General features: G+C 41.2%; 57 protein-coding genes (2 of these 57 running past the window's edge). 26 read left to right on the forward strand and 31 right to left on the reverse strand.

Features of this window, described 5'->3' with window-relative positions:
* The 4 genes from NA23_RS10225 to NA23_RS10240 all read left to right on the forward strand — a co-directional run.
* Positions 1-1,200 carry the 3' portion of a glutamate-5-semialdehyde dehydrogenase gene (locus tag NA23_RS10225; RefSeq protein WP_033191629.1) on the forward strand. The gene continues 48 nt to the left of window position 1, outside the view, so only the last 1,200 of its 1,248 coding nucleotides appear in the window; its start codon lies off the left edge, out of view; the stop codon is at positions 1,198-1,200.
* A 20-nt stretch (positions 1,201-1,220) separates the two neighbouring features.
* Positions 1,221-2,297, forward strand: a complete 1,077-nt coding sequence (gene proB / locus NA23_RS10230; RefSeq protein WP_033191628.1) for a glutamate 5-kinase — start codon at positions 1,221-1,223, stop codon at positions 2,295-2,297.
* Between the two features lie 13 nt (positions 2,298-2,310).
* Complete coding sequence (gene proC, locus NA23_RS10235; protein WP_305367216.1) at positions 2,311-3,117, forward strand: pyrroline-5-carboxylate reductase; 807 nt, start codon at positions 2,311-2,313, stop codon at positions 3,115-3,117.
* 135 nt (positions 3,118-3,252) lie between these two features.
* The gene (locus tag NA23_RS10240) at positions 3,253-5,100 is read left to right on the forward strand and encodes an ABC transporter substrate-binding protein (protein WP_033191626.1); all 1,848 of its coding nucleotides are present in this window, start codon (positions 3,253-3,255) and stop codon (positions 5,098-5,100) included.
* A 53-nt stretch (positions 5,101-5,153) separates the two neighbouring features.
* Here the strand turns inward: NA23_RS10240 and NA23_RS10245 are convergent, their stop codons facing one another.
* The 21 genes from NA23_RS10245 to NA23_RS10345 all read right to left on the reverse strand — a co-directional run bounded on the left by NA23_RS10245 (position 5,154) and on the right by NA23_RS10345 (position 23,255).
* Positions 5,154-5,807, reverse strand: a complete 654-nt coding sequence (locus tag NA23_RS10245) for an endonuclease III domain-containing protein (RefSeq protein ID WP_033191625.1) — start codon at positions 5,805-5,807, stop codon at positions 5,154-5,156.
* 135 nt (positions 5,808-5,942) lie between these two features.
* The gene (locus tag NA23_RS10250) at positions 5,943-6,647 is read right to left on the reverse strand and encodes an ABC transporter ATP-binding protein (RefSeq protein WP_033191624.1); all 705 of its coding nucleotides are present in this window, start codon (positions 6,645-6,647) and stop codon (positions 5,943-5,945) included.
* Entirely contained in the window at positions 6,640-7,455 is an 816-nt protein-coding gene (locus NA23_RS10255) for an ABC transporter ATP-binding protein (RefSeq protein ID WP_236938381.1), read from the reverse strand. The genes NA23_RS10250 and NA23_RS10255 overlap by 8 nt, the downstream gene beginning before the upstream one ends.
* Positions 7,452-8,495, reverse strand: a complete 1,044-nt coding sequence (locus NA23_RS10260) for a branched-chain amino acid ABC transporter permease (protein ID WP_033191623.1) — start codon at positions 8,493-8,495, stop codon at positions 7,452-7,454. Before NA23_RS10260 ends, NA23_RS10255 begins: the two co-directional genes overlap by 4 nt.
* A complete protein-coding gene (locus NA23_RS10265) occupies positions 8,492-9,385 on the reverse strand; it encodes a branched-chain amino acid ABC transporter permease (protein ID WP_033191622.1) in 894 nt (297 codons plus the stop codon). Before NA23_RS10265 ends, NA23_RS10260 begins: the two co-directional genes overlap by 4 nt.
* Positions 9,386-9,485: 100 nt before the next feature.
* Positions 9,486-10,607, reverse strand: coding sequence for an ABC transporter substrate-binding protein (locus tag NA23_RS10270; RefSeq protein ID WP_033191621.1), 1,122 nt, complete (start codon positions 10,605-10,607; stop codon positions 9,486-9,488).
* 32 nt (positions 10,608-10,639) lie between these two features.
* Entirely contained in the window at positions 10,640-11,755 is a 1,116-nt protein-coding gene (locus NA23_RS10275) for an ABC transporter substrate-binding protein (RefSeq protein WP_033191620.1), read from the reverse strand.
* Positions 11,756-12,070: 315 nt separating this feature from the next.
* Positions 12,071-12,556 carry a ferritin-like domain-containing protein gene (locus NA23_RS10280; protein ID WP_084384099.1) on the reverse strand — a complete coding sequence of 162 codons (486 nt, stop codon included), beginning with the start codon at positions 12,554-12,556 and terminating at the stop codon, positions 12,071-12,073.
* A gap of 14 nt (positions 12,557-12,570) precedes the next feature.
* Positions 12,571-14,445 carry an FAD-dependent oxidoreductase gene (locus NA23_RS10285; RefSeq protein WP_033191618.1) on the reverse strand — a complete coding sequence of 625 codons (1,875 nt, stop codon included), beginning with the start codon at positions 14,443-14,445 and terminating at the stop codon, positions 12,571-12,573.
* Positions 14,446-14,460: 15 nt separating this feature from the next.
* Positions 14,461-15,564 (reverse strand): NADH-quinone oxidoreductase subunit D, encoded by a 1,104-nt coding sequence (locus NA23_RS10290; protein ID WP_033191617.1) that lies wholly within the window; start codon positions 15,562-15,564, stop codon positions 14,461-14,463.
* Positions 15,557-16,120 (reverse strand): NADH-quinone oxidoreductase subunit C, encoded by a 564-nt coding sequence (locus NA23_RS10295; protein WP_033191616.1) that lies wholly within the window; start codon positions 16,118-16,120, stop codon positions 15,557-15,559. The genes NA23_RS10290 and NA23_RS10295 overlap by 8 nt, the downstream gene beginning before the upstream one ends.
* Positions 16,101-16,637, reverse strand: a complete 537-nt coding sequence (locus NA23_RS10300) for a NuoB/complex I 20 kDa subunit family protein (protein ID WP_033192568.1) — start codon at positions 16,635-16,637, stop codon at positions 16,101-16,103. Before NA23_RS10300 ends, NA23_RS10295 begins: the two co-directional genes overlap by 20 nt.
* Positions 16,638-16,675: 38 nt before the next feature.
* A complete protein-coding gene (locus NA23_RS10305; protein WP_033191615.1) occupies positions 16,676-17,575 on the reverse strand; it encodes a respiratory chain complex I subunit 1 family protein in 900 nt (299 codons plus the stop codon).
* A gap of 3 nt (positions 17,576-17,578) precedes the next feature.
* A complete protein-coding gene (locus tag NA23_RS10310) occupies positions 17,579-19,393 on the reverse strand; it encodes a proton-conducting transporter transmembrane domain-containing protein (RefSeq protein WP_033191614.1) in 1,815 nt (604 codons plus the stop codon).
* Between the two features lie 2 nt (positions 19,394-19,395).
* The gene (locus NA23_RS10315) at positions 19,396-20,775 is read right to left on the reverse strand and encodes a complex I subunit 5 family protein (protein ID WP_033191613.1); all 1,380 of its coding nucleotides are present in this window, start codon (positions 20,773-20,775) and stop codon (positions 19,396-19,398) included.
* Entirely contained in the window at positions 20,772-21,116 is a 345-nt protein-coding gene (locus NA23_RS10320; protein WP_033191612.1) for a sodium:proton antiporter, read from the reverse strand. Before NA23_RS10320 ends, NA23_RS10315 begins: the two co-directional genes overlap by 4 nt.
* Positions 21,113-21,841: a hydrogen gas-evolving membrane-bound hydrogenase subunit E gene (gene mbhE / locus NA23_RS10325; RefSeq protein WP_033191611.1), complete on the reverse strand. Its 729-nt coding sequence runs from the start codon at positions 21,839-21,841 to the stop codon at positions 21,113-21,115. The genes NA23_RS10320 and mbhE overlap by 4 nt, the downstream gene beginning before the upstream one ends.
* Entirely contained in the window at positions 21,838-22,119 is a 282-nt protein-coding gene (locus NA23_RS10330) for a hydrogenase subunit MbhD domain-containing protein (protein WP_052107133.1), read from the reverse strand. The genes mbhE and NA23_RS10330 overlap by 4 nt, the downstream gene beginning before the upstream one ends.
* Complete coding sequence (mnhG, locus tag NA23_RS10335) at positions 22,112-22,474, reverse strand: monovalent cation/H(+) antiporter subunit G (protein ID WP_033191610.1); 363 nt, start codon at positions 22,472-22,474, stop codon at positions 22,112-22,114. The genes NA23_RS10330 and mnhG overlap by 8 nt, the downstream gene beginning before the upstream one ends.
* The gene (locus tag NA23_RS10340; protein ID WP_052107132.1) at positions 22,471-22,779 is read right to left on the reverse strand and encodes a cation:proton antiporter; all 309 of its coding nucleotides are present in this window, start codon (positions 22,777-22,779) and stop codon (positions 22,471-22,473) included. Before NA23_RS10340 ends, mnhG begins: the two co-directional genes overlap by 4 nt.
* Positions 22,776-23,255: a Na+/H+ antiporter subunit E gene (locus NA23_RS10345; RefSeq protein ID WP_052107131.1), complete on the reverse strand. Its 480-nt coding sequence runs from the start codon at positions 23,253-23,255 to the stop codon at positions 22,776-22,778. Before NA23_RS10345 ends, NA23_RS10340 begins: the two co-directional genes overlap by 4 nt.
* Positions 23,256-23,752: 497 nt before the next feature.
* Between NA23_RS10345 and NA23_RS10350 the strand changes: the two genes are divergently transcribed.
* Together NA23_RS10350 and NA23_RS10355 are read left to right on the forward strand one after the other, a co-directional pair.
* Positions 23,753-25,444 (forward strand): dynamin family protein, encoded by a 1,692-nt coding sequence (locus NA23_RS10350; protein WP_033191609.1) that lies wholly within the window; start codon positions 23,753-23,755, stop codon positions 25,442-25,444.
* A gap of 2 nt (positions 25,445-25,446) precedes the next feature.
* Positions 25,447-27,777: a dynamin family protein gene (locus NA23_RS10355; RefSeq protein ID WP_033191608.1), complete on the forward strand. Its 2,331-nt coding sequence runs from the start codon at positions 25,447-25,449 to the stop codon at positions 27,775-27,777.
* Between the two features lie 136 nt (positions 27,778-27,913).
* Here NA23_RS10355 and NA23_RS10360 read toward each other — a convergent pair whose 3' ends face one another.
* A complete protein-coding gene (locus tag NA23_RS10360; protein ID WP_236938382.1) occupies positions 27,914-28,117 on the reverse strand; it encodes a transposase in 204 nt (67 codons plus the stop codon).
* 272 nt (positions 28,118-28,389) lie between these two features.
* Positions 28,390-28,815, reverse strand: a complete 426-nt coding sequence (locus tag NA23_RS10735) for an IS1/IS1595 family N-terminal zinc-binding domain-containing protein (protein WP_427854517.1) — start codon at positions 28,813-28,815, stop codon at positions 28,390-28,392.
* Between the two features lie 123 nt (positions 28,816-28,938).
* On the opposite strand from NA23_RS10735, the gene NA23_RS10370 reads away from it, so the two are divergent.
* Positions 28,939-31,809, forward strand: coding sequence for a tetratricopeptide repeat protein (locus tag NA23_RS10370; protein ID WP_033191606.1), 2,871 nt, complete (start codon positions 28,939-28,941; stop codon positions 31,807-31,809).
* A 115-nt stretch (positions 31,810-31,924) separates the two neighbouring features.
* Here NA23_RS10370 and NA23_RS10375 read toward each other — a convergent pair whose 3' ends face one another.
* On the reverse strand, positions 31,925-33,421 hold the full coding sequence (locus NA23_RS10375; protein WP_033191605.1) for a dynamin family protein: 1,497 nt from the start codon (positions 33,419-33,421) through the stop codon (positions 31,925-31,927).
* Positions 33,422-33,765: 344 nt separating this feature from the next.
* Between NA23_RS10375 and NA23_RS10380 the strand changes: the two genes are divergently transcribed.
* Positions 33,766-34,398 (forward strand): tetratricopeptide repeat protein, encoded by a 633-nt coding sequence (locus NA23_RS10380; RefSeq protein ID WP_052107130.1) that lies wholly within the window; start codon positions 33,766-33,768, stop codon positions 34,396-34,398.
* A 226-nt stretch (positions 34,399-34,624) separates the two neighbouring features.
* Here NA23_RS10380 and pdxT read toward each other — a convergent pair whose 3' ends face one another.
* From pdxT to NA23_RS10410, 6 genes are all read right to left on the reverse strand, one after another.
* A complete protein-coding gene (pdxT, locus tag NA23_RS10385) occupies positions 34,625-35,200 on the reverse strand; it encodes a pyridoxal 5'-phosphate synthase glutaminase subunit PdxT (RefSeq protein ID WP_033191604.1) in 576 nt (191 codons plus the stop codon).
* 3 nt (positions 35,201-35,203) lie between these two features.
* Positions 35,204-36,079 (reverse strand): pyridoxal 5'-phosphate synthase lyase subunit PdxS, encoded by an 876-nt coding sequence (gene pdxS, locus NA23_RS10390; RefSeq protein ID WP_033191603.1) that lies wholly within the window; start codon positions 36,077-36,079, stop codon positions 35,204-35,206.
* A gap of 83 nt (positions 36,080-36,162) precedes the next feature.
* Positions 36,163-37,827, reverse strand: coding sequence for an acyl-CoA mutase large subunit family protein (locus tag NA23_RS10395; protein WP_033191602.1), 1,665 nt, complete (start codon positions 37,825-37,827; stop codon positions 36,163-36,165).
* A 55-nt stretch (positions 37,828-37,882) separates the two neighbouring features.
* A complete protein-coding gene (fliT, locus tag NA23_RS10400) occupies positions 37,883-38,182 on the reverse strand; it encodes a flagellar protein FliT (RefSeq protein ID WP_033191601.1) in 300 nt (99 codons plus the stop codon).
* 20 nt (positions 38,183-38,202) lie between these two features.
* Positions 38,203-39,021 carry a 2-amino-4-hydroxy-6-hydroxymethyldihydropteridine diphosphokinase gene (gene folK, locus NA23_RS10405; RefSeq protein ID WP_033191600.1) on the reverse strand — a complete coding sequence of 273 codons (819 nt, stop codon included), beginning with the start codon at positions 39,019-39,021 and terminating at the stop codon, positions 38,203-38,205.
* Complete coding sequence (locus tag NA23_RS10410) at positions 39,018-40,394, reverse strand: pyruvate carboxylase subunit B (protein WP_033192563.1); 1,377 nt, start codon at positions 40,392-40,394, stop codon at positions 39,018-39,020. Before NA23_RS10410 ends, folK begins: the two co-directional genes overlap by 4 nt.
* Before the next feature lie 205 nt (positions 40,395-40,599).
* Here NA23_RS10410 and NA23_RS10415 point away from each other — a divergent pair, with 205 nt between their 5' ends.
* The 5 genes from NA23_RS10415 to NA23_RS10435 are packed head-to-tail and all read left to right on the forward strand — an operon-like array spanning position 40,600 to position 46,236.
* Entirely contained in the window at positions 40,600-41,148 is a 549-nt protein-coding gene (locus NA23_RS10415; RefSeq protein ID WP_249477074.1) for a hypothetical protein, read from the forward strand.
* Positions 41,149-41,151: 3 nt separating this feature from the next.
* Positions 41,152-42,423 (forward strand): nucleotidyltransferase, encoded by a 1,272-nt coding sequence (locus NA23_RS10420; protein ID WP_033191598.1) that lies wholly within the window; start codon positions 41,152-41,154, stop codon positions 42,421-42,423.
* Between the two features lie 41 nt (positions 42,424-42,464).
* The gene (gene mfd, locus NA23_RS10425) at positions 42,465-45,254 is read left to right on the forward strand and encodes a transcription-repair coupling factor (protein ID WP_084384101.1); all 2,790 of its coding nucleotides are present in this window, start codon (positions 42,465-42,467) and stop codon (positions 45,252-45,254) included.
* A gap of 3 nt (positions 45,255-45,257) precedes the next feature.
* Positions 45,258-45,959, forward strand: coding sequence for a hypothetical protein (locus NA23_RS10430; protein ID WP_033191596.1), 702 nt, complete (start codon positions 45,258-45,260; stop codon positions 45,957-45,959).
* Positions 45,943-46,236: an EscU/YscU/HrcU family type III secretion system export apparatus switch protein gene (locus NA23_RS10435; protein ID WP_052107129.1), complete on the forward strand. Its 294-nt coding sequence runs from the start codon at positions 45,943-45,945 to the stop codon at positions 46,234-46,236. The genes NA23_RS10430 and NA23_RS10435 overlap by 17 nt, the downstream gene beginning before the upstream one ends.
* An 18-nt stretch (positions 46,237-46,254) precedes the next feature.
* Here NA23_RS10435 and NA23_RS10440 read toward each other — a convergent pair whose 3' ends face one another.
* Entirely contained in the window at positions 46,255-47,454 is a 1,200-nt protein-coding gene (locus NA23_RS10440) for an IS110 family RNA-guided transposase (RefSeq protein ID WP_236938321.1), read from the reverse strand.
* 214 nt (positions 47,455-47,668) lie between these two features.
* Here NA23_RS10440 and NA23_RS10445 point away from each other — a divergent pair, with 214 nt between their 5' ends.
* The 13 genes from NA23_RS10445 to hpt form a co-directional block, all read left to right on the forward strand.
* Entirely contained in the window at positions 47,669-48,649 is a 981-nt protein-coding gene (locus NA23_RS10445) for a T9SS type B sorting domain-containing protein (protein ID WP_052107128.1), read from the forward strand.
* Positions 48,650-48,688: 39 nt separating this feature from the next.
* Positions 48,689-49,798, forward strand: a complete 1,110-nt coding sequence (prfB, locus tag NA23_RS10450) for a peptide chain release factor 2 (protein ID WP_033191595.1) — start codon at positions 48,689-48,691, stop codon at positions 49,796-49,798.
* A 42-nt stretch (positions 49,799-49,840) separates the two neighbouring features.
* Entirely contained in the window at positions 49,841-50,653 is an 813-nt protein-coding gene (gene minD, locus NA23_RS10455; RefSeq protein ID WP_033191594.1) for a septum site-determining protein MinD, read from the forward strand.
* A gap of 5 nt (positions 50,654-50,658) precedes the next feature.
* Positions 50,659-50,934, forward strand: coding sequence for a trigger factor (locus tag NA23_RS10460; RefSeq protein WP_014452511.1), 276 nt, complete (start codon positions 50,659-50,661; stop codon positions 50,932-50,934).
* Between the two features lie 33 nt (positions 50,935-50,967).
* Positions 50,968-51,690 carry a hypothetical protein gene (locus tag NA23_RS10465; protein WP_033191593.1) on the forward strand — a complete coding sequence of 241 codons (723 nt, stop codon included), beginning with the start codon at positions 50,968-50,970 and terminating at the stop codon, positions 51,688-51,690.
* 48 nt (positions 51,691-51,738) lie between these two features.
* Positions 51,739-52,008 carry a hypothetical protein gene (locus tag NA23_RS10470; protein WP_033191592.1) on the forward strand — a complete coding sequence of 90 codons (270 nt, stop codon included), beginning with the start codon at positions 51,739-51,741 and terminating at the stop codon, positions 52,006-52,008.
* A complete protein-coding gene (locus NA23_RS10475; RefSeq protein ID WP_052107127.1) occupies positions 51,998-52,813 on the forward strand; it encodes a class I SAM-dependent methyltransferase in 816 nt (271 codons plus the stop codon). The genes NA23_RS10470 and NA23_RS10475 overlap by 11 nt, the downstream gene beginning before the upstream one ends.
* Before the next feature lie 42 nt (positions 52,814-52,855).
* Entirely contained in the window at positions 52,856-53,776 is a 921-nt protein-coding gene (ftsY, locus tag NA23_RS10480) for a signal recognition particle-docking protein FtsY (protein WP_033191591.1), read from the forward strand.
* Complete coding sequence (locus NA23_RS10485) at positions 53,751-54,425, forward strand: DUF2225 domain-containing protein (protein WP_033191590.1); 675 nt, start codon at positions 53,751-53,753, stop codon at positions 54,423-54,425. Before ftsY ends, NA23_RS10485 begins: the two co-directional genes overlap by 26 nt.
* A 92-nt stretch (positions 54,426-54,517) precedes the next feature.
* On the forward strand, positions 54,518-55,870 hold the full coding sequence (locus tag NA23_RS10655; RefSeq protein WP_275060689.1) for a 3D domain-containing protein: 1,353 nt from the start codon (positions 54,518-54,520) through the stop codon (positions 55,868-55,870).
* Positions 55,871-55,895: 25 nt separating this feature from the next.
* Positions 55,896-56,321 carry an RrF2 family transcriptional regulator gene (locus NA23_RS10500; protein ID WP_033191588.1) on the forward strand — a complete coding sequence of 142 codons (426 nt, stop codon included), beginning with the start codon at positions 55,896-55,898 and terminating at the stop codon, positions 56,319-56,321.
* Entirely contained in the window at positions 56,318-57,394 is a 1,077-nt protein-coding gene (mnmA, locus tag NA23_RS10505) for a tRNA 2-thiouridine(34) synthase MnmA (protein ID WP_084384102.1), read from the forward strand. Before NA23_RS10500 ends, mnmA begins: the two co-directional genes overlap by 4 nt.
* Before the next feature lie 78 nt (positions 57,395-57,472).
* A protein-coding gene (gene hpt, locus NA23_RS10510; RefSeq protein WP_090223207.1) for a hypoxanthine phosphoribosyltransferase crosses the window boundary here: on the forward strand, positions 57,473-57,671 show its 5' portion. Its footprint extends 323 nt past the window's final position; only the first 199 of its 522 coding nucleotides appear in the window; the start codon lies at positions 57,473-57,475; its stop codon lies beyond the right edge, outside the window.

The following is a 57,671-nucleotide window of genomic DNA, read 5'->3' on the forward strand; positions in this document are numbered from 1 at the left end:
GAGGTGTTAAGTCGAGAAAAGTCTGAGAAAAAGAACAAATTTCTGAAAAGGCTTGCTGAGAAAATAGATGAAAACCGAGAGTATCTGAAAGCTGAAAACAGCAAAGATGTAGAAAGAGCTCGTGAATTGAAGGTCAAAGAATCTCTGATAGATAGGCTGGTACTTAACGATAAAAGGATAGACGAAATGATTGAAAGTTGTCAGATTGTCGAAAGCTTGAGAGATCCCATCGGTGAAGTTGTCGACTCGTTCGTCAGAGAAGACGGTTTGACAATTTACAAAGTCCGTGTTCCGATAGGTGTTCTTGCTATTATTTACGAATCACGTCCAAATGTGACGATCGAAACTTCCATTTTGGCACTAAAGTCGGGAAACACGATATTACTTAAAGGTGGTTCTGATGCGCTAAATTCAAACAAGGCTCTTGTCAAACTTATAAAACAAGCATTAGATGACGCTGGTTTACCAAGAAATTCGGTTGAATTAGTCGAACATACTGATAGAAGTGTTGTTGATTACATATTAAAACAACGCGGGTTGATCGACTTAATCATTCCGAGAGGAGGCAAATCTTTAATTGACTATGTTGTAAGTAATGCAAAGATGCCTGTTTTGGAAACGGGGGCTGGTGTCTGTCATATATTCGTTGATGAGAGTGCGGACATTGACAAGTCAATTGCAGTAATAGATAACGCGAAAACCCAAAGACCTGGAACCTGTAACGCTGTGGAAACTTTATTAGTCCACAGAAAAATAGCCTCCGAATTCTTACCAAAGTTGAAAAAGTTATTTGATGATAAGAAGGTTGAAATTCGTGGCTGTGTGGAGACCAGAAAGGTCATAGAATGTGCCCCGGCCACTGAGGAAGATTGGTCAACTGAATATTTGGACCTGATTATATCCGTGAAGGTTGTCTCTTCGTTAGATGAGGCAATTGAGCATATCAAGAAATATTCTACAAAACATTCCGAAGCAATTCTTACTGAGAACTATTCAAACGCTATGAAATTCTTAAATGCAGTAGATTCATCAACAGTTTATGTTAATGCTTCAACAAGGTTCACAGACGGTGGACAATTTGGAATGGGAGCTGAGATTGGCATAAGCACTCAAAAGTTTCACGCGAGAGGCCCTGTAGGACTCAAAGAACTAACAACAACTAAATTTATCGTCTTCGGTGATTATCATGTCAGAAAATAACCATAGGAGTGATTGACATTATGGCTAAGATTGTACTGAAGGTTGGCAGTAATTTGCTTGTCAAGGAAGATGCAATAGATAAGACGTATGTTATGAAGCTGGTCTCGCTTGTCGACGAGCTAATGGGTTCAGGCCATCAAGTGGCAATTGTCTCATCTGGTGCTGCAGCTTCTGGAAGAGCATTGTTAGCATTCAAAGGACATTCTAAAAGCCTTCTATCCAAGCAAGCGCTTTGTGCCATCGGCCAACCTAAGTTAATGGAAATATATCAGCAGGCGTTTAGTTTTTACAATCGGCAAGTTGCACAGATATTGTTGACGAGGGACGACTTTAATAACCGGCAGCGGTTTCTAAATCTCAGAAACACACTAATTGGTCTAAGTGAACTTGGTATCGTACCTATTGTGAACGAAAATGACACGATTTCGGTTGATGAAATAAAGTTCGGTGATAATGACGTGCTTTCTGCCATGTTTTCGATATGCTGGGGTGCTGACTATCTGTTCCTTATGACTTCAGTTGATGGTGTAATAGGAGAAGACGGAACGGTTATAGAGAACTATCCAATTGACATCCAAAACGTAAAAATAGCCGAACTTGGAAAAACTTCTTTTGGTTCTGGCGGTATATTTTCGAAAATTGTGGCTGCAAAGATTGCAGTTGAAAGCGACGTGGATTCGTATGTGATTAATGGCAGGAATTTGGAATGTGTAAAAAAGATACTTAGAAGAGCGAAATGTGGAACCAGGTTTGTTACTTCGAAGCAAAGAAGACTATCCAAAAGAGAATCATGGGTGAAGTACATCAGCAAGCCAAAAGGAACGGTTTACATAAACGAAGGTGCGAGAACTGCCTTGTTAAATAGAAAGAGTCTGTTACCTGTTGGGGTAGTTGATGTTGAAGGTAAGTTCGAAAAAGGTGATGTCGTTCTTTTAGCTCATGGCGAGGAAATTTTGGGAAGAGGTATCACAAACTATTCAGCCGATGAAATTCAACGAATAAAAGGGTTAAGAACTTCGGAAATCCCTGAAGAGATTTACACATACGATGAAGTAGTACACGCAGATAACGTGATTCTTGAGATAAAAACATTATAAAGAAAAAAGGAATTTGCTAAGACGGTTGGTGATATGTATGAAAGTAGGGATAGTAGGTGTTGGAAACATCGGTAGCATGATTTTAGAGGTTTTAAACAGCAAAAGTGAACACGAGTTCTTTATATACAATAGGTCACCCGAAAAAGTTCGAAAGTATGAAGCGTTTGAGAATATTAAGATCTGTGCGAACATCCAGGAAGTCTATCAGGAATCTGATTACACGTTCCTCTGCGTAAAACCTCAACAAGCCCCGCAAGTATACGAGGCACTTGCTGGAGTATCACAAGAAAACGGAATTATAGTAAGTACTGCTGCTGGCAAAAGGATAGAAGAGATTTCGTCTGCCACTCGTAAGAACAAGATAATCAGAATAATGCCCACGATAACTTCGAAGATTTCCATAGGTATTACCGCTGTCTGCTACAGTAAACACGTACCTATGGAAAAACGGAAAGAATTTTCAGAATTAATCTCTCCATTCGGTGAGATAATGGAATTGGAGGAAGATAAATTCGATGCGTTTACTGTGCTTAACAGCAGTGGCCCAGCTTTTGTTGCTTTCGTGTTGGAAAGTTTTATAGAAGGAGCGATAAATATCGGTGTCAATCCGGATTACGCGCGAGATATTGTACTCAGAACCTTTGAAGGTTCCATAAAGTTGCTGGAACATATGAACATCGAACCTTCGAGGTTGAAGTACCTAGTTTCTTCACCCGGAGGAGTTACTATACGAGGCTTGTACGAACTTGAAAAGAATGGAGTCAAGGGTGCAATAATGTCTGCAATATATGAAGCATACAAACGAAGTCACGAGTTGTGAAAGTCTAGTATCGAGCATCTAATTTTCATATTACAAACCATATGGTTAAAAAACGGAACATTTCGTTAATGTATATGGTATACTATTTGAAGTAAAAGTGAGAGACGGAACTGTACCTTGAAAGGGGGGATTGGCATGAAGTACGTGAAGTACCTACTGGTAAGTATTTTGGCTTTGGCGGTCGTTGCTTTTGCGTTCGATCCGACTATTTACGTGTCAGCTGGCGTTGGTGAACCGGATACCTTGGATATCCACCAGGCCTACGATACGGTCAGCGGTGAGATTATCTACAACGTATACGAAAGCCTTATTGCCTACAAGGGGAGCAGTTTGACAGAGTTTGAACCAAGACTGGCGACACAAGTTCCAAGTTTGAAGAACGGTCTTATCAAAGACGGTGGGAAGACGTACGTATTCCCTATCAGAAAAGGAGTCAAGTTCCACAATGGTAGCGCATTAACACCTGAGGATGTGGAGTACTCCTTTGAAAGAGGGCTGTTGTACGACCCAACTGGCGGCCCCATGTGGATGCTGTGGAATGCCATCTTTGGTGTCAACTCGCTTAATGAAATGATACAAAAGTACGTCGGAAAACCCGTTACAGAGATATTCAAAGACGGAGAACCGTTACCAGAGTTCAAGGATAAGCTTGTCCAGATGTACAAGGAAGTTATTGACCCCGCTATCGAAGTCGAGGGTGACAACGTTGTCTTCAAACTTGTCAGACCATACGGTCCATTCCTCACAATAATGGCACACACGGTTGGATGGTCAGCTGTACTTGATAAAGAAACATCCGTAAAAATGGGGCTTTGGGATGGCAAGCCAGATACTTGGTGGAAGTATAGAAATATCGCTAAGGAAAAATCACCACTTTACGCAACAGCGATCGGGACAGGTCCTTTCAAACTTGTTGAATGGGATAGAACCAACAGAAAAGTAGTGCTCGAAGCAAATAAAGATTACTGGCGCGGAGAACCAAAGCTTAAGAAGGTCATACTACTCACCGTAAGTGAATGGGGAACAAGGAAACTGATGCTTGAAAAAGGCGACGCTGACGATATAGCTATTGTTCTTGAATATCTCGACCAAATAAGAGGAAACAAGGACATACAAATTATTGATAACATCCCGTCTATGTCGGTCACAGTTGTCGGTTTCTCTTGGTCAGTTTCACCGAACAGCAAATATATTGGTAGCAGAAAGTGGGATGGAAACGGATTACCACCAGACTTCTTTAGTGATATCAACGCAAGAAAAGCGATATCTTATGTTATCAACTACGATGCTGTGATCAGAGATGTTCTAAAAGGTTACGGTACAAGGATACCAGCTGCTCTTCCAAACGGATTACTTGGATTTGACCCGTCACTTCCACTCTATAAATTCAACGTTACTGAAGCAAGAAAAGCACTTGAAAAGGCTTGGGATGGTAAGGCCTTAAAGGTTGGAATAAAGTTCACAGTAGCCTACAACACAGGAAACATGATGCGACAAAGAATTGCTGAGATGATAAAAACCTACCTCGAAATGATAGCGCCTGGCAAGATCAAAGTAGACATAGCGGCACTTAACTGGCCAAGCTATCTTGATGCTATGAGAAAGTCAGAACTTCCGATGCCGATATTCAACTGGCTTGCCGACTTTCCTGACCCAGACAATTTCATATTCACTTTCTATCATTCGGCAGGAACTTACGCACCAAGACAGGGAGATAATTTCAAAAAATTCGTTAGCACACCAAGAAAAGAACTCGGTGGCAAGAGCTTAGATGAATTGATAGAAATGGCGAGGAATTCTTCAGACCCTGAAGAACGAGCTAAACTATATGTACAGATTCAGAAATTCGCAATCGACAACTACATTAGTATCCCAGTTTACCAACCAGTGGGAGTCAGAGCTCAGAGAGCATGGGTCAAGGGTTGGTATCCGAACCCGATGAGACCGGGTAACGACTACTTTGAACTCTACAAGCAGCAGTAACTCTAATAGTTTAAGCGCTAAAAATTGAAGCCAGGGGTAGTTCCCCTGGCTTTTCATTTGGTTTCTCTTCTTGTTTTGTAGCCGCATTGTTCTATAGGGCACATTTCACACCTAGGTTTCGTTTTACAAAATGCCTTCGCATGTTCAACTATCAGTCCGTGAAATTCCTGATATAATGGTACATTTTTGGGATAGAAGCTTTCAAATAGCAGTCTGTATTCATCGTACTCCTTAAATTTAATGTTTAAGATCCTCTCTAGGATGCGTTTCGTGTAAGCATCTACTACGAAAATAGGTAGTTCCAATGCATAAAGAATAATTGAATCCGCAGTTTCTTTGCCGATACCTTTGATACTCAGCAATTCCTCACGAACTCGTTCAGTGCCTAGTTGCTTAATTGCTTGTATGTCCAAATCATACTTTTCGATCCATTTCAAGAGATTCTTTAACCTCTCGGCTTTAATATTGAAGAAACCGACAGGCTTAATAAGTGCGGAGAGCTCTTGTACACTTTTCTTTGTCAGACAGGTGAGTATGTCTTCTTCACAGTTGTTCCTGATATTTTCCAAAGCCTTTTGGACATTTTTCCAATTTGTGTTTTGTGTTAAAACAGCGGAAACGATGATTTCTTCGGTTGTGCCTGGCCACCATTTGCCCAATTCTCCGTGGATAGATTTCAGCTGATCGTATAGCTCGTTAAATTGCAAAGCCAAGCTCCCTCCCCTGAAGTGCAAACCAAAGTGTTTTTGAGTAATTTTCTAATTCTCCAAACAGAGTTTAGCACAAAAAAGCGGAGGTTTGAATAACCTCCGCGATTTTCTAAAGCCTACTATCATTTGTAATCATCCGCCGAGATACGCTTTCCTAACTCTTTCATCTTCGAGAAGTTCTTTTCCAGTACCTTCAAGTACTATTCTTCCGGTTTCAAGAACGTACGCATAATCAGCCAACTTGAGGGCTTCATATGCGTTTTGTTCAACGAGGAATATCGTAACTCCCTCACTGTGAATTTTCTTGATCATCTGAAATACTTCCTTAACAATGACGGGTGCAAGACCGAGTGATGGTTCATCGAAAAGTAACAGCTTTGGCCTTGACATTAAAGCTCTTCCGATGGCAAGCATCTGTTGCTCTCCACCTGACAACGTACCGGCCCTTTGATTAGTTCTCTCTCGTAATCTGGGGAAGAGATCGAAGACGTACTCTATATCCTTCTTGATCTGTTCTTTATCTTTCCTCAAATATGCACCTGCAAGGAGATTTTCGTAAACTGTCAAGTTTGAAAAGACTCTACGACCTTCTGGAACCATCGTGATCCCCATTCTTACTATTTCGCTTGTGTCAAGTTTCGTCAGTTCTCTGCCGTTGTATTTTATGCTTCCTCTCGATGCCTCTTTCAAGCCGCAAATGGTCCTAAGAGTTGTTGACTTACCTGCACCATTTGCACCTATAAGTGATATTATTTGACCATCCTCGACTTTCATAGATATCCCTTTCAGTGCGTGAATACCGCCGTAGTGTACGTGCAAATCCATAATCTCAAGCATCTTCATCACCTGCACCTAAGTAAGCTTTTATCACAACTGGATTCTTTTGAATCTCTTCTGGAGTGCCTTCTGCAATCGTGACTCCATGATCGAGAACGATAATTCTCTCACAGATATTCATGATAACTTTCATATCGTGTTCTATAACTATGACCGTAAGTTTAAACTTCTCTCTGATCCTCAGAATTAGCTGGTTTAATTCAAGTGTTTCGTCAGGGTTCATACCAGCCGCAGGTTCATCCAAAAGCAACAGTTTAGGCCTTGTTGCCAACGCTCTAGCTATCTCGAGCTTTCTTTGAAGACCATAGGGCAAAGATGTGGACTTATAATCTGCAAGGTGGTCTATGCCCAGCTCTTTCATCAGTTCCCAGGTCATCGTTTGAATGTATTCTTCTTCTTTTTGATAATTTGGTAAAAACGCGATAGCTGAGAACAAATCAGACTTAAGATGTGCGTGGAATGCTGTCATTATGTTTTCCTTAACTGTCATATTGCCAAAAAGTCTTATATTCTGAAATGTTCTCGCGACCCCAAGCCTTATAATTTTGTCAGTTTTAAGATTCGTTATATCTCTTCCGAGAAACTCTATCCTTCCCTCTGTTACTGGGAAGACGTGTGTTATTAAGTTAAATATCGTTGTTTTTCCTGCTCCGTTTGGACCTATCAATCCTAATAGCTCACCATCTTTCAGTTCTAAGTTAAAATCAGATACTGCGACAAGACCGCCAAACTTTTTAGTTACATGTTCCATCTTCAAAACAGTTGTTTTCACTTCTTTTGAAGGGGCGGTTGCCTGCAACGTCATCATTGGCTCACCTTCCTTTTTGTGAACAGCCTGAAGAAGCCTTCCCAAGTGAACTCACGTTGTCCAAATAGACCTTGCCTGAAGAAGAGGATGGTAATCATCAGCAGAATCGAGAAGATGAGCATACGCATACCAAGAATACCCGGAATCGTTATTCCAAATATTTTCATTGGCATTTCGACAAATCTTAGAGCTTCCATCAGGAAAGCAAAGCCGATTGCAACGATAACACTACCGGTAATATTTCCAAGCCCTCCGAGTAGTATTATGGTTATTATCTGATAAGTAAACAATATGCTAAAGGAGTTTGGGTCAATAGTCATGAGCAAGCTACCCAAAAGTCCCCCTGCGATGCCTGCGAAAAATGCTCCAACAACAAATGCGAGAACTTTATGTTTGAAAAGATTTATACCCAAGTTTTCCGCAGCCACCTCATCGTCTCTTATAGCTTTCAGTGCCCTTCCGTAAGAACTATCAACAATCCTTCTGATGACTATAATAGTTACTATTGCCCAACTAACTGTCCACCACAGGTTCGTGTAAGTTGGCAACCCCTTTAAGCCTAACGGCCCGTTTGTTATGTTCTGCAAGTTGTTAAAAAGAGACCGAATGATTTCTGAAAAACCGTATGTAACGATTGCAAGGTAGTCACCGCGCACTCTAAGACTCGGAGCACCGACGATAAAACCCATAAGTGCAGACATTAATCCACCTATCAGCAATGCCCAGAAGAACGGTATGTGTATCTTATCAAGCGGTGAAATCAGTGGTTCCATGAAGAAATTCGACAACTTGCTCTCAGGTGACATGTACAACAGTGCAGAAGTGTACGCGCCTATTGCCATAAAACCAGCGTGCCCGAGAGAAAATTGACCCGTAAATCCATTTATTAGGTTCAAACTGACGGCAAGAATAACGTAAATGAATCCGGTATTTAAAATCCTCTTTATGAAAGGATCCATATACTTTTCAGCAAAAAATACGAAAATATAAACGATAATGATCAACATTATACTAAGCACAATTCTTGTTGAGCGCTTCATGCTTTTTCACCTACCTCCTGACCAAAGAGGCCATTTGGTTTGAAAATGAGAACGAGAACTAAGAGCAAGAAGATAAAAGCTTCACGATAACCAGAGTATTCTGGGAACATAGCAGGAATTAGCACGGTTAACAAACCAAGAACAAATCCACCTATAAGCGCACCTTTAAGACTCCCGATACCACCAACAACTGCGGCTATGAAAGCCCTACTACCAGGATACTGCCCCATGAATGGAAATATCTGTGGATATCTGAGTGCCCAAAAAACGGCACTAACAGCGGCGAGTCCTGAACCAAGAGCAAAAGTGAATGAAATTGTTCTGTTAACATTTATTCCCATGAGCCTTGCTGTGTCGAAATCTCGAGAGAGGATACGCATTGCAAGTCCTATTTTTGTTTTCTGTAGTATAAACGTGAGCATTAGAACAACTATTATTGAGAATATAATCGTGTAAATAGACACCGCTTGTATTCTAACCTCACCGAGTACTATGGTTTTTTTCATCGGTTCCGGAACTGGGAACGATCTCTGGATACCACCAAAGACCACAACCGCAAAATTCTGAAGTAAGAACGACATACCTATTGAAGACACGAGAGAATTTATCCTGGGGTACTTCCTAAGCGGTTTATACGCAACTTTTTCGATACCTACGCCAAGAAGAGAGGTAAGAACGATACCCAAGATTACGGCACTTAGCCAAGGAGCACCGAATATCAAAGATGTGTAAAACATGAAATACGCAGCCATCATAAACACGTCACCGTGTGCAAAGTTAACAAGTTTTACAACACCGTAGACGAGAGCATAACCAACCGCGACCAATCCAAAAACAAAACCAAGTGAAATAGCGTTTACCATATGTTGCAAGAATAAGCTCCAGTCCATCCCAACACCTCCAAATCATTGAAAAATCAAGAAGAGAAAAAATAGATAAACTAAAAGACAGGAATGGCGAAAGCCACTCCTGTCGACAAGTAGTAGTCAACTATTCACCCTTAATCACAGTTACGAACTCAAATTTGCCATTCTTTATCGTTTTAATAACCGCATCTTTTATTGCATCTCTGTTCTGGTCAAATCTTATTCTTCCGGAAACACCTATGAAATCTGTTGTAAGCAATGCCCTTCTTATCATTTCAGGGTTATCGCTACCTGCTCTCTTTATCGCATCGATTAGTACCATATAAGCATCGTAAGCAAGTGCAGGCAGATAACCAGGATCTTCGTTGTATTTCTTTCTGTACTTTTCAACAAATGGTTTTGTCTTATCTGATAGTTCAGCTTTAACATCAAACATCGTGCTATAGTAAGCTCCTTCAACTGCACTACCACCGATTTCTATAAGCTGTGGTAGGTCCCAAGTGTCACCACCGAGAAGTGGCTGTTTTAACCCGAGTTCGCGTGCTTGTTTAGCAATAAGGGCTGCATCGCCGACTATTCCTGCTGGTACAAATATGACGTCAGGATTAGCTTTCTTAACAGCGGTAAGCTGACTTGTGAAATCTTGGTCTCCGCCTTGATATGCAATGTAGACTTTTACTGACTTGGGATCTCCGGTCAATTTTACAAATGCATCCCTGAAATAATACGCAAGACCAACCGAGTAGTCGTTCGAAACATCATATATGACAGCAGCTGTTTTGGCTTTCAAGTGTTGGACAGCAAATTTTGCCATTACCGTGCCTTGGAATGGGTCGATGAAGCAAACTCTAAATACAAATGGTTTGTCCTTTGTAACGAGTGGATTTGTATTTGAAGGAGCGATGTAAACAACTTTATTCTTGTTCGCTATTTCGGCTCCTGGTATTCCGAGTGCACTCGAGTAAGTGCCAATAATTGCGGAAACTTTGAACTGTTCAATAAGCCTTGTCACAACGTTAGCAGCTTCGATCTTATCGCTCTTGTTATCAAGAATGACAAGCTTTATAGGTCTTCCAAGTACGGATGGTACTTCTTCGTACGCCATTTCAATACCTCTCAAACCAAGCTGGCCACCCATTGCATAGTTTCCTGTTAGTGGTTGAGTAACTCCTATCACGATTTCATTTGCTGCAAAAGTGATTGATAAACTCAGCAACAAGGCAATGAAAATAATGAGTTTTCTCATAGTAATCCCCTCCTAAACTCTTATGTAAAACCCTATGGTTTTACAATAGTTATCAGCTTAAATTTGCCATTTTCTATCTTCTTTACAATCGCATCTTTTATTGCGTCTCCGTTCTCATCGAATGTTATAGAACCAGTTGCACCTTGGAAGTTCTTAGTTTGAGCTAACGCATTCTTGATGTCCTCTGGTTTTGCAGATTTTGCCCTTGTAATCGCGTCGAGGATGACAAGGTAGGCATCGAAACCAAGTGCTGCGAATGCACTCGGTTCTTCGTTGTACTTCTTCCTGTAGGCCTCAACGAATTTTTTCGTCATTTCAGTTGTCATAGCTTTCTCGTCGAAGTGAGTGCTGAAGTAAGCTCCTTCAACTGCGTCTCCTCCAACTTGGACTATTTCCGGAACTTCCCAAGTGTCACCGCCCAAGAATATTGACTTAATTCCCATTTCCCTTGCTTGCTTCATAATCAAAGCAGCGTCTCCATAGGAACCAGCTGGGATGAAAAGGACATCTGGGTTCTTTGACTTAGCCAACGTTAGTTGGGATGTGAAGTCTTGGTCTCCACCTTGGTAGGAAGCCACTCCAAGGACAGATTTGCTATTGCCTGTAAATTCAATGAAAGCGTTCCTGAAATAGTGTGCCAACCCAACTGAGTAGTCTGAAGAGATATCCTGGATGATATACGCTGTTTTTGCTTTAAGTGTCTCAACCGCGAACTTTGCCATAACTCTTCCTTGGAATGGGTCAATGAAACAAACTCTGAAAACATATTCCTTGTCCTTTGTTACTAACGGGTTCGTTGGTGAGCATCCTACCATCGGGACTTTCATCTTGTTTGCGACTTCGCTGCCAGGAATAGCTAACGAACTACCATAACTTCCGATGATCGCACTTACGTTGTAGACTTGGATCAACCTTGTGACTGCGTTTGCTGCTTCAACTTTGTCGGTTTTGTTGTCAAGAACAATCAACTCAACCTTTTGGTTAAGGACCGTTGGGTACATTTCGTTAGCAAGTCTGATGCCCTTGAGCGTGAGCTGACCACCGGCAGCAAAAGCTCCCGTGAGCGGTTCGAATACACCTATCCTGATAGCCGCAAATGTGGAAACAGCCAGTACAAGCACAAGAAGAGCCAGAAGAACTTTCCTCACAACTACCCCTCCCTTCAAAGAGTTGAAATGCCTAAAAAATTGATAAAGACAATTTGCTGAGTGTTGCAAATTGTTGCAGGAAATATTCTGCGGTATTTTGTTACATTATATAATAAAACATTCAAAATTTTAAATGTTGATAATTAATTATGTAGGTTTGTTTTTTTGAAATTATTAGTGAATATTTGCATTTTCTTGCGATTTGGTAATTTTATCAATCATAATATTGCGAATGATGTAAACAAAGAAGCGAGGCCTTTCTGCCTCGCTTCGTGTTTAGTGCTTTTAACTTTTAAGTTTTCGTGTGGATTATTTTTAAAATGGATAAAACCCCAACTCCAGGTTGTTCCTTTCGATTATCGCCTTTATTTCTTCTTCTATTATCTTTTTGTGTCCTTCTTCCCAATCTCTTAGTACCAATAGTAATTTCTTCACTCTTTCATCTATCTCTTTCTGAGCCGCTTTTTCGTAAAATTCCATAAAGTCTTTTTCGATTAAGTAAGCCATCCTCAAAACGGAAAGGTCAGCTATATCGTCTTCCTGAGAGGTTTCGGAAATTTTTTGCCCTTCGTATCTGGATTTGTAATACGTAGTACTTTGCTGCGGTAGCGATTCAATTTCCGAGCCTTCTTCAAGAGATTTTCTTAATCTTCTGATGAATTCAGTGTGTTCTTTTTCCATCTGGGCTAAGTAGTCGAATATGTCAGCTACCGACTTGTTCTTCACTTCGTCCCTTTTGGTTCTGTAGAACTTGAATCCTTCTATTTCAAACTGTTCCGCTAACTTAAGTACGTCGTACATGCTCTCCCTCCTTATCATTTCTGCTCTCTCAAGTATTGGTCAATACCTCTTGCTGCCCAGTAACCATCTGCGACACCATGTATTATGTCCGGCCCATTGACGATATCTCCACCAGCAAAAAGCCAAGGAATCTGTGTTTGCCTGAGATTGTTTGTAAGTATCCTTGGTCCGACGAACTGGAGCTTCGATTTCCATTCCTCTGGGAGATAAGAGTAATCGGGTGCTTGACCGATGGCTTCGATTATCATATCACCGTCGTAGTACTGAACGGTTGATTCGTCGAACTTAGGATTGAACCTTCTGTTTTCATCGAAGACCTCGGTACATTTTACACATTCGATTCCTTTTATGTTGTCTCTATCATCGAAAATCACTCTTCTAGGACCCCAGCCCGGACATATCTTTACACCTTCTTCAATGGCCTCTTCGATTTCTTCCATGTCAGCGGGCATTTCGTCGTGTGTTCTTTCAAGACATGTGACCGTGACATTTACCTCACCGTATTTCATCTTTTGAAGCCTTGCCATACTCCTTGCGATATCCATTGCGACGTTTCCGCCACCGATAACTACGACTCGTTTGGGTATCTTCGGTTCCGGAGCTTCGCCGCGCAGGTAATCTCTTATAGCCCTCAACAGTGGCAATGCTTGGACAACATCTGGATGGTCAGAACCTGGGATTTTTGTAGACCTACCGAGTGTCAAACCAGTTGCCAAGAATATCGCATCGTACTTATTTTTCAACTCTTCGAATGTAATATCTTTCCCAACAGCGACACCGGTGAAGATCCTTACACCGAGTGATTCGATGAATGCGATATCCTTATCAAGTGCTTCGTCTGGCAGCCTGTACCTCGGGATACCGTACCTCATGACACCACCAGGGCGGTTGAGTGCTTCGTAAATATCTACCTCGTATCCCATCGTTGCCAAGAAGTAAGCAGCGGACAATCCTGCAGGACCACTACCAACGATAGCAACTTTCTTGGGTTGTTTTGTCACATCGAATGTCACAATTTCATGCCATTTTTCAGCTGGAACGCTATCCGTTATGTACCTCTTCAACCATCTGATAGCGATTGCTTCTCCCCTGTGACTAATCGCACAGACTTCCTCACAGCGATGTGTACAGACTCTTCCACAAACACTTGAGAGTGGATTTGCACCGAAGTTGTTTTGATCTTCGACACCTTTGAGAAGCCACTTGAGAGCGTCCTGTAAGTCATCTTTCCAAATTGCCTTTATATACTGTGGTATCTGCATGTGCTCTGGACACCTGTCAACACAGATAGCACACTCAACACACCTTGCCGCTTCAGATATAGCCTGCTCTTTACTGTAAGCTTTGACAAATTCAACAAAAGAATCCACACGTTCTTCAGCTGGGAGTGTTTCAGGCATAACTCTATCAAGGTCGAGTAAGTCGCTATCTTCATCCCTCGTCCAACCGATCTTGATTTCTTCTGGGGTCTTGTTAAGTATGCCTTTCTCAGTTGGCGCGAAGTAGAAGTCTTCAGGATTTGGAGAAATGAATATGTATTCCCTTGTCATTTTCAAAGAGCCTGTTGTACAGATGTCGACACACATAGCACAAAAACTACATCGGCCGTAATCTATCGTAGGTCTTTGTGGTTTCATGCCGTATTCTTGCTTCATATCAGGCACTTCTACCATCGTTATCGCATCAGTTGGACATATCTTTGCACAAGTTCCACAGCCGATACACTTTTCCCAATCGTTCACATGGAAACCTCTGTACCTTGGAGCAGCTTCCCTGGTTTCTTTTGGAACGCGTATAGTTACCGGCTTTTCAAAAAGATTTTTCCAAGCTATGAGCGGGGCGAAAAAACTCTTCTTTGGCGTTTCTGTTCTATTTTCTTTTATTTCCATCATCGGCACCTCCCATTACCTATCGATTTCCGGGGCACACACGCCCATTGTATCGAGCCAGATAGGTACATCATCTATCCTCGTTCCAGGTAGTAGGTGTTCCACACCGTAGAGTCCTTGTGGATAGGAAGCGCCTCTGACCGCTACTCTGTATGGTGTTTCCTCGCCGTTTGAGACGACGAGGTATCCGTACTCTCCACGTGTAGATTCAACGCGTGCGTACGCCATTCCCTTTGGAACCCTAATTCTCAAGCCGTTACCATCGGAAATTTTTGTATTCACAGGACCAGCTGGCATCTTTTCCAACGCCTGCCTGATTATCCTGATGCTCTGTCTTATCTCCTTTGGTTTCAGGCTCATCCTTGCAAGTGCGTCGCCTTCTGTAGCTGTTGGAATTTCGAATTCTACCTTATCGTAGAACAGATACGGGTCAACTTTTCTAATATCGTATGGCACACCTGTTGCCCTTAATCCGATGCCTGTCACACCTAGTTTTAAACAAGTTTCTGTGTCAATCTTTGCGATACCTTTCAACCTCGTATGGAGTATTCTGTTCTTAAGGATGAATGTTTCGTACTCTGGCATTCTTTGTTCTAAGTAATCCATTAACTTCAAAATCTTTTCTTCAAGCTTAGGTGGAAAGTCCTTTCTAACACCACCAGGGATGATGTACATATGGTAAATCCTTGCCCCCGTTAACTCCTCGAAAATGTCAAGAACCCTGTCTCTGTCAGAAACACTCCAGAACATACTTGTGTACATTCCGGTAGGTCCTCCGATACCACCAAATGACCAAAGGTGGTTCGCAATGCGGGCAAGTTCGAGCACAATCATCCTTATCCACTGCGCCCTTTCTGGGACTTCGACTTTTGCTATCTTTTCAATTGCCATTGCATAACAAGCTTCGTTTATATCCGGCTCAGGCACACAAATACGTGGTATCAGCGCAAGGTTCTGATACCAAAGTCTTCTTTCCATGAGCTTTTCGAATCCACGGTGCAAAAAGCCCGGTAGTGGTCTTGCCTTGACGACAATGTCGCCTTCCACGTACATGTGGACGCTGAAATTACCGTGCATTCCAGGGTGATTCGGACCAAAGAACAGCTTCACTTCACCCATTTATATCACCCCTTGTGTCTTCTAAATCTGCTCTTATTATCTTTGCTTCATGGATCGCATCCTTTTCGTATTTCCTGTCTGGGAAGTGTTCTTTTGAGAACTTCAATGGGTCAAAATCTTTTCTGAGTGGTGGTAAATCGTTCCAGAGCTCGAGGAAGAGTGGCAATCTGCATCTCTCGTTTCCTTCGAATTCCACACCGAAGAATTCGTGGACATCACGCTCGTAGTACTCCGCAGTTGGCCACATATCTTTGACGGTGTAGAAGACAGGTTTATCTCTGTCAATAAATGTAGAGACAAGGAACGTGACACCATTTGACCAGTTGAAGAGTATGTAAACAAGTTCGAATCTCTTCTCTTCGATCCAGTCGATACAAGTCAAAATGGAGAGATGCGAATAGCCTGATTCTTTCAGGAAAGCGAGCAACGGTATTGTCTTATCGTTTTCTGCAATGAGTTTATGCTGTCTTTCTGCAATATCTTCGACCCTGACATAGAAGAGCTTCTTAGCTTTTTCAAGTATTTCGGCAACGTTATTATTCATGGAATTCGTCATGGACAATCACCTCTCCGAGACTCCTCAACTGATTCTGCTTGTACCATTCGTAATTTTCCTTGTACCTCTTCCAGCCGTTCGCTTCGCCTTTCCTTATCATCTCCATCAGCGTATTAAAAGCGTTGAGTATCGCCTCCGGTCTTGGCATACAACCTGCAATGTAAAGGTCGACAGGTAAGTAATAGTCAAGTCTGTTGATTGTGGAATAAGAGTCGAAATATATGCCACCGTTTATCGTACATGAGCCGAATCCAATGACGTACTTTGGATCGGCCATCTTTTCGTATGTGTAAATGACCCTTCTGAGAGTTTTGGCACTCAGGTATCCAGTTATCAAGAGTATGTCGGCTTGTCTTGGAGTTGCCATCGGTCCCATCCCAAGACGCTCCATATCGAACCGAGAAGTCATCGATGGTGGCAATTCGACAGCACCGCAACCGGTACAGTAATGGAGCATCCACATTGATCTACTTCTCAATTGGTCTGCTATCTTTTCCCATACACTTCTTTCATCTATCTTAGCCATCCATTTCACCTCCGCATTATCCATTCAGCTTAAAATACCCAGCCGTTTACAACAAAGAAAGCCTGCAAAAATGCAAGAAGTATTGGAACTGTCCAATAAAACGCCACTGCTTGCTCGATTCTGAATCTTGGTAGTACAGCCGAGACCATAACTGCAAAAGTCCAAACGATGAAGTATTTGAGCAAAAACACAAAGAACGTTCCGCCGCCAAGGAAGAAGTCAACGAAAAGACTTATTTCAATGAATTCCATAAAAGTGTTCATCAACATCAGCAAGCCCATGTATTTTGCCGAGAGTTCAACCATGGGACCAGATGCGATTTCCGCTGGTGCTATTGGTGCTTCAAACGGTTCTTTACCAAGCATGCCCTGGAGGGAAATAAGCGCAACTAAGGCACCTATTGGAAACTTTACGATGTTCCATTCCCCTGCTTGTGCCTGTGCTTCGATAATTGATGAGATATTTCCCGTTTTGTAGTAGAAAAGCAGTGTAGTGATAACGATGAGATATGGAACTTCATAACCGAGCATAAGTGTGAGGGCCCTTGCAACACCGATGGATGCCCACGGGTTTCCTGTGCCTACCATACCCATTGCCATACCTAATGCTCCAACTGTGAACAGATACGCTATTACAAAGAAATTATCAAGCCCTGGGAACGCTACTAAATTTCCGAGTGGAACGAACGAAAGTGTCGCAATAACACCGCCAAGGGCCATAAGCACGCCAAAATCGAATATCCAGCCGTGCGTCCAACCATGCTTAGTTAAGGTTTTGAAGACATCTATAAAATTCTGATACCAAGGTGGACCGTACCTTTTCTGGATACGCGCGGTTATCTTTCTACCTATACCTTCGAATGTCAAACCAAAAAAGAACGCGGTAAATAATACGCCTGCTACTCTTCCAGCTGTCGCTAATCCTGTCATCGCTTACCACCTCACCCACATGATTAACGCAAGTACCACAGCGACCCAGAACAGATACGCAGAAGCTGTCCTTCGAGCCAGATAATCGACAAACTTCCCAAACGCTTTAAGTGCGTTAACAATCGAAAGGTACCAATCCTCGAAAGATGGGTGACCTTCGTATTCTCTTTCTAAGAACGCGTAGAACTTTGATGCGTAATGGTACAGGTCGTAATTGTGTAAGAATTCTCCTGAGGTGTATTGGTCTTCCAGCGGTATTTTCTTTCCTTTGGGCATAAGGGCGTAGATGATAGCAGCGATGATGAATCCAACTGCAAACATCACAAAGACCATCCATGTATCCCAGTAGCCCATACTGGTTTTCAAGAGCGTACCTTCGAATTCAAATGGTGTCATTCCGAATTCTTTCTGCACATCTGTGATCCAAACGAGCACCTGCTGTGGGAAGACGCCCCAGAGTACTGTAAGTGCAACGAGGATTATCATTGGAATCTGCATGATTATGGGTGCTTCTTTGACATCTTTGTGTTTGCTCTTCAACTGACCAAGGAATACACCTGCAAGTGGTCTGAAGACGTAAAGGAATGAACCGATGCTACCAACAAAAACGAACATCTCAGTGACGAACATACCTTTTGATACAAGCGATTGGAAGATCATCCACTTCGAGATAAAGCCGCTTGTCGGTGGAATTCCTGCCAATGAGATGATACCTACAAGGTAGGTTACAAACGTTACTGGCATTCTGTGGATTAACCCACCCATTTCATCGATTTTCGTGGTTCCAGTTCTGTAAACTACTGCGGCAAACGAGAGGAATATCATCGTTGCTGCAAGTGCGTGGTTGATTATGTGGAACAACCCACCTGCATAACCAACTTGGTGGAGCGTTGCCAGACCGATGAGTATGTAACCACTGTTTGCTACTGTTGAATATGCAATCAGCATCTTCATATCGTTCTGCTTAATTGCCATTAATGTTCCAACGAGGATCGAGATGTTACCGAGCCAGATGAGAATATACGAAAGTATGTTCACTCCGTTATAGAACTCTGCAAACATATTTGCGATTGGAAAGACGCTCAGAATAAGTGCGATTAAGTAAGATCCCATCTTCACAAGCTGACCGGAAAGAACGGCACTGAATGTGTCTGGTGCGTTACCGTGGACGTTCCTAAGCCACACGTGTAGCGGGAAAACACCGCTCTTGGCTATGCCAGCTGCAAGCAGTAGCAAGACAACTGCCCATTTGAATCCGGAAGATGCGCTTTGAATATACTGCCCAATTTCGAATATATCGAATGTGTTGTATCTTTCATACAGCATGAAGACCCCGTAGAGGAAAAGATAAGTACCGATCGAGCTTATGACTATATACCAGATCGTAGCCTTCTTTGCTTCTTCTTTTCCCATCGGCACTATGAAAAGTGACGCAAGCACTGCGATTTCCCAGAAGATGTAAAGAACTATCAAGTTTGCTGAGAAAAATACACCCAATGTGCCAAGCAACGTTAATATCGAAAGTACGTTGAATGCTGATGGTCGCTTTGCTTTTGTAATCCATGCAATGTTGAAAAATCCGTAGCATGCAAAGACTAACAGAGTGATTATCGAAAGATATTTGGACAAAGCGGTAAATCTCAGCACGTTTTCAAAACCGAATAACGATTCTGATATCCCTGTGGGCATACCCCAAAGCATGTACAATCCGTAGACGGACAAAGCAAACAATACAATAGGACCGAGATGTTTGTTTATCTTTGAGAGAAGGTATCCTACAAGTGCGCCTATGGCAAGGTATATTATCAAACTCTGCATTATCACATACCCCCTTTCAACAACGTATCGAAGTACGTTCTGAAATCAAAGACGTAACTTGCTGCTTTGTCTGTGTAAGACATTACTAAATCAGGCATAAAGCCTATCACAACTAAAGAAAGTGCAAAGAGTAGGATAACAACTTGTGCACCGAATGGGAGGTAGAGTTCTTCTTCCTCCTCGTTCTCTTCTTTTGGATACCAAAGGTCAACATTCCATTTGATTAAGTACCCTGCTTCTATAACTGTAGCAGCAAGCAGTACCGCTGGAAGTATGAAGTCTCCCGCTTTGAAAAGCGCTGTGAGTAGGGTGATCTTTGCCCAGAACCCTGCTGTCAGTGGGAAACCGATGAGTGATATCGTTGCAAGCGAGAAGGCTATTCCAGCTGCAGAGTTGCTTTTAAAGCCTTTCTGGTTGAGATAACCGTAGATTGTGAATAGTATGAACATGGAAATTGCCTCATTGAAAAGGTATAAATATGCGGCCGAGACAATTGCTTCGCTACCGAGGGAACCTGAAGAGAGCGCTGCCATGACCGTGCTTGCTCCTGCAATGGATGCGTATGCGAGCGCTCTTCCCAAAGTTTTTTGCTTCATTGCGGCAAGCTGTGATACTACAATCGATATCAAAGAAAGTATGTAGACCGGCATTGGTTTAACAGGTTCCAAAACGTTGAAAAAGATTCTTGAGAAAAGGTAGAAGATAGCGACTGTTACTGTGCTACCAAGAGCTAGGGGTGTAACCGTCGAACCATTTGAATACACATCCGGCGCCCAAAGACCGAGTGGAAGTATCTTGAGCTCAACAAGAAGAGCGATGAGAATCATAACGCCTGCGATTTGAACGTACTCCGGTGTGGCTATGAAACCAGCGTATCCCATGTTGAGAGTTCCAGCATAGACATACATCGAAACAACGCCTATAAGGTATAAAACACCTGCGACTGAGCCGAAAATGAGGTATTTGAAAGCTGCGTAAGAATTCCTATTCTGCGCTGCCAACACGTAAGCAACTGCAGCAATGATTTCAAGGAATACAAAGGAATTGAAGAAATCACCTGTTAAGAGTAGTCCGTTCAGTGCAGCTGTGAGCACGAGCAAGAGCACACCAATTTTGTCTTCGTACGTTGCTGAAATCGAAAGTGCGAGCAAAACCAAATTGACTAACAAAAGGAACGGATAGTTCACATTATCAAGCAGCAAAACAATACCGTAAGCTGCAGGCCATTTTCCAATTTCTACGACCTGGACTGGATGGACAAAGCCTATCAAAAGTGCAAGGTTGAAAAGAACAACAAGTGGCAGAATGTATTTACTCAGTTTCGGAAATGCTATTGTTGCAAATGCGAACGCAAGAGGAGCGGCAACAAGCAATGCGATCATTCTATCACTTCCTTTGCTGCGCGAATTTCTTCGGCATCGACTGAGGAGTATTCTTCATGGATGTGCACCAAAAGCATGGAAGCAACTGCCAATGTCCCGACACCTATAACGATTGCTGTAAGAACAAGGGCTTGTGGAAGTGGGTCGACGAAATTAGCAAGTGGTGTAACTGCAGAATAAATAGGTGCTTCTCCACCTTGCAGATAACCGAGAGATACTATGAAGATATTTACCGCGGTGTCTATTATCGTTAACGAAACGAGCTGTTTGAACAGATTCTTCTGGGAGACTATGCCGTACAGTCCAATTCCTATCAAAATAAAGACGATGTAGTATATCATGCCTTATCCCCCTCCCTCATTTCAGATACAAGGCTTGACAACTCGGCTCCAACTTTGAAGCCGATGAGTGTATACACGATAGGTACTACGCCTGCACTGAATAAATTTCCAACAACGCCAGTTGGGAGGAAGTTTGCAAGAAAGACACCTACAATAGCCATGCCGATGAGTCCAACCAACACGTATCCAGAACCAGCGATCTGTTCTGTGTGCTTTGCAATTTCGGTCACTTTAAATTCGTTCTTCGCAAGCATCAACAACAAAACACCGAGTGCGATGATCGTTCCGCCGGGAAAACCTCCACCGGGAGTGAGGTGACCATGGATAAACACATAAGCTCCAAAGAGTAGTATAAGTGGGAAGACTATACCAGTAGCTGTAGCCAACACCTTATGTTCTTCAAATTCAATTCTTCGCTTTCTGATATTAGCAAGAATCCCAACACCGAGTGCTGCTGCAAACAGAACGGTGACCTCTCCAAGTGTGTCAAACGAACGGTAGTTCACAACGATCGATGTTACGACGTTTGCACTGCCGTCTTCCAAGTCTTTAGATTTCTTGAATTCTACAGGCTGGTATTCCTTCGTTGTTGACTTACTTATATAGTCGAAGGAAACTCTTCTGTACATATCGATATTCCCAAACATTGGGAGCGTCGGGTAATAAGAAGCAATTAAAAAGTACAGAAAAACAGCACTGATGAGAACTGCCCAGATCCTTCTCATTTCTTCTCACCTGCCTTCATCCTAAAGAGCGCAAAAATCATCACTGCGCTCGCAAGACCAGAGCCAACGGCTGCTTCGGTGATAGCCACATCTGGAGCTTTCAGGACGATGAAAAGCAGAACGGAGAGCAAACTAACTGCAGAGAGAGCAAGTATAGAATCGAAAACTTTCTTCGCTTCAACGGCGAATAGTGAGTAGATTATCATAAGACCTCCGATGAGGTAGAAAATCCAATCGAGAAGCTCAAGATTTTGGAAAAATTCGATAATATTACTCATGATTCTCACCACCGTTTTCTTGCGTTGTGTAAACTGAAGCAATTTCGTCAACAACCGTTTCCTTACAAGCTGGCACTTTATTTTTGTATGCAGCCCTAATCATAACAGAAGAGGCAACCGGGTTTGTTAGTGCAATAAAGGCTATTAACAACAACGCTTTTCCGAGGAACGCAGGGTTAAGTATCCCAACACCGAGCGCCACTGAGAACGTTCCAAGTGTCGTTGCCTTTGTCGAAGCCTGAAGTTTTGTGTAAAAATCAGGCATCCTCAAAAGGCCGAGCCCTGCGTAGAAATAGAAAAGTGCACCGAGTGCCGTCAAGGTGTATCCAACTATCTGCTGGATTAATCCTGTCATTTCACATCACCGTCCACGGATTTTGACTCAGCATTGTTAACAGCCTGATTTTCCAAATACCTTGCAAAGACTATGGTCTCGATAAACGAAAGCAACCCGTAGAGTATAGCGATATCCATGTACATGTTGTTTTTAAACATGTACGCCAGCAGCGAGATAAGACCTATAACCATTATGTTCATCATATCGACTGCCATAAGCCTTTCGAAACTGGAAGGTCCCAAAAGAAAGCGCAAAAGAGAAAAGAATATCCCTAAACCGGTGAGACCAAAGACGATGAGGTCGATTAAAAGGCTCCCGCTCATTCGTACACCCCCTTCAATATACGCTCAAATACACCGTAGAAACTCTTCTTAGACTCTTCGTCGGTTCCTTTAACTTCGATCCAGTGGATGTAAAGCTCATCATCTTTGATATCAACTGTAATCGTTCCTGGTGTGAGTGTTACTGAGTTCGCAAGTGTAAGCTTTGCAACGTCACCTTTCAAATCAGTTTTGATACGAACAAAACCGGGCTTCACCTTTACCTTTGGTTCAACCACCCTTGAAGCTACATCAAGGTTCGCCTTCAACATCTCCCAAATAAACACGGGAATGTACACGAAGACAAACTTGAACAGTCCGGGGATGAACTTCGCGCTGAGCTTGATGTTGTAGTACCTCTTGAAAATCACGGAAATAACAGCCGAGACGATGAGACCTACAATAATTTCCTGAGGGTCAATCGTCCAGGTGAGAACCAACCAAGTGAAAAAAGTCACAATAAAAACAGAAAAACTCACAAAAATCCCTCCCACTCAGGATTAAGATATTTTTCACAAAGTCCTTAAAAAAGAAGAAGTAGCAATTTTTAATACTAATTTTGACTTTGCTTGTGAAATGAAAATAGACAACAACACTCTACTTTTCTGGCATATTTTAACAACACACTTAAAAAGTGTCAAATACGAAAATAGGACAAAAAATGTCTGAAATAAGGGAAATATTTGCTGATTACGAGTTTTTGTTGTCGTAGAATGTGCTTTGAAGATTAGTCAAATCCCCAAGCGTATTATACCAAATTTGTTTTTAAAAACAAAATGATCAGAGGGCGAAAATTCCTCAAAGAACGCCGTTTGGTAGTATAGAACAGTATGAATCATAGTTAGTAAGAACATCGAAGGCTTTTGAAAGGGTAGCTATAATATGAATTGGTCAAAAATTTATCTCCTAAATTCACTTTTTACAATATTTTGTGCTAAAATTTTCTTGAAAACCTCGTATCCAAGGGGGGATAGGGATGTTGAGAACGACCAAGATGTACGTCAGTTACCTTGATTCGGTTCTCAGAGAGTTGAACAACAGTGGTACACATGACAAAGGTGCAGCAGCGTTGAAAGAGGAGATGCTTCAAGCGGAGTTAGTTATTCCTGTCGTTGGTTTGTTCAGCGCAGGAAAAAGTACGTTGATAAACAGGTTTCTTGGAAGAAATTACCTACCTGTTGGCATTACTCCTGAAACATCACTCGCTACCGAACTTAGGTACGGAATAGGTGAGCGTATAGAAGGAATTAAAAAGGATGGCAGTGTTGTCACGCATAATATAGAAGAAATACACAAAATAAAAGACAACGCAAGCGAATATAGATACATCAGGGTCTTTTTGAACAACGAGAAATTAAAAGCGATTGAACCGTTGGTAATAGTTGACATGCCTGGTTTTGATTCTCCTTTAGATTTACACAACCAAGCCATACTTAATTATCTTGCAAAAGGTGTCCACTACATCGTTGTCGTAAGCGTTGAAGAAGGGGAGATAACAAAATCATTGCTAAGGAGACTTTATGAAATCAAAATGGTTGGCAAAGATTTCACCATGGTCCTTAACAAAGCTGATTTAAGGTCGGAGTCGGAAGTAACGGAGATAAAGGACAGAATCAAAGATGAGCTAAGAACTGAATTTGACGAGGACAAAGATGTGGTTGTGACTTCAATTCTGGAGCCTCAAGTTTTTGAAAGAGTTTTGAATAGCGTAAATCCTGAAGAACTATTCAAGAGCGTGTTTTTAGAAAGGCTTAAAATCAATTACTTCGAAACAGTGGAATCGTTAAACATGATGATATCAGCCTTAAAGCATAGCGAAGATGAGATTAAGAGTGCGATAGAAAATATGGATGAATCCATAAAGAAAATAGAAGAGAGAAAATCGCAGGTAATATCGGACATAAAAATAAGGTACTCAAACGTAAAAGTTGATGATATCGTTCGAACTATTAAAATGGAGTTGGAAAACTCGGCTGATGAGCTGGTTGATATCATTATCTACAGTGGTGAAAAGGCTTTCATGGCTGAAGTGGCAGATATTATAAGGTTCAATCTTCTAAATCATCTCGGGGACCTACTGGAGGATATCAGTGGGGATATAATACGAGATATTAATTTTGAGCTGAAGAGAATTGAAAGAAAGATCCCCGAAATATATTTAGGCTATACATGGATAGAAAAAGTGAGCGATAGGATCAGGACCACTTTTAAAAGATTTACAAAGGCTATTTCAAATAGAACGGAAAACGCAAGAAAAGTAGCTAAAGGAGCGAGCACTGCCTTTGGTTTGATGGCTATACTGACAAACATAATCCCCTCCATTATCGAAGCAGCAATCTTTTTTCTACCAATGATAATATCCAAAGCTTTTGAAAAGATTCAGAAATCACGGATACGAGACAAACTCGTTGAAGACTTTATTCCTTCCGTTGAAGCTAAGCTAAAAGAGCAAGTCCGGTTGTATCTAAATGAGACTATAGAAGAAATGGTTGATGAGATAAGCTGTGAGTACGAAAAACAATTAGAACAGAAGAAGAGGGATTTGAAAACTGTCGAAAGGGAGAAGAGAGAAAAGATTAACGAGATTGAAAAATTAATAAGTGCTTACGAACAAGCACTCAAGAATATACAAGAACTGGCGAATGAGGTCCTATTCCGGGAGGAATGAAAATGGCGCAAGTTAGTGAGGAAAAACTTACCAGTTTAAGAGAAAGATTACAGCATGTGCTTGACGCTAACCAAGATTTACTCAAGGATTTAGTTATTTCTCTTAAATCTGAGCATCCATTGGACTCTGTTGAAGAACTAAAAAAGCAGTTTGAAGAGTTTCAAAATGAAGACAAGACTATTAACGTCGGTATTGTTGGGCGTGTCAAAGCAGGGAAATCGTCACTCTTAAATTCGTTGTTGTTTGACGGAATAACTGTATTACCAAAAGCTGCAACACCGATGACAGCAGCATTGACAATTATAACATACGGCGAGGAGTACTCTGCTGTTGTGGAGTTTTTTACAAAAGAAGACATTCACGGGCTTAGAGAAAGTTATGAACTTTATGAAAAGAAATTCAACGAGATATACAACAAACGATTGGAAGAACTAAGGTCAGAAAAAAAACGAAAGATAGATGTACTTACTAAACCTTTTGAAAAGGTAAAGGATTTGCACAAAAAAAGCCGGACAGATGAATTGAAAAACGTTGATGAAGAAAGATTCAAAGAACTATCAAGAAATTTTGCCAAAAGAAAAATGCAAGAATATGCCGAACTTCAGGCAGCGTACGAGCAGTACGAAACGATCAAAAATGCGTCGGTGGATATATCGCAATTAGAGAAATTAAAAAAGATAAAAGCATCATCGCTTGAAGAGTTAGGAAGAATGCTTTCAGATTATGTGGGTACGGGCGGTAAGTACATGCCATTTGTTAAAAGTGTTGAGCTGACAGTTCCATTAGAAACTCTCCGCGGCCTGAAAGTGGTGGATACTCCGGGCTTAAATGATCCCGTGATTTCAAGAGAAGAAAAGACTAGACAATTCCTGAAAAATTGTGATGTCGTATTTATTTTAAGTCCTGCCGGCCAATTCTTAAGTCGAGAAGACCAAAAACTCTTAGATAGGGTTACATTTTCCGAAGGAATAAGGAAAGTATACATTTTAGCCAGCCAACTGGATACTCAACTTTTCGGGAGCATTAAATATGAAACTGGTGGAGACCTACAAGCTGGCGTTGAGCTGATTGCAAGACAACTATCAGAGCATGCCGTGAATGCACTAAGCTCACTAAAAGATTCTGTTATTTTAACCCAGGACACATTAGACGAACTAATTGACTCGGCAAAAGAAGGTATTCTTTATTCTTCTTCAATATGTTGGTCAATAATTCAAAGATGGAACGATAGAAATTCTTGGGATGATGGGATGAAAAAAGTATGGGAGAACTTAACTCTACATTATCCGGACTATTTCTCTGATGATGATAAAGACAAGACTATTCGAAATTTAGAGCTACTTGCTAACATACCAAGAATTCGTGAGATGATTGATGTTGTCAGACGTGAAAAAGCGGAAATCATAAGACGTAGAAGAGAAGATTTTGTCAATGTTAAAATCAGGGTAATAAAAGATTTCAATCAACATCTTATCTCAAAGGTTAACGAAGAAATTGAAATTATAAAAAACGCGACTTTGGAAAAGCTAAATGTTTTGACGGACCTTAGCACTTTTTATGAAAATAAGAGAGCGGAGATTCAGTTTGAATACGAAGGCTTTATAGAAAAGCAAATAAGTTCCATGAAAGATGAATTGTTGAATACCCTCGAAAAACAATATCAAGGAACAGGTGAAAAGATCAACGAGAGTGAGGAAAGAAAATATGAATTCGTACAAGTAAAAAAGCGAGGATTTATCTATGCCATAGCGCGCTTTTTTGGCTCGGAAGCTGGTTATGAAAAAAAGAAGGTCGAAAAAACTGTTGTAATGGCTGGAACTGTGTATACAATTCTGAAGGATTTTGCTTCCTCTGTCGAAAGAGAAGTTAAGCAAGCTGCTGAGGAATTGCGAATTAAGCTAAGAGACAAAATGAAAGATTTCTTGGAAAAACAACTTCTGGACATTCATGAAAAAAAGTATTTGGAACAATCATTAATATTTAAATCTATCGAGACTGTTGTCAACACTATTGACTATCCTAAGCTAAGGCATTCTTCGTATGTTGATACCAACATAAAAAAATATGGTATCTTGGAGGACAAAGAAGCTATAGAATACTTAAACGAGGTTAAGGTATTCCTTAGTGATCTAAAGCAAAAAATTTCAGAAGATATAGAGAGCTACTTAGAAAACTTAAGAGAAAAACTTACTACATTAAAAATTGCCGATATGATATTCAGCAACTACAATTCCTATTTAGATGAGTTGAAAAGCTCAATAGAAAACAAAAAGCGACAACTTGAAAGGTACCAAAAAATCCTTAAAGAACTTGAATCTATGAGTCTGTTGTAATATAGCAAATCTTCTTGAAAGACTGTGATGTTCAGTTAACAGTTAATCTAATGAGAAGACAAAGTTTATCATACCTTAGTAAACTCAACTTTTATTCGCGTGAAAGTAGGGGTAGTAGCAAAAAGTTCAGATGCTGTTAACTTGTAGTGATGGAAGACAATAGAACACAGATAACACGTGCAATATCATTCCCGTTCAGTTTCAAGAGATTTCTCACTACACAAAAACTGTTTACGTACATTGGAAGATTGTCAATATTCTTAAATCCACGCTTGGCTCGTACAAAGTCTTGGAATAACGAAAACTTCGATTCACATTGATTGTTTTGCCCAAGTCTCACAACAGTATGATTGATATTTATAGTATCTTCACTGCACTACACCAAGTCCATCAGTAATTAGTTCGATTGTTCTTTCGTTGTTGCCAAAGAACTTCTCTAACAATATCTTAACTTGACCCAAACATACTTAGACACATGCCAAGCAACAATAAGATTTGAATCGTGCTCAACTAAGAACCAAACGTAGTACTTTTTGGATTTAAACAAAACAATTTTCACCATGAACTTTGAAGACGTTCTCAGCAGCGAGGATGGAAAAGAAAGAAGATAACTTAAGGATCCAAAATAGCGGCATGAGATACATTGATATTGAGTGAGTCTCTGAGAGAACGCAAGGACAAATTGGCTTTGAAGTACAAAACGAAAGCCTTGAGAACGATGAAAATAGGGAAACGGAAGAATTTGAAGGAATCGAGTGGAAGAAGAACAGGCTGAGGTAAGTTGGTAAGGATTCTATCTTTGGTATGGCAAGGTTTACAACGGAAGACGACGAAGGCGTGACGAATTTTGTAGATTTCCATGGTTTTGCCGCACTTAGGGCATTTAGGATAAGGGAAAGGGAAGAGCTTATGCTTTTGGCAGTGAGTAAGTTTGAAGGAGCGTTTGCAGAAATACTGTTGATTGTGGAACTTATCATGACCGTTTTTGTAGGTGTTTGTTGAACCACATTTGGGGCAGGAAGGTTTTTGGTTTTGCATGATGGGATACCTCCTTTTGAAGATTATTGAGGGGGGTGTCCCCTTCTTAAAGAATAATGCGGATTTTGGAAATTTTCAATACTTTTGGTTAACAGCATCAAAGTTCACAAGGGGGGTTTCCAAATGGGGACTTTTGGAAAAAGAGTTTTACAATGGGTCGAAGAAGGTGATAAATTTTATAACCAAGGAGACTATAAGCGTGCATTGGAGTGTTATGACCAAGCATTAGAAATTGATCCTAAATGTGATTACGCATGGAACAAAAAAGGTAACGTATTAAGCGCTTTGGGCCGGTATGAAGAAGCGCTGAAATGTCACGAGCAAGCAATAAGGATTGATTCAAAACCTGCTTTTCGTTGGAGTGATAAAGGGTATACGTTATACCAGTTGGGTAGGTATCGTGAAGCTCTGGATTGCTACAACCAAGCATTAAAACATAATCCAAACCATAATTATGCGTGGAAGGGAAAGGGCGATGTACTGTATGCTTTAGGCAGGTATGAGGAGGCACTGGGATGCTATGACAAAGTATTAGAGATTGATCCAAAAGATGCGGTCGTATGGAGCAACAAGGGAAATACACTGTACAAATTAGGCAGATACCAAGAGGCATTGAAGTGTTACGATAAAGCATTGGAGATAAATCCAAAAGATGCAGTCGTGTGGAGTAACAAGGGGGATACGCTGTACAAATTAGGTAGATACCAAGACGCTGTGAAATGTTATGACCAGGCTCTAATAATAGATCCGAATTATGTACCGGGATTGAATGGGAAAAAGAATGTCTTGGGTACTTTGGTAAGCCAGGGTGAAAAACTTTACGAATTAGCCAGATATGAAGGCGCGACAGAATGCTTCAACAAAGTTTTGGAATCCGATCTTTGTGATGTAAATTCATGGTGTGGGGAAGGTTATGCATTAATTGAATTAGAAAACTATGAAAAAGCTTTGGAATGCTTCAATCAAGCATTAAAAATCAACCCAAAGGTTACTTCCGCTTGGAATGGCAAAGGTAAGGTATTTTACAAGCTAGGCAAATTCAACGAATCCCTTGAATCATACAACAAAGCTTTGAAAATCGAACCAAAAAATGCAGATGCTCTCATCGGCAAAGGTAGAGTGCTTGGTAAGTTAAGAAAATACGATGAAGCACTTAACTGTTTCGAACAAGCCCTCGAACTCGAGCCTGAGAGTCTCGACGCACTGGAAGCCAAAGGATTATTCTTGAATGACTTTGGGAAGTACAACGAAGCTATTGTGTATTTCGATAGAGTCTTAAACTCCGAGGAAAGGTTCGATTCTTTGGTAGGTAAAGCAAATGCACTCTTTTCATTAGGAAGATATGAGGAAGCATTAAGGTATTACAACAAATCATTACAACTCAGACAAGACGATACCATTTTGAGAAATATGTGCAAGAGTTTTTACTACCTGCAAATGTACGATAAAGCAGTTGAGATGTGCGATAAGCTCCCGGCTAAAAATGCTGAGTATAAGGACATTTTGCTGATCAGATGCAAGTCATTGTACAATACAACAAGATACGATGAGGCACGGAAATACTCGTTAGTATTCTTAGAGATATCTCCAGAGATAGAGGAAGTTATCTTGCTGAATGGGAACATTCTGCAAGCAATCGGGAAAGAGAAGGAAGCGATGGAGTTCTACAACGTAGTTTTGAGTTTGAATCCAAGCAACGTAGAAGCGTTGGTCAACAAAGGGGAAATTTTGGTAAGGCAAAAAGAACACCAATCAGCACTTGAATGTTTTGAGAAAGCACTAAGGATGGACTCGTTAAATGAGAAAGCCAAGGAAGGGAAAAAGAAGGTGCTGTACACTCTTGGCAATCAGAAATTAGACTTAGGGAAGATAGAAGAGGCAAAGGTATATTTTGAAGAGTTGTTGAAGTATGACGCAAATGATGTAAGGGGATTGATAGGGAAAGCGAAGGTTTTGCACAAGAAAGGTGAGTACGAAAGAGCGATGGAGGAATACGAGAAGGTGTTGAAGGTAGATTCAAGAAATTGGGAAGCGCTGGTAGGCAAGTGTAAAGTGCAAGAACAGTTAGGTGAGTATGAGAAAGCACTGGAAGGATACGATAGAGTACTTAGTTACGGAGTGGAGAATGAAGAAGTGTTGAGAGGGAAAGCTTCGATTTTAATGAAGATGAAGAGGATAGAAGAAGGGCGAAAGGTATACGAGAGGTTAGTAAACGGTAGAACACCGAAAGTGCAAGACATACTTACATATGCTGAATTGTTGATAAAAGAAGGAAAAAAGGATGAAGCAAAGCAACTGATGGAGAGAATAAAAGAAAAGGAAGAAGAGAGAAATTGGGAAACAGAGTACAAGAAAGCAAGGATAATGAGGGAGATAGGTGAATATGAAGAAGCAGAGAAGCTTTTAAAAGAAGGGATGGTACTTTTAGAAGGAAAGCAGAAGGTATTGGCATATCGCGAGCTGGGAGAGTTAATGAAAGAGTTAGGTAGAATAGAAGAAGGGCTAATGTACTACGAAGAGGGGATAGAGATAAATGAGAAAGACTTAGGTTGTTGGAAAGGTAAAGCGAAATTGTTAAGGAAAGCGGGAAGATATGAAGAAGCCTTGAAATGCTATGAGAAGATATTGAAGATGGAACCAGGAGATCAAGAAGCGGAAAAGGGAAGAGGTTTAATGTTGCTAAAATTGGGGAGGACAGAGGAAGGAATGAGAGTGATAGATGCGTATTTGAAAAGAATACCAAAGGATAAGGAATGTTTGAAGGAGAAGGCAAGGATATACATAGAGAGAGAAGCATATGTAGAGGCGTTAGAGAGTTTAAATGAGATAGGAGAGATTGAGGAATACGAGGTTTTGGTGTTGAGGGGGAAGGTGATGATAGGATTGGGAGCGATAGGTAAGGGGAAGGAGTTGTTGATAAAAGCATTAGAAATGAGATCAGAAGATGATGAACTGAGAACTTATATAAAAGACGTCGAGAGAAATGAGTTTTAAGTTAAATGGATGAAGTAAAAAGATGACTTTTTGTGCAAACTATTTTCGCCTTTTCTTTTTAGGCGATTTTTTTGTGCTTGGTGTTATTCCAAAAGCCATGCCGGTAAAGAGAGTTCTATTGTGCTAAGATGCTTTCAAATACTTTATCTGCTGCTCTTATGAGCTTTCTTTCTAACTCATCCAATTCATCGAGGAGTTTTTTGAGAGATTGTTCTTTCTTGGTTATTTCCTTTATCATGTTACTCAATTTGACTTGACTTTTAGGATTTATCGAGCACTTTGAAATTAGAGACGACAAGTCTTCTTTCTGTTTCTCACTCTCTTTGAGGTCGTTTTTGAGCGCATTTCGATACATAGAGGTCACGTCCTTTAATCTGTTAATGATGTCGTTTCTTTTGTCAAAAGAAACTTTGTTCATCTCTTCAAGGAATTCAAATAATGAGACATTCACGAAGGAATATTCGTGACCTTGAATCGAACTGTAAGCACTGATACCTGCGTAGTCAAAGCCTTCGGAATCCAAAACGCTTTTGATTTCATCCAGTATCGATTCTAAATCCCTTTGTGATCGCAAATCCGCTTTATTGGCGATTACGAAAATATTCTTGTCTTCCAAATTTAGTTGGTGTAAGAATTCCACATCGGAATTCGTTAAAGTTCCTGACGAGTCCAATCCAACCATCCAGATGAGGCAGCTGGATTGTACGAGGTACTCGATAGCAACGTCTCGGTCGGTGATGGTTGAAGCACCGATGTAAGCAGGATTGTAACCCGGTGTATCGACAAAGCAAATCGAATCGAAACCACCTCTCAGTCGTGTCTTTATTGTTATGAACGACAAGATATTCTTCATGTTAAATCCAAAAGTCTTTAGATAGTCGTGTGTCAGCATATTTAGTAACTCTTCGTCCAAACTAAGAGCTCCACCTCTTGTGGAAAATGCATCGATGCTTTCTTCATAGCTCGATACCACGTACGTAGGTATTGCTGTTACTGGGTTGATACCAACAGGAAGGCGTATTTTCTTATTTTCAATAAAGCTATTGATGAATTCTGACTTCCCGCTGCTGAAACTACCACCGACAGAAATTATGTTTCTCTTAAAAAGCACTGGGAACTTCGCTATGTTTCTCAGCTCATCGTAAATCCCTTGCATCACTGCTATGGCAAAAGCTTCTTCTGTAAGAGATGACTCTCTATTAGCAAAATCTATGAACTTATCAAAAGCTCTCTCAAAATCAATAATAACATTGCTTTCGGAAGCGTCCCAGTCCAAAAGCTTTCTGACCGTTTCGAATTTTAGTTTAGTGTGCTTGAGTTCTCTCTCTAAAGATTTATTGCGTGCTTCAATGTCGGCAAGCTGCTTTTCTAAAGTGCTTATCTTCTGTTCGTATTTACTTAGAGTTTCGTTTTGATTTTCTTTTTCCTTAAGAAGCTGATTTATCAAAATTTCTTTCTTACGCTTTTCCCCTACCAAACGCTCGACGTATTCCAAAAGCTTTTCGTTCCCCCGTTTCAACTTTTTGATGATTTCGTCCTTGTCAAGATTAGCTGCTTTTTGACTTCTATTTTCTTGTGATGAAATATCCGTTTCAATTCTTTTCTCATCCATATCCCCGTAGCACCAAGCTTTCGAACAAAAGCTAGGGTGCTCAGTCCTCCCCCTTCGAAAAGATTGTAACGTTATTCAAATACGATTATATCACCGACACTATGGTCGATGCAAGCAAAAACAGAATATTTTGAGAGTTGGGGTGCTAAAACATTTATATTCAGAGATAAATTTATATTAAGAAAAACAACGTATTTTAATGTCGGAGTATAAAATGATTTTCGCTCGTTTGTTGATTGAAATTCAAACACTTCATTGTCATCTTACACTTTATGTTGCTCGAATTAGAATTTAAGAATGCGATTTTGAAAATGCTGGGGAAGTAAAAGAAAGGGGGATTTTCGGTGGATATTTTTGGAAACAGCGCAGGATATTTTCTAAACATGGGAAATCTTTTCTACGAAGAAGGCAGGTACGAAGAAGCGCTCCAGTGTTATGAGCAAGCTTTGAGAATTGCCCCTTACTTTGCTGCAGCGTGGTACAATAAAGGCCATTTACTGAAACAGTTAGGCTGGTATCAAGGAGCTATCCAATGTTACGGCGAGGTGTTGAGAATAGACCCATATTTCATTGATGCTTTCATCAATAAAGGCAATGCGTTGAAACAGTTAGGTAGGTACGAAGAAGCTATCCGTTGCTACGATGAAGCACTGCGAATTGATCCCAATCACTCAAGAGCATGGTATAACAAAGGTAACGCGATGTTGCAGATAGGTAGGTATGAAGAAGCTCTAAGATGTTATGACCAAGCTTTGAAAAACAATCCAAGTTATCTAGATGCCTGGAATAACAAGGGCGTCGTTTTGCAACAGTTAGGTAGGTACGAGGAAGCCCTCAAATGTTATGATGAATTGTTGAGACTTAACCCAAGTTACATCCGGGCTTGGTATAATAAAGGCAGTGTATTACAGCTATTAGGAAGGCATGAAGAAGCTCAGCAGTGCTTTGACCGTGCACGGGGATTTAATAACTTCTAAAATTAGCGATAAATTTCTCTTCGATCATTTCAGCCCGTGCTTATGTTTTGTATTTAGTATTGTCACCAAGCGCAAGTATGCTTAACTGAGCAATGAATAGCTTAGACCTATAAAACGCTACGACAGAATACCGGAATTTGATATATGTTAGAGTTTAAATAAAACAGATGTTGAACCTTACATGGATAAAAAGCCAGACGCCGTTTTGAGCGGCGTCTGGTTTGGTTTATTTCTTATATTCTTTCACCATCTCCACAAAATATTCGTGTATCCTTGTGTCATCTGTCAATTCAGGATGGAATGATGTGACGAGTACGTTATTTTGTCTGAGCATGACCGGATGGTTGTCTAAGAACGCGAGTGTTTCTACCCCTTCACCCCAAGCTTCAACACGTGGTGCGCGGATGAATATGGCTTTGAATGGTTTGTCGAAGCCTTTGATTTCGATGAACTCGTCAAAACTATCAACTTGTCTTCCGTAAGCGTTCCTTCGCACCTTAATGTCAATAACCCCCAACGACTCTTGCGGGTAATTCTCGATTTCTTTTGCAAGGACAATAAGCCCTGCACAAGTTCCGTACACAGGAAATCCGTTGAGTATTTTCTCTTTCAACGCATCAAAGAGTCCTATTCGTTTCATAATGCGTATCATCGTTGTGGATTCTCCACCGGGGATAATCAGTCCATCGACTTTTTCCAAGTCTTCAGGAGTTCTTACTACGTAGGTCTGTATTCCGAGTTTTTCTATCATCCACTTGTGTTCTCTGAAATCACCTTGTATTCCCGAAACGCCAATTACCATTTTTCACCAACCTCTCTCTTGCAGTCGCACTTCGAGCGTCTCAATTTCCAAACCTTCCATCGGTTCACCGATGTCTTCGGAGATTTTCAAGAGCATCTCTGGGTCGTTCCAGTACGTGACTGCCATTACGATGGCCTTTGCCATCTTCATCGGGTCTTTTGATTTGAAGATACCACTACCTACGAAGACACCATCTGCTCCAAGCATCATCATCAGTGCAGCATCAGCTGGTGTTGCGATTCCGCCAGCCGCAAAGTTAACAACTGGGAGTCTGCCGAGTTCCTTGACTTGTTGAACGAGTTCCACAGGAGCACCTATCTCTTTCGCGTAGGTGACTATCTCTTCGTATGGCATGTTCTGGACTTTTCTGATTTCAGACATAACGGTTCTCATGTGTTTTACAGCTTCAACCACATTTCCTGTGCCTGCTTCACCTTTTGTCCTTATCATCGCGGCACCTTCTGCAATCCTTCTGAGAGCTTCACCGAGGTTCCTCGCACCGCAGACAAAAGGAACTTTGAATTCGTGCTTGTTTATGTGATACTTGTCATCAGCTGGTGTGAGAACTTCCGATTCATCGATGAAGTCTACGCCAAGTGCTTCAAGAATGCGAGCTTCTGCAATGTGTCCGATTCTGACTTTCGCCATCACCGGAATCGATACTGCTTCCATTATCTCTTTTATCTTCGCAATACTTGCCATCCTTGCGACTCCACCAGCTTTTCTTATATCCGCTGGAACTCTTTCAAGTGCCATAACTGCTACAGCACCGGCTTCTTCTGCTATCTTGGCTTGTTCAGCCGTTGTGACGTCCATGATAACGCCACCTTTGAACATTTCGGCAAAGCCCTTCTTAATTTCCCATGTACCTTTTTCCATATATACCATCCTCCCTTCAATATTCTCCACTGCTCTCTGTGTCAAGTATATTTAACTACAGTACTTTTACATTTTCAAGAGTGTCAGATTATAACCGTCTCGGTGTATTCACCAAATACTTCCCTCAGTGCGTTGCTGATTTCTCCAACTGTTGCGTAAGCTTTAACTGCTTCGAGTACGTACGGGAAGAGGTTTTCATCTGTTGCCGCAACTTCTTTGATTTTGTTGAGTAGCTTGTTTACTTTTTCGTTGTCTCTTCTTTCTTTGAGCTTTTTCAACCTTTCTTTCTGTTTCTTTTCGAGTTCTGGGTCAACTTTGAGAATCTGAGTTTGTTTTACATCCTCTTCTACTTGGAATTTGTTAACACCGACGATTATCTCTTCGCCTTTTTCAACAGCGAGCTGGTGTTTGTAAGCGCTTTCGTGAATTTCTTTTTGGATATAACCAGATTCTATGGCCTTTATCATACCGCCCATCTGATCGATCTTTTCAATGTACTCCATCGCGCGTTTTTCGATTTCGTTTGTCATGGCTTCTACCACGTACGAACCACCGAATGGATCTATCGTATCGGCAACACCGGATTCGTAGGCTATTATCTGCTGCGTTCTCAGTGCGATTCTTGCCGATTCTTCCGTTGGCAAGCCAAGTGCTTCGTCGTAGCTGTTAGTATGGAGCGATTGTGTGCCACCAAGTACGGCGGCGAGTGCTTGAATTGTAACGCGGATGATGTTGTTGAGTGGCTGTTGAGCTGTCAATGTGGAACCACCGGTCTGTGTGTGGAACCTGAGTTTCAACGCTTCTGGATCTGTTACGCCGAATCTGTTCTTCATTATCTTTGCCCAGAGTCGTCTTGCCGCACGGAACTTTGCGATCTCTTCTAAGAAGTTGTTGTGCGCTGCGAAGAAGAACGAAAGTCTTTTACCAAAGACGTTTGGATCGAGTCCTTTCTTTATCGCAGCTTCAACGTACGCAATTCCATCGGCAAGTGTGAATGCAACTTCTTGAACTGCCGTTGAACCGGCTTCTCTGATGTGGTATCCGCTGATACTTATTGGGTTCCATTTCGGCATGTACTTCGAACAGTACTCGAATATGTCCGTGATGAGTCGCATGGAAGGTTCGGGTGGATAAATGTAGGTTCCGCGTGCAATGTATTCTTTCAATATGTCGTTTTGAATTGTTCCGCTGAGTTTGTCTTGTGAAACGCCTTGCTTTTCTGCAACGGCGATGTACATAGCAAGAAGGATCATCGCGGTGCTGTTGATGGTCATGGATGTGCTGACTTGGTCAAGTGGTATGCCATCAAATAAGATTTCCATATCTTCGAGTGAATCTATGGCAACTCCAACCCTTCCAACTTCACCTTCCGCCATTGGGTCATCTGAATCATAACCGATTTGTGTTGGGAGGTCGAAAGCAACGGAGAGCCCTGTTTGACCTTGTTGCAAGAGGTATTTGTACCTTTTGTTTGATTCTTCAGCTGTTCCAAATCCTGCGTATTGACGCATTGTCCAAAATCTTGCACGGTACATTGTGGGTTGTACTCCACGCGTGAATGGGTAGTCTCCAGGGAAGCCTAAGTCGTCAACGTAATCTAGATGCTCGATATCTTCTGGTGTGTAAACACGTTTGATTTCATAGCCAGATGTGGACATGAACGGAGATTTCCTTTCCGGAACTTTGGCTATCGACTTCGCAACAACTTCTTCGTATTTCGCTTTCGCCTTCTGGAATCTTTCATCCATCTGTCTTCTCCCCCTTCGCTCCAAAATAACTCAGTCTTGCGCATTATTTAATCCTTCATCCTTGCCTGTCAATCTCTTGTCCTTTGCTTTCCGTTTGAATATACGACTGCACCATCTTTTTGCCTGTTTCAGTTTTCAGTGCAGTCTCTTTGAATTCTTTCATCTTCTCTTCAAGTACTTTCATGCGTTGTTGGTCGCGCTCGTAAATTTCCTTTAGCTCGCTTTCGGTGAGTTTTGTAAGCAGTTTTTCGCGTTCTTCAAGTAATTGATTGAGTTTTTCGTAGTCTTCATTCTCTATGGCTTCATCGATTTCCTTCTCAATAGTTAATATATCACGCTCAATTTGATTTTCCATGGTCAATCACTCCAAACTTGCTAGCTTTTAGACTTTGACGCTTTGTTTTCTAATTCATCGAGGATTTCTCTTACAGTTTTCAGAGAAACAGGATGCACAAAATTCGGTGCTAATTCATACATCGGTTTCACAAAGAATATTCTATTCTCAAAATCGTAATGCGGAACGGTTAGTACATCACTCTTGATAACCAAATTCCCGTAGAACAAAATATCCAAATCGATGATCCTTGGCCCCCATTTTTCGATGCGCACTCTTCCCATTTCTCTTTCTATTCTGAGTAGTTCATTTAAAAGCTCGTCTGGTGCAAAGTTGCTTTCTATTTCCACGACACAATTCAAGAAAGAAGGTTGATCTGTTTTTCCGTAAGCTTCTGTTTCGATAATACTCGATACGGAAAGTACTTTTGATATTTCGCTTAGTTTTTCGATAGTCTTTTGTATGTTTTCTTCACGATTTCCCAAGTTTGTTCCAATACCTAAGAACACTTTACCGTGCAATTTCTCAAGTACAACAGTTGCGAATGCGAACGAATCGTGCGATAGTGAGGCATGAATGTAGTTGTAAAGACCGTTTCTTGATGGCTTATAGCGGTGATGCATTGCGTAAAGACTACCGTCAATTCTGTTTAAGAAAGAAATATCCTGAAACGAGTTTCCCGATAAACCTCTCAAGAGTGCTTTGAAGTAACTTTCTTTTAGTGCGAACCTGCCTGCGACGTATTCTTTAGTTATCTTCCCACCTTTATTTTTTCTTTCTTCTTCGGTAAGTATCCGTCTTTGGAGTTTTTCATCGACTCTGGAGATATCGACGATGTCGTTGCCCAGACCTATTATCAAATCGGGTAGCCTCCTTCGTACTCGTTAACGATAGACCAGTCAACGCAGATCTTCTCATCGTAGCGCTTTTTTAGGTACTGCTTTCCGACCTCACCCAAGATTGCGTAAATGAGCAAATCTTCATCAGTTGAAGCTAAAAGACCTATTTCTTTTTTTCTCTTTTCGAGTTCTGGTTCGATGTAATCTGCAGGTCTACCCTCTATCGGTTTTTCGTCACCCAGAATTTTTTTAACCAACTCTTCATCAATTGGTGCAGGTGGTCTTCCATAAAGGCCTTTTACGTAGTCTTTGACTTCCCTTGTGACTTTTGCATACCGTTCACCCGTTAACACGTTGAGTACTGCTTGCACACCGACGATCTGGCTTGTTGGTGTAACCAACGGAGGATAGCCAAGGTCTTTTCTCACGCGCGGGATCTCTTCAAGAACAGCGTCGAGTTTGTTGAGCATCTTTTGTTCGGCAAGTTGTTTAACAAGGTTAGAATACATTCCACCCGGAACTTGCGAGGTAATTATCCTGTGGTCTATACTGTACATCTTAACATCGTACTCTTCGTATCCCTTTCTTACCTCGGCAAGATACTTCACGATCCTGTCAACCTTTTTCCAGTCTATCTCTGGTAACGATTTGTATTCATTCCATGAGTAATAAATCGGTTCGAATGCGGGTTGGCTCGTTGTCATTGCAAACGGTGAAAATGCAGTATCAAGAATATCCACACCGGCTTCAATAGCGGCCAAGTACGCAAGTTCACCAAGTCCTGCTGTAGCGTGTGAATGTACTTCGACGGGCAAATCGAACTTTGATTTCAAGTTCTTGACCAGTTCTGCGGCAACCTTTGGTGTGAGCAGACCTGCCATGTCTTTTATACACAAAGAATGAACACCGCGTTCGACAAGCTGCTTGGCGTAGTTCATGTAGTACTCGATGGTATGAACTGGACTGACGGTATACGATATTGCACCTTGAACATGCGCACCGCACTTCAAGGCAACCTCTATGCTCTTTTCCAAATTTCTTATATCGTTCAGCGCATCGAATATCCTGATTACCTGTACTCCGTTTTCAACTGTCTTTTTAACAAACAGTTCCACAACATCGTCCGCGTAGTGTCTGTAACCAACGAGGTTTTGTCCACGCAAAAGCATCTGGACTTTGGCGTTTTTCAGTTTTGACCTAATCTGCCTCAGTCGTTCCCATGGGTCTTCGTCCAAATATCTCACGCATACATCAAACGTTGCCCCACCCCAGACTTCAAGAGCTTGGAACCCCATACTGTCTACTTCTTCTATTATCCCAAGTATATCCCTTGTTCTCATTCTTGTGGCGATTAACGATTGGTGTCCGTCACGGAAAGTGGTATCTGTGAACATATTAAGCTGTGCCAATTTGATCACCTCTTTTTTAATGCTGTTTTCAAAAATAATTATAGCACCTTTGTGAAAAGTATAAAGTCGTATATCGTAAAGCAAACAAGAGAAAAGTAGCGCATCAGCTATATTGGTTATGATAGACCACACTGTGAAAATCTGGTATAATTTAAAGGAAAAGAGTGTATCCTAAAAGGAGGTCAGGAGGATGGGTCAGGAAAATTATGGTACAAATATCCAAAGGGAACATCATTCAAGACATTCAGCTCAAAGTTCTCGAATTTTCGGTAAAAGGGAATCAAAATTACCAAAGTGGGAGTTTTATTTTGTCATCTTGGTTGGGTTTATAACCTTTGTATTTGGATTTATCTCCACAGCCGTTTATTTTGCCGTGATGTACATCTCTCCTATCGTTTCAAATCTCACGGGCTTTACTTTTTTGGAGTCAAGGTTTTTGTTTTTCACTTTGGCGATGCTGACGTTAAGCGGTTTCTTGCTGGCGGTTTATCCTTATTCAAAGGCTCTTGATGGAAATTCTTCTTTGTTTATAATCCTTTCGTTTATTGCATCAGGTATAGCACTGGGAGTTCAGGTTTACAAATTAGCGTTCAACGGACCTACCTGGATTGGGCTGGATCTACTTGGTGAACATGGTAATACTGTCGAGATGATGTACTTGGGTGCGGTGTACTTTGTGTACAATTTGATATTGTTCGTCTTGATATACACAATAATGAAAAAGGAGTTCGAAGAATAAGTTATGAGGGTGCTTGGGATAGTAGTTGAGTACAACCCATTTCATTACGGGCATTTGCACCATTTGAGAGAGTCTATAAGGCTTGTTAAGCCTGACTACGTTGTTGCAGTGATGAGTGGGAATTTTTGCCAACGCGGTGAACCTGCTATCGTAAACAAATATGCACGTACGAAGATAGCGCTGCTCAACGGAGTGGACCTTGTTTTGGAACTCCCAACGGTTTACGCTATTCAAGATGCCGGTGGATTCGCTGTAGGATCCATTGGTGTGCTGCACAAGACCGGGGTTGTTACAGATATCGTTTTTGGTAGTGAAAGCGGGGATATTGATTTTTTAAAGAGGGTTGCGCACACACTCGTCAACCAAACGCCGGAATTTCAAGCTGAATTCAAAAAGCAGTTGAAGATGGGATTTTCGTATCCTAATGCCAGAAAATATGCACTTATGGGCACATTAAGCGATGATGTAGCTAAGCTTTCAAAATCAAACGATATTCTGGGAATTGAGTACATAAAAGCACTGATGCAATACAAAAGCGAGATAGAGCCACACGTAATCAAAAGGGTCGGAGCGGATTATAACGACCCGGAATTCAAGGGAAGGTTATCCTCTGCAACGGCGATCAGGAAAGTTGTTAAGGCAGGGCAATTTGAAACGATAAGAGAAGCTGTTCCTCCTGCAACTTACGAGGTACTGAGGGAAGAGTTTGAGAAAGGAAGAGGACCTGTATTTTGGGAATATTTGGAGTTTGTTATAGCGGTGTTCAGAAAGATGAAGAGGGAAGAGTTTGAAAAAATTTACAGTTTCAACGAAGGGCTTGACTTGAGGTTTTGGGAAGCTGCCAGACAGACAGGGGATCTACAGCAGTTCGTTGAGTTAGTAAAAGCCAAGAGGTTCACCTATTCGAGGATTAGACGTGCGATTTTGCATGTGCTATTCGATTTGGAAAAAGAAAAAATGGAAAAGTCCAACACTTTGGGACCTCAGTATTTGAGAATTTTGGGATTCAACACTAAGGGAAGAGAACTGCTTAGAGAGATAAAGAAGAAATCATCCGTTCCTCTGATTGCAACAGCGTCGCTTTACAAACAAGTTCTTGAAGATGTCGAAAAGCAGCAAGCCGAAGGGAAACGCGAATGGCAGGTAGATGGTGATTTATACATCTGGCAGTTTGAAAAAGATGTCTTGGCAAGTGATATATACAGTTTTCTTTATCCAAACAAGTCGGTTCGCTCAGCTGGTATGGATTTTGAACAGCAACCTGTTATGTTATAGTGAAGCCCGACTCGATTACAATACGTCAAGTACGGAGGTGTTTGATTAATAAAGCGATGAATGAAATTGTTATAGTTCCAACCGAAAAAGATTGTGAAATAGAAGGGTATTATTATATACCAGATTACGATGTGCTCCCTTACGAAAACCTGAGCCCTTCATGGTATGTTAGGTCTCGGCGTATATTTGCACTTCACCTTGCAATTCAAGGAAAGTTAAAAGGCGTCTGCACACTACGTTCCCTTTTACACTTTGTGATGCCACCAAATGTTTTGAAAGAAAATACACATCTACTTAAAGTTGGGGACAGACTTTCCGAACCTGAGAAACTCTTTGCAAAGCTCGGGTATGAGAGGGTTTTCAATGTCCGTGAAGGCGGAACGTTTTCGGTAAGGGGAGAGATAATAGACTATTTCGGACCAGACGGCTTACCTGTCAGGCTGGAGCTTTTTGGTAACGTCATCGAAGACATTCGAAAGTTCAACCTAAAGACACAGCGAAGTGAAGAAAGTTTAGAAAGTGCCATTTTATTGCCAGCACGGGAATTTGTACTTAACGGCGAGTATTTCAAATCGGCTGGCGAGATAATTTTGGAGCCAATAGAAAACCAGCTCACTGGCAAGTTTGTGAGTGGAACGTTTTTAGATTACGATGTTGAATTGTACGTAAAAGACAGAAAGAGCGTCATCGAGCACTTTACTCGATTTGAGCGTGAACTACGTAAGTCGATGGAAGAGATGGGGCAAGATGACAAGCTAAGGGATTACAAACGCTTTGGGATAATAGACTACGACCTAGTTTTATCGAAGGCGAAAGAACTACCTATTGAAAAGGCTCAGTTTGTTGTAAGAAAGCCTCAGGAAGAGGAATACATACCATCAGAACCTGTAATCTCAGAGGATGAACTGCAGGTAGGCGATATTGTTGTCCACAAGAAATACGGTATTGCGAGGTTCAACGAAATTAAAAAAGTCGATGTGAACGGTGTACAACGTGAGTTTTTGGTGTTGAACTTTGCCGATTCTGTTCTGTACGTACCTATCGAAAGGATAGACTTGGTAGAAAAGTACGTTGGCGATGAGGTAAATGTAAAGCTTGACTCACTTAAGAAAGGTACTTGGTCGCGAAAGGTTGAGAAGGCGAAGAAAAATATAGAAGAGCTTGTTCGAGATCTTGTCTTGATATACCACGCGCGGAGTAGTGTTAGAGGCTTGTCATTGCCAGGAGATGCCGACCTTGAGGAAGAGTTTGCCAAGACCTTTCCGTTTGTTGAAACACCCGACCAGCTGAACGCAATCAGCGAAGTACTTGAAGACTTGGCGAGCGAAAAGCCGATGGACCGACTGCTTGTTGGAGATGCAGGTTATGGGAAAACGGAAGTGGCCATAAGAGCGATATTCAGAACAATCGTCTCCGGTAAGCAAGCGGTACTCCTTGCTCCAACGACGATCTTGGCAAAGCAACACTACGATAATCTCGTGGCAAGGTTTAAACCATTTGGAATAAACGTTGCACTGCTGAATAGGTTCTCAACGAAAAAAGAACGCGAAGAAATTTTAGAAGGTGTAGAATCAGGAAAAATAGACTTGCTTGTCGGAACACACAGCGTACTGCGCGATGTGAAATTCGCAGATTTGGGACTGGTTGTTATCGATGAAGAGCAGAAATTTGGAGTAGAGCAGAAAGAAAAATTCAAGAAACTGAGGGTAAATGTGAATGTTCTTTCCATGAGTGCCACACCTATTCCGAGAACATTGAACATGGCACTTTCGAGTTTGAAGGACCTATCTGAAATTAAAACGCCTCCGTTAGGAAGAAAGGAAATTCAAGTGCACATAGGTCCATTTGATGAAAGGATTATAAGGCTTGCGATATTGAGGGAGATAGGTCGAGGTGGGCAGGTCATATACGTTCACAACCGCGTGAACTCTATATATGGGGTTTACGAAAGGTTAAAAGAGTTGGTTCCGGAAGCGAATATTGTAATCGCTCATGGACAGCAACCAAAGAGCGAAATGAAGAGAGCGATAGATGCGTTTTACCACAAGCACGCGGATGTACTTCTTTGTACTACGATAGTTGAAAATGGTGTAGACGTACCTGACGCAAATACGCTTATCGTCGACGATGCCCATAGATATGGACTTGCACAGTTGTACCAGCTACGTGGCCGGGTCGGCAGAAGCGACAAGATAGCTTTTGCCTATTTCTTCCATGGAAGAAATGTGAACGATAAAGTGTTGGAAAGACTTTATGCGATAAAATCTTACCAGGGTCCTGGAAGTGGTATGAAAATCGCAATGAAGGATATGGAAATCAGGGGCGTGGGCGCTATTTTCGGTGTCGAGCAGCACGGGTATGTCAACGACCTCGGGCTCAAGTATTACCTTGACTTACTTAATGAAGCGGTCATGGAATACACAGGACAAGTGCAGAGCAAAATCGATACGGAACTTGAAGGTATTCCAGGAAGCATCGTGATACCGGAGTTTTACATATACGACCCGTTCGAGCGCATGAGATTCTACAGAAGGATAGCGTCAGCGATCAGTGAACAAGAAATACTCGACATTCACGAAGAACTTGTCGACAGGTTTGGTAAGATGCCAGAAAGTGTAGAAAATCTGCTGAAATATGCACTATTGCGTATAATACTATGGAAAAGAAACGTTGCAAAAGCTACGATATCGGATGTCGGCCTGGTTGTCAAATTCAAAAGTGGAAAGTTTGAAGAAATATCTCCAAGTTATATATACAACGAGAAAGAAGATGTCTACATCTTTTTCGTTAACTTGGATGAACTTATAGAACAATCAAAGGTGGTTGTCTGAAGCGTGAAGATTTTTGGTTTTGTCGTGGAGTCGTATGGAAAGTACGTGAAGGTAAAGACATCGGACGGTGAATATATAATAAAGAGCGAAAAGAAGGCACCGAAAGAGGGTACTAAGATTGAGCTGAAAGATTTCGGGGTGGGTGATTACTTAGCAAAGGTCTTGGCGAAAAAGCCTTACAACTTTCGAGATTTGCCAAGTGTTAGGTTTGTTCAACTCGCAGAAGAACTCGTCAACGATTTGGAATTCTCAGCTAAAGAACGACTCATTGTTGCAATTGCGCTGTTCTTAGAGGAGGTTTCTAAACGAAGGGAAATGGACAAGTCTATGCTTCAAAAACTTAAGATGGCTTTGAAAAAAACACGCTCTCTGAATGTGGAATCATCAGACGATAAGACAAAAGAAAATGAGAAACAGCAAGACCTGGCAGGCTTTTTAAATTACTTGAACGTTTTATCCGGGAAGTATGGTCTAATTGTTGATGAAGGAGTTGTTTTTCTTGACAGGGAAGGTGGAACTTTCGAGGTCTTTCTCAAGAATAACCGTATTTACGGAATTATTCAGGAAAGTACCTTAAGTTCGAGCGTAACGTTATTTTTTGAAAAGGTTCCAGAGAACATACTTGAGTTGGAGAAACGTCTGAAGGATAATTTTAACGTTGTATCGATAAAGCTCGAGGCGATGCGTGATGGAACGTACGTATGAAAGTGATAGGTACGATACAGATTGCACAACGAAATTGGCTGTAGCTCTGAGATACAAGCCGGGCGAAGATTACGTACCTTTTGTAGTGGCAAAAGGCAAGTGTCATTTGGCTGAGATGATAGTCAAGAGAGCACAAGAAAGCAATGTCCCGATAGTGAAGTCTGAAGAGCTGGTGAGAGAACTTTTCAAACTCGATGTGCTGGAGCCAATACCATCAAAACTCTACGTTGCCGTTGCAGAAGTACTTGCGTTCATTCAGCTCGGGCTTAACAAGTAATTAAATTTAAGGAGTCAACTATGCAAAATTAAATTTTTGTTTTGAGTGTGAGATAGCATAATCAATATTGAACTTCTCTTTCTTTCTCAACATTGCGTACAACGTTCGCAATAACTTGTGTACTACTGACATTATCGCTTTTTTGTACGGTATACCTTGCTGCCTTTTTCGTTCATAGTATGTTCGGAAATATTCGTTGTGAATCACTACACTCACTGCCATTAGCCATAGTATTCGTCTTAGGTGGGCATTGCCCCTTTTCGATATGTGTCCTTCTACTTTGCTTTTGCCTGATTGGGCAATGCTTGGATCGAGTCCACAATACGCAATGAGTTTTTTGTATGTACTAAATCTTGAGATATCTCCAACTTCTGCCAAGAAATGCATCGCGCTGTTTTCACCAATACCTGGTATTGACGTGAGTATCTCGATATCAAGGTTTATCGCACTACATTCGCAATATTCTTTCATCATCTTGTCGTATTCTTCAAGCTGTTGCTGTAAAAATTGTAGTTCTTTGATATTTTGCACAAGAATCTTTTCTTTCATCGGCCAATATTGAGCAATCGAGTTATTAGCGAGTTCTTTAAGTTTTTGAGCATTAAGTTTTGTACTTCTGCCACGGTCTTTGGAAAAGAACACATCCAGATTACGAGCCTTTTGAATAGCCTTGGCAGAAGGGAAATGAGAAAGAAGATTGAGGATAGTGTCACTGTAGATATTGGTAACTCTTTCGAGTTCAGGGAAAAGAACGTTGAGCAGTTTTTCGATATTGTCTTTAACTTTTGCGATGCGGTGGATAATGTTTTCGCGTGCTCTGACAATATCACGAAGCTCAGAGTTGACAAAAGCAGAAGAAGGAATTTGATGTTGTAGGTAAAACAAAGCAGTAGCGATAATGCGAGCATCGATTTTGTCGGTTTTGGTCTTTCGAAGAGAAGCAAAGTTTTTAACAGTTAGAGGATTAAAAACAGCGCAAGCAAAGTCGTTGGAAGAAAGGAAAGCCAGAAGGTTGAGATGATAACAGCCAGTAGATTCCATAGCGATGATGATGGATTGTTTTGGGAAGGCAGAGAGTTTGTTTGCGAAGGAGGAAAAGCCTTGCTGGGACATATCGAAAGAAGATTCGAAGATGATGGAACTGGGATTAGAGATAGCGCAGACGTTGAACTTATCCTTGGAAACATCGATGCCGACGAAAACAGGGAAGTTATCCATGAAAAATCCTCCTTTCGAATGATGAGGGCAGGGAGCCTGCTGAACCAATCCTCCATGCTGACGAGGGCTGAAAGCCCAACCAACTAATCATGGTTAAAGGCAGGCAACAGACTCCTTAAATGGCTTAAAAGCCAAGGTGACATAAGTTGTCCTGCCCTCAATTTTTTTAAGCTAAATTATTTATACCATATTTTTATGTAGGAGGTGGATTTCTATGAGCAAAATTTTTAAGTACCTATCTCGTGCACCGATATTCGGATTGGTATTATTTGTCATTCTGACGACAGTGACGACAATCTCGGCATTTGCTGAGTTCTCATTCCAAATAATCATCGGCATCGGTAATGTGCCCAATATCTCCATAAATGATTTGCCCGATTACTCGGTATTACTCTACACGGACGAACCATTCGCTGCTGTCTACATCGATGGAAAATATGCTGGGAATACCGACAGTTTCGGTAGAATAGTGGTAAGATTTGACGCGGAGGGTTACCATTCGGTTTGGATACTCACATCGAATAAATACGCAATGTATGACAGAATCGTATTCTATGTAGAAAAACAGCCAAAGATAGTTTATATCCCATCTACCCGCTTGGGAGAAGTTACGGTTTTCTCCAACGTCTACCCTGTCTATGTTTACTCTTCCAAAGGCGTGCTCTACGGTGTTGTGAAAAAAGACGGCGAAAAGGTCTTGGCACCAGTTGGTCTTCAAGAGTTAGTCTTTTCTTCTCCAGGGTTTGAGGACATAAGGCAAAATCTCAATATCCAGTACGGTAAAGAAGTACCCGTTTGGTTGAAGTTCAGTCCTCTTCCGTTCAACTTAGAACTTGTTGTGTCGGAGAAGTTTTCACCGAATGGTGATTGGAACGAGGACGAGTGCGTTATTAAGATATACTCATCAAGACCGGCAAGTGGAAGTATTCAAATTATCAATTCTTCTGGTATAATTGTCTATGAAAAGCCTTTGAAAATCGATGCCGGGACAACACAACTCAAATGGGATGGAAAAGGTTATCCGGACGGTGTTTACACCGTCAGAGTTTTGTTATCGGATGGTTTGACAACTATTCAAAAAGAAGCGAAGACGGTTTTAGACACTTCCGTTTACACGTACGCAAAAGAAATCACAATAGCGTTTATTCTTCTTTTTACAGGCCTCATAACTTATCTGGCTTTGACTGGTAAATAATTTAAATTAGAATAAATAGAGACAGAGAGGTGTCTAAGAGTGATAACGTACGAACAGAAACAACGAATCGAAGAACTTAAGAAGAAGTTTGATGATATCATCGAAGTGTTCCATCCCGAGGACAAGAAGGTAAGGCTAAGAGAACTCGAGGAAGAAAGTTTGAAACCTGACTTTTGGAGCGATCAGAAAAGGGCTCAGCAAGTGAACAGGGAAATACAAAGGACAAGGAAGATCATTGAGGATATGGAGCGTATCAAATCACTGTTCGAAGACATAGAAGTTGGTATCGAACTTGCTGAGGAAGACCCATCGATGCAAGAGCATCTTGAGGAGATCATCGAGGAAGTCGCAAAAAAGATTAGGGAATTCGAACTTGAGCTAATACTCAACGGTAAGTTCGACTCATCGAACGCGTACCTTTCTATCCATCCAGGTGCTGGTGGAACGGAATCGCAGGACTGGGCTTCGATGCTTTTGCGTATGTACATGCGTTGGGCGGAAAGAAAAGGATTCGATGTCGAGATAGTTGATTACCAAGAAGGTGAAGAGGCGGGAATAAAAAGTGCGACGTTATACATCAAAGGTGACTTTGCTTATGGATACTTAAAGTACGAAAGAGGAGTGCACAGACTTGTAAGAATATCTCCGTTTGATGCGAATAAAAGAAGGCACACATCCTTTGCTTCCGTTAACGTGCTCCCGGAAATAGAGGACGACATAGATATTGAAATTAGACCGGAGGATTTGAGGATAGACACCTACAGGGCTAGTGGTGCTGGTGGTCAGTACGTTAATAAAACGGAGTCTGCTATAAGAATTACCCACTTGCCAACAGGTATCGTTGTAACGTGTCAGACGGAAAGGTCACAGCTTCAAAACAGGGAAACGGCTATGAAGATGTTGAAGGCAAGATTATACCAGCTTGAGTTGGAAAAGAGAAGAAAGCAGATAGAACAGATCCAAGGCGAGTTGAAAGACATCAGCTGGGGCAACCAGATTAGGTCCTATGTCTTCCAGCCTTACACGATGGTGAAAGACCACAGAACAGAAGTTGAAACGGGAAACATAGAAGCGGTGATGGATGGGGACATAGATATGTTCATAGAAGCTGAGCTTGTTTACTACGCAAAATTAGGTTTGAACGAATAGTGCGGTGTTTTTGCTTTTAACAAGACTAAAGGGGTGGGGTATGTGAACAGACCAAAGGTGTTTGTCGTGACGTCTGGAAAGGGCGGTGTGGGTAAGACAACCTTCACCGCTAATCTTGGCTGCACTTTGGCCAAGATGGGGGAACGCGTGTGCTTGATCGATGCTGACATAGGCTTGAAAAATTTGGACGTGGTCCTGGGGTTGGAGAACAGAATCATTTACACGTCTTTCGACGTTGTAAATGGTACAGTTTCAGCAAAAGAGGCCCTTGTTAAACACAAACAGCTGAAAAATCTTTACTTGCTGGCCGCCTCGCAGGTTGCTACAAAAGAGATGATGTCACCGGAAGATATGAAACGAATAGTTCAAGAACTATACGATGATTTTGATTTCATACTAATCGACTCTCCTGCAGGCATCGAACGTGGTTTCAGGAATTCCGTTGCGCCAGCAGAAGCTGCGTTTATTGTCACGACACCGGAACTACCGGCGATTTCCGATGCGGACAGAGTTATCGGTTTACTCGAAAACTACGGTTTTAGCGAAGACAAGATGTACATTGTGTTGAACAAATTCAAGCCCCACATGGCGAAACGTGGCGATATGCTTGATAAGACAGATGTTGAAAAGGCGTTGGCGATGAGAATAATAGGAGTTATCCCCGATTCGGAAGAGGTTATAATAGCCACAAACAAAGGTATTCCAGCTGTGCTTGAAGATGGTGTCGTTATCGGGAAAAGTTTTGAAAATATTGTAAAAAGAATCAAGGGGGAAGAGGTACCTATAGAAGAAGACCTCAAGGGTACCTCCAAAGGGTTATTATCTTCTTTACTCTCCGTGTTTAAGAAGAGGTGATTGTGATGTGGATTATCGACATATTCAGAAAGAAAAAACACAAGAATACAAAATCACCGAAAGAGGAAGCTGCTGAGAGGCTGGAAACAATGCTTACCAGAAGACGAGAAATAGTCAAAATGATACCCGTGGAAGAGTTCGAGGCAAATTCAGAAGAGATTAAGTATGCTGTTATTGAGACCATTTCAAGAAAGTTCAACATACCACCGGAAAAGGTGAAGGTGGACTATCATGAGCAGAATGGTTATATCGTAATTGTGACGAACGTCAATTTCAAGTAAAATAGAAATCCGCTGTAAGAGAGGCGAAGGCATTTGAAAAAGGTTGTAATCACCTTGGTTATGGTAGCACTGACTTTGCTTTTATCCAGCTGTGCATTCTTGCTTAGTAATGTTCTCTCAGGAACAGGTAAAACAATCTATACTTTTTATTTCTACATGAATGGGCTCCCAGATGAAGTCATGCGAGTCCTTGAAGATGTGAATAGGGCTGCCAGTATTGGTATTGTCTCGTTTACTCATGAAGCAACTGTAACAATCGATAGCCCTTTTGGAATGTTGAGGACGTCTACAAACATCTTTGGTGTTATGATTGACAAATATGAAATAGCGTCAACACGCAAAGATAGCTTAACTTTCTCATCAAACCTAGTGCTAAGTTACTCAACCGATACAACGTTGCCTGCCACTACCGTTGCGATAGTCTTTCCAAGCAAAACCTACAACGTACAAGGTGCTGATGAATTCTACGTTGTTTATGATTTCACTTCGGACGGTTCGGATGTTAAATTCATCAAAAAGTCAGAGGGATATATATTTGAGATCCGTACTAAATCCCGTGAGTTTGTGGAAGTGTACGATGTATATGCAAGAAAGACTTACAGACTGTTCACCGAAAGTGTCTCAGGAGTGTACAAGGCATTTTTTATTGCTGAGAAAAATAAGTACTACACTATCAAAGCTGTCGAATCTGTACAGCAAAAAGATGTTTATAGTTTTCCAGAGAAAGATGGAGAGATTGTTGATTTCACAGGCTGAACTTAGTTTCTCAAGTTTTTCATCCGTCTACTTAAGAGGTGTCTGCGTTTGAAGGTAGAAAGAAAAAAGCGGAAGGAAGATAATATTCTTCTTGTACTTCTTATTGTAATCTTCATCGTCTTCTTAGCGTATTTCCTAACTAGTTTTCTGCGGTACATCATGCTCTCCAAAGAGCTCAAAGAATTAAAACAGGCTTATGAAACGGAGAAGCAACAGATTTTGGATAAAGAATCAACACTTCAGAAATTGAAACGTTTGGCGGAAGAAAATGATACCGCGAACACTAAGGAGGCAAGTGGAATAACAAATGGTCAATGAAATCAGAAGTACGAGCCAAAAAGAGATAGGTGTTGTCGTCACCACTTCCCACAATCCGTCCAAAGAAGCTGTTGAGCTGGCGAAGAAGCTCTCTCAAAATTTCAAAGTTCCTTATTACAATCGCCGCCACCTATCTGAAAGGGTGAAAACCGGAGAGATAAAGATTTACTACGTTGTTGACAACAACCTACAGCTTTCCGTAATTGCTCCAGCTGGAAGATTGTTCTTCCATCCTGGAATGGCCAAGATACGGATGGAAAACTATAAGAGAGATGGCAGGGACTTACTTTTAGAAGCGTTGAGGCCTTCTTATGAAGATATCATCTACGATGCAACCTTTGGTTTAGGTATGGATGCGGTGTTTATGGCACATTTTGTCAAGCAAGTTATTGGAACGGAAGTATCGGTTCACATATACCGCGTTGTCTCCTATGGGTTGAGTAACTATAAATCAAAGGAGGAATGGATAAACGAAGCTGTAAAGAAGATAGTTCTGTTCAACGATGATATGAAAGATTTTATAAAAAGGCAGCCTGACAAATCTTTTGATATAGTTTACTGCGACCCGATGTTTGAAAACCCAGTTTATGAAAGTTCGGCCCTTAATCCCCTAAGACCTCTTGCAAGTTATGATACGATAGATACAGAAATTGTTGAAGAGATGATAAGAATTGCAAGAAAAAGGGTAGTCATCAAGACGCTCATAAAAGATAGCCTTTTGGAAAGGCTTTCTGTAAAGTTTGATAGAGTAATTACCAGTAAAAGAAGCGGGCTTATCTACGCATGTGTGGATTTAGATAGGTAGTCGATTAATGTTTGAGACATACAAGGGAGGTTGCAAGCGAGTATGGGATTCTTTGATAAACTAAAGGAAGGACTCAAAAAAAGTAGAGACGCATTTTTTAACAAAATCGGTCAGATACTAAAAACTAAGAAATTTGACAAAGAGACTCGGGACGAGATCGAAGAGCTACTAATTTCTGCCGATGTTGGAGTTGAAGCTACCGAATATATCCTTGACAGACTCGAAGAGATGAAACCAGAAGATGCGTTTGGAGCCTTGAAAGAGATTTTAATTGAGATTCTTTCGAAGGATAATAGACTGAACATTCCGAATGAGAAGCCTTTTGTAATCAGCATGGTTGGGGTGAACGGTTCTGGAAAGACAACAACGTGCGGGAAGCTGGCGTACATGTTTAAGAGCGAGGGAAAGCAAGTAGTTCTTGGCGCATGCGATACATTCAGAGCGGCCGCAATAGACCAACTGAAAATTTGGTCAGAGAGAAGTGGGGCTACGTTTATCGCACATATGGAGGGAGCGGATGCTGGAGCTGTAGCCTTTGATGCTGTGAACCATGCCATTTCCAAGGGGAAAGACGTTGTTATTCTGGATACAGCTGGCAGACTACACAACAAAAAACACCTTATGGACGAACTCCAGAAAGTGCACAGGGTCGTCCAAAAACTCATACCATCTGCACCTCACGAAGTGCTTTTGGTCATGGACGCTGTGACGGGTCAGAATGGTTTGCAGCAAGCGAAAATTTTCAAGGAAGTTGTTAATGTAACAGGCATAGTGCTTACAAAACTTGATGGAACTGCGAAAGGTGGAATTGCAATTGCCATTGCAAAAGAGCTTGGCATACCAATTAAATTCATAGGCGTGGGAGAAGGAATAGAAGATTTGAAACCGTTCGATGCCAAAGACTTCGTGGAAGCCTTATTGGCAGGAGATGAAGTTAATGAGTCAACCGCCACTGCTGTATGACAAGAGATATAGATGCCCAATATGTTCAAACGAGGCTGTTTCGAAGAAAGTTTTCACAGACAAAATTAGAATTAAAAGATACGACGAAGACATGAAACCAAATTACGAAGGAGTCAATCCACTGTTGTATTCTGTCATTGTATGCCCACACTGCCATTATGCCGCCTTGGAGCAAGATTTTGAACAGCCGGTGTCTCCAATTTACATGGAAGAACTAAGGAAAGTTCAGAACGAAATAAGAATACCTGAAAATGTTTCATTTTCACAGGAACGAGACCATAGGACAGCCATAATTACTTATGCACTTGCAACGCTATTCTACAACGCAAAGAGACAACCATGCAAAGTTGCTGAGATGTATCTGAGGATGGCATGGCTTTACAGAGAATTATCAGACGAAGAAAACGAACTTAAAGCACTTGCGAGAGCTTTGGTGTATTTTGAAGAGTGCTATACGAAAACAAACTTAGACACTGAAAAAGAGCCGGTGGTGTTATTCTACCTTGGGGAGATATCTTACAAGCTTGGAAAAGTCAGTGAAGCAAAAAAATGGTTTTCCGAGCTCGTAACCAGATATAAGAATATAAATTCCTTTTATGTTAAGGCAGGGAGAGACAGATGGCAAAGTATAAAGGAAGAACTAAAATAAGCATCTTAAAGCTATCTTCTGTGTTGCTATTTTTATCCCTTTTGCTATTGATTTACTCCTGCATGCCGATAGGAAATTACCTGGAGCTTTCCATGCAATTGCAAAATATTGAAGAGCGTGTCGAAAAAATTGAGAAATTGAGTACTTCTCAGAACGTTAATACTGTTCAATCACAGCAGATTCAAAAAATGCAGAACCAACTTGTGCAGATTACAGATTCCGTTTCCAAACTCGAAAACTCTGTCGGTCAGTTACAACAGAAAGTTGCGACTATTGATAAAGTTCAGGCGTCTTTGGAACAGCTATCAAAAAGAGTCGAAAAGGTCGAAAGTGTTAATGGCAGTAATAACAATGCGATAAGCGACTTAACGAAGAAACTTGCTACTGTTGAGAAAAATGTGACTACGGTACAAAGTAGAGTGGCTTCTTTGGAAAACCAAATTAAGCAGATTGATAATCTTCAAAAAGGTATAGATTCCCTCAGCGCACAAGTTAGAAATATCCAACAGAACATGCCTCAAAAAATAAGCCAAAGCGATATTGAATTTCTCAAACAGTTGCAGCAACAGATAATTGAGTTAAAAAGCGCACTTCAAAGTACGGATCCAGCAACTTTACTAAAACTAAACACAGGTTATATCTACTATATAGTGAAGTCGGGTGATAATCTCTCATCGATAGCATCGGCTTATAAGGTTAGTTTAAACTCGTTGATCAGTATTAACGATATAAAGGATGCGTCGAAAATAAGTGTTGGTCAACTGATCAAAATCCCAGTCGATGACCCAAAAAATTACGTGCGCGTTCCTGTGAAGATACAGCCCACAGATATACTTTCTTACCACGGTCAGGAAAGAAATGGTGTAAAAACCATCGGTATGGACATCTACGCAAAAGGAAAGGATATATATCCCATTCTACCGGGTAAGGTGCTAAACGTTGATAATACTACAGTGACTATCGATCATGGTAATATGATAATGGCGATATACGGTGGGATAAACACTTCGCTCAAACCGGGCAATTTTGTCAGCGTTGATAAACCAATAGGTCAGTGCATCGACGTATTCCACTTTGAACTCTACATAGATGGTGAACCAAGAGACCCTCTTAGGTTGTTCACAGAATACAAAGGCATATTCACTGTAACATTCTACTCCGAATGGGACGATGGTAAAGTTCCAATTCACCCTACGTTTAGGATAGCACGAAATGGTAGGGTTCCCCAACAATTTCTGACTATAGCCGTTGATCCAACGGTTATCCCTCTTGGTTCACTTGTTTATATACCGACATTAGCTAATGTGGTCTTTATCGCCGAGGACACTGGTAGTGCGATAAAGGGCAACAGGATTGACGTCTACGTAAGCGATGTACGACTCGCGTTGAATAACGGAATTACACCACATCCTGTTTATATAATCAGACCAGAAATAAATAACTGAACCGGTGAAAAGGAAGGGTGATATATTGGCTATCACAATGAAGAGTGAGTACGCGATAAAGATAATGATATTAATAGGCTTAGAGAATAGGCGTGTAAACGCACGTGAAATAGTTAAGAGATGCCGAGCGAAGTTGCCGCTTGAGTTTGCGGAAAAAATTCTGGCAGACCTTGCAAGAAACGGCATACTGAAAGCTTACAGAGGAAGAGGCGGTGGTTATGAACTCGCAAAAGGCACCGAAGAGATAACGGTCTACGATATCGTTACTGCTGTGGATAACCCAACTGATGCCATTAAATGCTTTGTCGATGTGGACCCAACTCAAGAGAGTCCTGAGACTTGCACGGTTAACAAAATCTGGGAAGTCGTTTTGGAAAAAATGGAAGACACGCTTAAGAGCATTAAGCTCAAAAATTTGATTGAAGATTACAAAGCGAGGTGCAATATTTGAGTACTGGGTTCAATAAAAAAGGAGTCAAAGTAGGTGTTTTACTTAGCGGTGGTGTTGATAGCGCGGTTGCGCTGTATTTGCTTTTGAAAGAAGGGTACGACGTAACCGCTTATCACATGAAGACTGTGAAGGATGAACTTTATATAACCAAAGAAATAAAACACAAAGTCTGCTGTAGTCCATCTGATACATTCGATGCCCAGATGATTGCGAAAAAATTCGGTGTTCCGTTTAGGATAGTTCATGTCGAAGATGTGTTCAAAGAAAAGATAATAGATTACTTCATAAACGAGAACCTTCTTGGACGGACCCCGAATCCCTGCTTTTTCTGTAATGAATACATAAAGTTCGGTGTTGTCATGGATATTGCATTAAGAGATGGAATGGAGTATGTGGCATCCGGACACTATGCAAGGATAATAGATGGTCATTTGTACAAAGCAGTTGACGAAAGTAAGGATCAGTCGTATTTTTTAGCTTCAATCAGGAAGGAGAAATTAGAAAGAATAATTCTACCAAACGGGAATTACACGAAAGATGAGATAAGAAAAATCGCTCAACAGCAGGGCATACATGTTGCTCAAAAGGTAGACTCCCAAGATTTATGCTTCTTACCTGACAACGACTTGAAGGCGTTTTTCAAAGATGCCGGAATTGAAGTCAAACAGGGAAATATCATTACAACCGACGGGAGAATTATCGGAAAGCATGAAGGATTACCATTTTACACGATAGGTCAAAGGAAACTCGGTATAGCCGCTGGAAGTAAATTTTACGTGAGGGCCAAAAACGTTGAAGGCAATTTTATTTTAGTTGCTCCAGTTGACGAGCTTTACGACAAGCACATGGTCGTTTCTGATTTAAACATATACGACGAATTGCCAAATGAGTTCCGAGCTACTGTGAAGATACGAAAAAAGTTTAAAGAGGTGGGTTGCACAGTCAGGTACGAAAAGGAAAAAGGTGGAAGGCTCTTTGTAACGTTCGATGAACCAACTTTCGCAGTAACACCTGGCCAGATCGCAGTCTTCTACGATGGTCCAAAGGTGGTTTGCTCGGGAGTAATTCAGTAACGGAGATGAACACACTCTGCCAGCATGAAAACATGGCTGAAATAACAAATAATCAAGCTAATGTGGGAGGGGATTTCCTTGATAGAAGTTATGATATCCAACGAACAAATCAGGCAACGCGTAAAAGAACTCGGAAAGGAAATTACAGAATATTACAAAGACAAAACCGACACACTCCATGCTGTGTGTGTTTTGAAAGGTTCAATCCATTTTTTTAGCGAGCTTGTGCAGAATATAGAGATGAACGTAGAATACTCGTTTATTCAGGTCTCCAGCT

This window comes from Fervidobacterium islandicum (assembly GCF_000767275.3).
Taxonomy (GTDB): Bacteria; Thermotogota; Thermotogae; order Thermotogales; family Fervidobacteriaceae; genus Fervidobacterium; species Fervidobacterium islandicum.

What these genes read in the sequence shown, in the direction of transcription:
- proB (WP_033191628.1), top strand. Translation starts at nt 1,221, where the DNA reads ATGGCTAAGATTGTACTGAAGGTTGGCAGTAATTTGCTTGTCAAGGAA.
- NA23_RS10240 (WP_033191626.1), top strand. Translation starts at nt 3,253, where the DNA reads ATGAAGTACGTGAAGTACCTACTGGTAAGTATTTTGGCTTTGGCGGTC.
- NA23_RS10250 (WP_033191624.1), bottom strand. Translation starts at nt 6,647, where the DNA reads ATGCTTGAGATTATGGATTTGCACGTACACTACGGCGGTATTCACGCA.
- NA23_RS10255 (WP_236938381.1), bottom strand. Translation starts at nt 7,455, where the DNA reads ATGATGACGTTGCAGGCAACCGCCCCTTCAAAAGAAGTGAAAACAACT.
- NA23_RS10260 (WP_033191623.1), bottom strand. Translation starts at nt 8,495, where the DNA reads ATGAAGCGCTCAACAAGAATTGTGCTTAGTATAATGTTGATCATTATC.
- NA23_RS10265 (WP_033191622.1), bottom strand. Translation starts at nt 9,385, where the DNA reads ATGGACTGGAGCTTATTCTTGCAACATATGGTAAACGCTATTTCACTT.
- NA23_RS10270 (WP_033191621.1), bottom strand. Translation starts at nt 10,607, where the DNA reads ATGAGAAAACTCATTATTTTCATTGCCTTGTTGCTGAGTTTATCAATC.
- NA23_RS10280 (WP_084384099.1), bottom strand. Translation starts at nt 12,556, where the DNA reads ATGTACGACGTACTTAAGTTAGCGGAACAGTTTGAAATAGAAGGATTC.
- NA23_RS10285 (WP_033191618.1), bottom strand. Translation starts at nt 14,445, where the DNA reads ATGGAAATAAAAGAAAATAGAACAGAAACGCCAAAGAAGAGTTTTTTC.
- NA23_RS10290 (WP_033191617.1), bottom strand. Translation starts at nt 15,564, where the DNA reads ATGGGTGAAGTGAAGCTGTTCTTTGGTCCGAATCACCCTGGAATGCAC.
- NA23_RS10295 (WP_033191616.1), bottom strand. Translation starts at nt 16,120, where the DNA reads ATGACGAATTCCATGAATAATAACGTTGCCGAAATACTTGAAAAAGCT.
- NA23_RS10305 (WP_033191615.1), bottom strand. Translation starts at nt 17,575, where the DNA reads ATGACAGGATTAGCGACAGCTGGAAGAGTAGCAGGCGTATTATTTACC.
- NA23_RS10310 (WP_033191614.1), bottom strand. Translation starts at nt 19,393, where the DNA reads ATGCAGAGTTTGATAATATACCTTGCCATAGGCGCACTTGTAGGATAC.
- NA23_RS10315 (WP_033191613.1), bottom strand. Translation starts at nt 20,775, where the DNA reads ATGATCGCATTGCTTGTTGCCGCTCCTCTTGCGTTCGCATTTGCAACA.
- NA23_RS10320 (WP_033191612.1), bottom strand. Translation starts at nt 21,116, where the DNA reads ATGATATACTACATCGTCTTTATTTTGATAGGAATTGGACTGTACGGC.
- mbhE (WP_033191611.1), bottom strand. Translation starts at nt 21,841, where the DNA reads ATGAGAAGGATCTGGGCAGTTCTCATCAGTGCTGTTTTTCTGTACTTT.
- NA23_RS10330 (WP_052107133.1), bottom strand. Translation starts at nt 22,119, where the DNA reads ATGAGTAATATTATCGAATTTTTCCAAAATCTTGAGCTTCTCGATTGG.
- mnhG (WP_033191610.1), bottom strand. Translation starts at nt 22,474, where the DNA reads ATGACAGGATTAATCCAGCAGATAGTTGGATACACCTTGACGGCACTC.
- NA23_RS10340 (WP_052107132.1), bottom strand. Translation starts at nt 22,779, where the DNA reads ATGAGCGGGAGCCTTTTAATCGACCTCATCGTCTTTGGTCTCACCGGT.
- NA23_RS10350 (WP_033191609.1), top strand. Translation starts at nt 23,753, where the DNA reads ATGTTGAGAACGACCAAGATGTACGTCAGTTACCTTGATTCGGTTCTC.
- NA23_RS10355 (WP_033191608.1), top strand. Translation starts at nt 25,447, where the DNA reads ATGGCGCAAGTTAGTGAGGAAAAACTTACCAGTTTAAGAGAAAGATTA.
- NA23_RS10735 (WP_427854517.1), bottom strand. Translation starts at nt 28,815, where the DNA reads ATGCAAAACCAAAAACCTTCCTGCCCCAAATGTGGTTCAACAAACACC.
- NA23_RS10370 (WP_033191606.1), top strand. Translation starts at nt 28,939, where the DNA reads ATGGGGACTTTTGGAAAAAGAGTTTTACAATGGGTCGAAGAAGGTGAT.
- NA23_RS10375 (WP_033191605.1), bottom strand. Translation starts at nt 33,421, where the DNA reads ATGGATGAGAAAAGAATTGAAACGGATATTTCATCACAAGAAAATAGA.
- pdxT (WP_033191604.1), bottom strand. Translation starts at nt 35,200, where the DNA reads ATGGTAATTGGCGTTTCGGGAATACAAGGTGATTTCAGAGAACACAAG.
- pdxS (WP_033191603.1), bottom strand. Translation starts at nt 36,079, where the DNA reads ATGGAAAAAGGTACATGGGAAATTAAGAAGGGCTTTGCCGAAATGTTC.
- NA23_RS10395 (WP_033191602.1), bottom strand. Translation starts at nt 37,827, where the DNA reads ATGGATGAAAGATTCCAGAAGGCGAAAGCGAAATACGAAGAAGTTGTT.
- fliT (WP_033191601.1), bottom strand. Translation starts at nt 38,182, where the DNA reads ATGGAAAATCAAATTGAGCGTGATATATTAACTATTGAGAAGGAAATC.
- NA23_RS10410 (WP_033192563.1), bottom strand. Translation starts at nt 40,394, where the DNA reads ATGTTCACAGATACCACTTTCCGTGACGGACACCAATCGTTAATCGCC.
- NA23_RS10415 (WP_249477074.1), top strand. Translation starts at nt 40,600, where the DNA reads ATGGGTCAGGAAAATTATGGTACAAATATCCAAAGGGAACATCATTCA.
- NA23_RS10420 (WP_033191598.1), top strand. Translation starts at nt 41,152, where the DNA reads ATGAGGGTGCTTGGGATAGTAGTTGAGTACAACCCATTTCATTACGGG.
- NA23_RS10435 (WP_052107129.1), top strand. Translation starts at nt 45,943, where the DNA reads ATGGAACGTACGTATGAAAGTGATAGGTACGATACAGATTGCACAACG.
- NA23_RS10440 (WP_236938321.1), bottom strand. Translation starts at nt 47,454, where the DNA reads ATGGATAACTTCCCTGTTTTCGTCGGCATCGATGTTTCCAAGGATAAG.
- NA23_RS10445 (WP_052107128.1), top strand. Translation starts at nt 47,669, where the DNA reads ATGAGCAAAATTTTTAAGTACCTATCTCGTGCACCGATATTCGGATTG.
- NA23_RS10460 (WP_014452511.1), top strand. Translation starts at nt 50,659, where the DNA reads ATGTGGATTATCGACATATTCAGAAAGAAAAAACACAAGAATACAAAA.
- NA23_RS10475 (WP_052107127.1), top strand. Translation starts at nt 51,998, where the DNA reads ATGGTCAATGAAATCAGAAGTACGAGCCAAAAAGAGATAGGTGTTGTC.
- ftsY (WP_033191591.1), top strand. Translation starts at nt 52,856, where the DNA reads ATGGGATTCTTTGATAAACTAAAGGAAGGACTCAAAAAAAGTAGAGAC.
- NA23_RS10485 (WP_033191590.1), top strand. Translation starts at nt 53,751, where the DNA reads ATGAGTCAACCGCCACTGCTGTATGACAAGAGATATAGATGCCCAATA.
- NA23_RS10655 (WP_275060689.1), top strand. Translation starts at nt 54,518, where the DNA reads ATGCAATTGCAAAATATTGAAGAGCGTGTCGAAAAAATTGAGAAATTG.